At 33.9% G+C, this 57,671-nt stretch carries 49 protein-coding genes and 1 riboswitch (2 of these 50 cut by a window edge); of the genes, 14 read left to right on the plus strand and 35 right to left on the minus strand.

Features of this window, described 5'->3' with window-relative positions; all coding sequences use genetic code 11:
- The 10 genes from R9X47_RS04250 to R9X47_RS04295 form a co-directional block, all read right to left on the minus strand.
- On the minus strand, positions 1-588 hold the 5' portion of the coding sequence (locus R9X47_RS04250; RefSeq protein WP_432665475.1) for an aldehyde ferredoxin oxidoreductase family protein. 1,326 nt of this gene lie to the left of the window's left edge; only the first 588 of its 1,914 coding nucleotides appear in the window; its start codon is at positions 586-588; its stop codon lies beyond the left edge, outside the window.
- Positions 588-845: a 4Fe-4S dicluster domain-containing protein gene (locus R9X47_RS04255; RefSeq protein WP_432665476.1), complete on the minus strand. Its 258-nt coding sequence runs from the start codon at positions 843-845 to the stop codon at positions 588-590. The genes R9X47_RS04250 and R9X47_RS04255 overlap by 1 nt, the downstream gene beginning before the upstream one ends.
- 54 nt (positions 846-899) lie before the next feature.
- On the minus strand, positions 900-1,238 hold the full coding sequence (locus tag R9X47_RS04260; RefSeq protein ID WP_432665477.1) for an OadG family protein: 339 nt from the start codon (positions 1,236-1,238) through the stop codon (positions 900-902).
- A 135-nt stretch (positions 1,239-1,373) separates the two neighbouring features.
- Positions 1,374-2,381, minus strand: a complete 1,008-nt coding sequence (locus tag R9X47_RS04265; protein ID WP_432665478.1) for an aminopeptidase — start codon at positions 2,379-2,381, stop codon at positions 1,374-1,376.
- A 132-nt stretch (positions 2,382-2,513) separates the two neighbouring features.
- Positions 2,514-3,941 carry a YfcC family protein gene (locus R9X47_RS04270; protein ID WP_432665479.1) on the minus strand — a complete coding sequence of 476 codons (1,428 nt, stop codon included), beginning with the start codon at positions 3,939-3,941 and terminating at the stop codon, positions 2,514-2,516.
- A gap of 653 nt (positions 3,942-4,594) precedes the next feature.
- Positions 4,595-5,383, minus strand: coding sequence for a glutaconate CoA-transferase subunit B (gene gctB, locus R9X47_RS04275; protein WP_432665480.1), 789 nt, complete (start codon positions 5,381-5,383; stop codon positions 4,595-4,597).
- Between the two features lies 1 nt (position 5,384).
- Positions 5,385-6,362: a CoA transferase subunit A gene (locus tag R9X47_RS04280; protein WP_432665481.1), complete on the minus strand. Its 978-nt coding sequence runs from the start codon at positions 6,360-6,362 to the stop codon at positions 5,385-5,387.
- A 482-nt stretch (positions 6,363-6,844) separates the two neighbouring features.
- Positions 6,845-7,600, minus strand: coding sequence for an ATP-binding protein (locus tag R9X47_RS04285; RefSeq protein WP_432665482.1), 756 nt, complete (start codon positions 7,598-7,600; stop codon positions 6,845-6,847).
- 131 nt (positions 7,601-7,731) lie between these two features.
- On the minus strand, positions 7,732-8,385 hold the full coding sequence (uppS, locus tag R9X47_RS04290; protein ID WP_432665483.1) for a polyprenyl diphosphate synthase: 654 nt from the start codon (positions 8,383-8,385) through the stop codon (positions 7,732-7,734).
- 251 nt (positions 8,386-8,636) lie between these two features.
- Positions 8,637-9,152 carry a ferritin gene (locus R9X47_RS04295; protein ID WP_432665484.1) on the minus strand — a complete coding sequence of 172 codons (516 nt, stop codon included), beginning with the start codon at positions 9,150-9,152 and terminating at the stop codon, positions 8,637-8,639.
- A 477-nt stretch (positions 9,153-9,629) separates the two neighbouring features.
- Between R9X47_RS04295 and R9X47_RS04300 the strand changes: the two genes are divergently transcribed.
- Entirely contained in the window at positions 9,630-10,292 is a 663-nt protein-coding gene (locus tag R9X47_RS04300; RefSeq protein WP_432665485.1) for an MgtC/SapB family protein, read from the plus strand.
- Positions 10,293-10,407: 115 nt separating this feature from the next.
- On the opposite strand, the gene R9X47_RS04305 is transcribed toward R9X47_RS04300, so the two are convergent.
- The 9 genes from R9X47_RS04305 to R9X47_RS04345 form a co-directional block, all read right to left on the minus strand.
- Entirely contained in the window at positions 10,408-18,990 is an 8,583-nt protein-coding gene (locus R9X47_RS04305) for a GH36-type glycosyl hydrolase domain-containing protein (protein WP_432665486.1), read from the minus strand.
- An 80-nt stretch (positions 18,991-19,070) separates the two neighbouring features.
- A complete protein-coding gene (locus R9X47_RS04310) occupies positions 19,071-21,539 on the minus strand; it encodes a sugar phosphate nucleotidyltransferase (protein ID WP_432665487.1) in 2,469 nt (822 codons plus the stop codon).
- Between the two features lie 274 nt (positions 21,540-21,813).
- Positions 21,814-22,269: a DUF134 domain-containing protein gene (locus R9X47_RS04315; protein WP_432665488.1), complete on the minus strand. Its 456-nt coding sequence runs from the start codon at positions 22,267-22,269 to the stop codon at positions 21,814-21,816.
- Between the two features lie 4 nt (positions 22,270-22,273).
- Positions 22,274-22,714 (minus strand): Fur family transcriptional regulator, encoded by a 441-nt coding sequence (locus tag R9X47_RS04320; RefSeq protein WP_432665489.1) that lies wholly within the window; start codon positions 22,712-22,714, stop codon positions 22,274-22,276.
- Positions 22,715-22,841: 127 nt separating this feature from the next.
- A complete protein-coding gene (locus tag R9X47_RS04325) occupies positions 22,842-23,201 on the minus strand; it encodes a NifB/NifX family molybdenum-iron cluster-binding protein (protein WP_432665490.1) in 360 nt (119 codons plus the stop codon).
- A gap of 11 nt (positions 23,202-23,212) precedes the next feature.
- On the minus strand, positions 23,213-24,052 hold the full coding sequence (locus tag R9X47_RS04330; RefSeq protein WP_432665491.1) for an ATP-binding protein: 840 nt from the start codon (positions 24,050-24,052) through the stop codon (positions 23,213-23,215).
- On the minus strand, positions 24,043-24,873 hold the full coding sequence (locus R9X47_RS04335) for an ATP-binding protein (RefSeq protein ID WP_432665492.1): 831 nt from the start codon (positions 24,871-24,873) through the stop codon (positions 24,043-24,045). The genes R9X47_RS04330 and R9X47_RS04335 overlap by 10 nt, the downstream gene beginning before the upstream one ends.
- Positions 24,874-24,876: 3 nt before the next feature.
- Positions 24,877-25,269, minus strand: a complete 393-nt coding sequence (locus R9X47_RS04340; protein ID WP_432665493.1) for a NifB/NifX family molybdenum-iron cluster-binding protein — start codon at positions 25,267-25,269, stop codon at positions 24,877-24,879.
- A complete protein-coding gene (locus R9X47_RS04345; protein WP_432665494.1) occupies positions 25,269-26,057 on the minus strand; it encodes an Mrp/NBP35 family ATP-binding protein in 789 nt (262 codons plus the stop codon). Before R9X47_RS04345 ends, R9X47_RS04340 begins: the two co-directional genes overlap by 1 nt.
- A gap of 227 nt (positions 26,058-26,284) precedes the next feature.
- Here R9X47_RS04345 and R9X47_RS04350 point away from each other — a divergent pair, with 227 nt between their 5' ends.
- The gene (locus R9X47_RS04350; RefSeq protein WP_432665495.1) at positions 26,285-26,599 is read left to right on the plus strand and encodes a hypothetical protein; all 315 of its coding nucleotides are present in this window, start codon (positions 26,285-26,287) and stop codon (positions 26,597-26,599) included.
- Positions 26,600-26,965: 366 nt separating this feature from the next.
- Here the strand turns inward: R9X47_RS04350 and R9X47_RS04355 are convergent, their stop codons facing one another.
- Positions 26,966-28,324, minus strand: a complete 1,359-nt coding sequence (locus tag R9X47_RS04355; protein ID WP_432665497.1) for an MATE family efflux transporter — start codon at positions 28,322-28,324, stop codon at positions 26,966-26,968.
- 363 nt (positions 28,325-28,687) lie between these two features.
- Here R9X47_RS04355 and R9X47_RS04360 point away from each other — a divergent pair, with 363 nt between their 5' ends.
- Together R9X47_RS04360 and R9X47_RS04365 are read left to right on the plus strand one after the other, a co-directional pair.
- A complete protein-coding gene (locus tag R9X47_RS04360; protein WP_432665498.1) occupies positions 28,688-29,050 on the plus strand; it encodes a hypothetical protein in 363 nt (120 codons plus the stop codon).
- Positions 29,051-29,073: 23 nt separating this feature from the next.
- The gene (locus R9X47_RS04365; RefSeq protein WP_432665499.1) at positions 29,074-29,451 is read left to right on the plus strand and encodes a response regulator; all 378 of its coding nucleotides are present in this window, start codon (positions 29,074-29,076) and stop codon (positions 29,449-29,451) included.
- A gap of 103 nt (positions 29,452-29,554) precedes the next feature.
- On the opposite strand, the gene R9X47_RS04370 is transcribed toward R9X47_RS04365, so the two are convergent.
- Entirely contained in the window at positions 29,555-31,741 is a 2,187-nt protein-coding gene (locus tag R9X47_RS04370; RefSeq protein WP_432665501.1) for a histidine kinase N-terminal 7TM domain-containing protein, read from the minus strand.
- 256 nt (positions 31,742-31,997) lie between these two features.
- Here R9X47_RS04370 and R9X47_RS04375 point away from each other — a divergent pair, with 256 nt between their 5' ends.
- Positions 31,998-32,189 carry a YgaP family membrane protein gene (locus R9X47_RS04375; RefSeq protein ID WP_432665502.1) on the plus strand — a complete coding sequence of 64 codons (192 nt, stop codon included), beginning with the start codon at positions 31,998-32,000 and terminating at the stop codon, positions 32,187-32,189.
- Between the two features lie 109 nt (positions 32,190-32,298).
- Here R9X47_RS04375 and R9X47_RS04380 read toward each other — a convergent pair whose 3' ends face one another.
- The 6 genes from R9X47_RS04380 to R9X47_RS04405 form a co-directional block, all read right to left on the minus strand.
- Positions 32,299-33,231 carry an ABC transporter permease gene (locus R9X47_RS04380; RefSeq protein WP_432665504.1) on the minus strand — a complete coding sequence of 311 codons (933 nt, stop codon included), beginning with the start codon at positions 33,229-33,231 and terminating at the stop codon, positions 32,299-32,301.
- A gap of 4 nt (positions 33,232-33,235) precedes the next feature.
- Positions 33,236-34,321: an ABC transporter permease gene (locus tag R9X47_RS04385; RefSeq protein WP_432665505.1), complete on the minus strand. Its 1,086-nt coding sequence runs from the start codon at positions 34,319-34,321 to the stop codon at positions 33,236-33,238.
- Positions 34,322-34,336: 15 nt separating this feature from the next.
- On the minus strand, positions 34,337-35,842 hold the full coding sequence (locus tag R9X47_RS04390) for an ABC transporter ATP-binding protein (RefSeq protein WP_432667582.1): 1,506 nt from the start codon (positions 35,840-35,842) through the stop codon (positions 34,337-34,339).
- A gap of 9 nt (positions 35,843-35,851) precedes the next feature.
- Complete coding sequence (locus tag R9X47_RS04395) at positions 35,852-36,970, minus strand: BMP family ABC transporter substrate-binding protein (RefSeq protein WP_432665506.1); 1,119 nt, start codon at positions 36,968-36,970, stop codon at positions 35,852-35,854.
- Positions 36,963-37,556, minus strand: a complete 594-nt coding sequence (locus tag R9X47_RS04400; RefSeq protein WP_432665507.1) for a xanthine phosphoribosyltransferase — start codon at positions 37,554-37,556, stop codon at positions 36,963-36,965. Before R9X47_RS04400 ends, R9X47_RS04395 begins: the two co-directional genes overlap by 8 nt.
- Before the next feature lie 202 nt (positions 37,557-37,758).
- Positions 37,759-37,860, minus strand: a riboswitch (purine riboswitch).
- Positions 37,861-37,963: 103 nt separating this feature from the next.
- The gene (locus tag R9X47_RS04405; RefSeq protein ID WP_432665508.1) at positions 37,964-39,577 is read right to left on the minus strand and encodes an S-layer homology domain-containing protein; all 1,614 of its coding nucleotides are present in this window, start codon (positions 39,575-39,577) and stop codon (positions 37,964-37,966) included.
- Between the two features lie 405 nt (positions 39,578-39,982).
- Here R9X47_RS04405 and R9X47_RS04410 point away from each other — a divergent pair, with 405 nt between their 5' ends.
- Positions 39,983-40,693 (plus strand): zinc dependent phospholipase C family protein, encoded by a 711-nt coding sequence (locus R9X47_RS04410; protein WP_432665509.1) that lies wholly within the window; start codon positions 39,983-39,985, stop codon positions 40,691-40,693.
- Between the two features lie 336 nt (positions 40,694-41,029).
- Here R9X47_RS04410 and R9X47_RS04415 read toward each other — a convergent pair whose 3' ends face one another.
- Positions 41,030-41,221 carry a PspC domain-containing protein gene (locus R9X47_RS04415; RefSeq protein WP_432665510.1) on the minus strand — a complete coding sequence of 64 codons (192 nt, stop codon included), beginning with the start codon at positions 41,219-41,221 and terminating at the stop codon, positions 41,030-41,032.
- Between the two features lie 58 nt (positions 41,222-41,279).
- Positions 41,280-41,813 carry a TDE2712 family protein gene (locus tag R9X47_RS04420; protein WP_432665511.1) on the minus strand — a complete coding sequence of 178 codons (534 nt, stop codon included), beginning with the start codon at positions 41,811-41,813 and terminating at the stop codon, positions 41,280-41,282.
- A gap of 304 nt (positions 41,814-42,117) precedes the next feature.
- Here R9X47_RS04420 and R9X47_RS04425 point away from each other — a divergent pair, with 304 nt between their 5' ends.
- Positions 42,118-44,256 carry an HAD-IC family P-type ATPase gene (locus tag R9X47_RS04425; RefSeq protein WP_432665512.1) on the plus strand — a complete coding sequence of 713 codons (2,139 nt, stop codon included), beginning with the start codon at positions 42,118-42,120 and terminating at the stop codon, positions 44,254-44,256.
- Complete coding sequence (locus R9X47_RS04430; protein WP_432665513.1) at positions 44,256-44,444, plus strand: hypothetical protein; 189 nt, start codon at positions 44,256-44,258, stop codon at positions 44,442-44,444. The genes R9X47_RS04425 and R9X47_RS04430 overlap by 1 nt, the downstream gene beginning before the upstream one ends.
- Before the next feature lie 92 nt (positions 44,445-44,536).
- Here the strand turns inward: R9X47_RS04430 and R9X47_RS04435 are convergent, their stop codons facing one another.
- Entirely contained in the window at positions 44,537-47,626 is a 3,090-nt protein-coding gene (locus R9X47_RS04435; protein ID WP_432665514.1) for an HAD-IC family P-type ATPase, read from the minus strand.
- Positions 47,627-47,883: 257 nt separating this feature from the next.
- Here R9X47_RS04435 and R9X47_RS04440 point away from each other — a divergent pair, with 257 nt between their 5' ends.
- The 5 genes from R9X47_RS04440 to R9X47_RS04460 all read left to right on the plus strand — a co-directional run bounded on the left by R9X47_RS04440 (position 47,884) and on the right by R9X47_RS04460 (position 51,133).
- Positions 47,884-48,516: a hypothetical protein gene (locus R9X47_RS04440; RefSeq protein ID WP_432665515.1), complete on the plus strand. Its 633-nt coding sequence runs from the start codon at positions 47,884-47,886 to the stop codon at positions 48,514-48,516.
- 190 nt (positions 48,517-48,706) lie between these two features.
- Positions 48,707-48,964, plus strand: coding sequence for a hypothetical protein (locus R9X47_RS04445; protein WP_432665516.1), 258 nt, complete (start codon positions 48,707-48,709; stop codon positions 48,962-48,964).
- Positions 48,965-49,062: 98 nt separating this feature from the next.
- Positions 49,063-50,427, plus strand: a complete 1,365-nt coding sequence (locus tag R9X47_RS04450) for an HMA2 domain-containing protein (RefSeq protein ID WP_432665517.1) — start codon at positions 49,063-49,065, stop codon at positions 50,425-50,427.
- Positions 50,428-50,438: 11 nt separating this feature from the next.
- Entirely contained in the window at positions 50,439-50,675 is a 237-nt protein-coding gene (locus R9X47_RS04455) for a hypothetical protein (RefSeq protein ID WP_432665518.1), read from the plus strand.
- 11 nt (positions 50,676-50,686) lie between these two features.
- Positions 50,687-51,133 (plus strand): hypothetical protein, encoded by a 447-nt coding sequence (locus R9X47_RS04460; RefSeq protein ID WP_432665519.1) that lies wholly within the window; start codon positions 50,687-50,689, stop codon positions 51,131-51,133.
- Between the two features lie 112 nt (positions 51,134-51,245).
- On the opposite strand, the gene R9X47_RS04465 is transcribed toward R9X47_RS04460, so the two are convergent.
- The 4 genes from R9X47_RS04465 to R9X47_RS04480 form a co-directional block, all read right to left on the minus strand.
- The gene (locus R9X47_RS04465; RefSeq protein WP_432665520.1) at positions 51,246-52,382 is read right to left on the minus strand and encodes an MGDG synthase family glycosyltransferase; all 1,137 of its coding nucleotides are present in this window, start codon (positions 52,380-52,382) and stop codon (positions 51,246-51,248) included.
- A 51-nt stretch (positions 52,383-52,433) separates the two neighbouring features.
- Positions 52,434-53,336 carry a UTP--glucose-1-phosphate uridylyltransferase GalU gene (gene galU, locus R9X47_RS04470; protein WP_432665521.1) on the minus strand — a complete coding sequence of 301 codons (903 nt, stop codon included), beginning with the start codon at positions 53,334-53,336 and terminating at the stop codon, positions 52,434-52,436.
- A 1,053-nt stretch (positions 53,337-54,389) separates the two neighbouring features.
- Positions 54,390-54,533 carry a hypothetical protein gene (locus R9X47_RS04475; protein WP_432665522.1) on the minus strand — a complete coding sequence of 48 codons (144 nt, stop codon included), beginning with the start codon at positions 54,531-54,533 and terminating at the stop codon, positions 54,390-54,392.
- 798 nt (positions 54,534-55,331) lie between these two features.
- Positions 55,332-56,594 carry a DNA polymerase IV gene (locus R9X47_RS04480; RefSeq protein ID WP_432665523.1) on the minus strand — a complete coding sequence of 421 codons (1,263 nt, stop codon included), beginning with the start codon at positions 56,592-56,594 and terminating at the stop codon, positions 55,332-55,334.
- A gap of 258 nt (positions 56,595-56,852) precedes the next feature.
- Here R9X47_RS04480 and R9X47_RS04485 point away from each other — a divergent pair, with 258 nt between their 5' ends.
- Positions 56,853-57,092, plus strand: a complete 240-nt coding sequence (locus R9X47_RS04485) for a SelT/SelW/SelH family (seleno)protein (RefSeq protein WP_432665524.1) — start codon at positions 56,853-56,855, stop codon at positions 57,090-57,092.
- Between the two features lie 32 nt (positions 57,093-57,124).
- Here the strand turns inward: R9X47_RS04485 and R9X47_RS04490 are convergent, their stop codons facing one another.
- Positions 57,125-57,671, minus strand: the 3' portion of a protein-coding gene (locus tag R9X47_RS04490) for a helix-turn-helix transcriptional regulator (RefSeq protein WP_432665525.1). 359 nt of this gene lie beyond the right edge of the window; 547 of the gene's 906 nt are visible here — the last part of the coding sequence; the start codon falls outside the window, past its right edge; its stop codon occupies positions 57,125-57,127.

Consider the following 57,671-nt stretch of genomic DNA (forward strand, 5'->3'; position numbering starts at 1 on the left):
CTTAGATCCCATTACAGCACCAAGTCCAGTTCTACCCCATGCATCATGTGGCCCATTTTGAATACTTGCAAATCTACATAGATTTTCTCCAGCCTGCCCAATTGTAGCAATCTGAATTTCATTATCATGAAATTCTTTCCTGATATGATCTATTGTATCCCAAGAATCCTTCCCCCAAAGGCTGTCAGCTGGAAGTATCTTAACATCATCATTGCTTATGGATATATAAACCGGTGTTTCAGAACGTCCTCTCAATATCATTCCATCATAGCCTGCGTATTTCAATTCACTTCCCCAAAAGTTTCCTGAGTTTGAGGTTCCTATCAACCCTGTAAGTGGTGATTTTGCTGAAGCCTCTGTACGGCAGGCAGTCGGAACATTAGTTCCTACAAAAACTCCTACTGCAAAGCATAAAACATTCTGTGGTCCTAAAGGATCGGTGTCAGGTTCAATGTTATCATAGATAAGTTTGGTGGAAATGCCTACGCCACTAATATATTTATTCAATAGCTCACCATCGAGTTTAAGCTCTTTAACTTCTAAACTAGTTAAATTGATATCTAAAAACTTTCCTGCATATCCATACATTAACTTCCCTCCTTTACCTCTAAATCTACTATATTTACTATCTCAAGGCACCCTGCAGGACAAACTTCAGCACATTTATAGCAGCTTAAACATGTTGAAGAGAAGCTTATTTCAAATATTCCACATATGTCATTCTTTTTTACTTTAATATATGAACTGGAAAGATTAAATCTATCGTTATGTGATATTGAGCATGTTAAGACACATGTTGTACAACCTGTACATTTATTCGGTATTATTGCCATTCTTCTTACCATAACTGCACCATCCTTGAAAGAAAGTCACGTTTCAAATCCCAGTCTTTATATCTCTTATCTTATTCTGGAAATATTTTTTATTCTACTATATCCAACAGGCCTATTGAGACTAGCTGCTACTGCGGCAGTAATTACTGCAATAAGTTCCTTATCCTCTGAAGCATCTTGAAGAGCAGATTCGGATGAGATATTTACAGTCTGTCTCTTAGGTTGCATAGTACTTAACACTTTGGCCATAACAACAATTAGTCCCCATAAAATTATCAATACTGCAAAGGTTGTACACATACCGAGGGCAGCCACATAACTTGATGCTAAAAGTCTTTCACCAATAGACATATTCTGCATTAAATCAGGATTGATAAACCTTTCGAGTATATTTAAGTTTTCCATTAGCTCACCTCTCTCTACTACTAATTTAAAATCACTTAAGGGATATTCGAATAAAAAGTTCCTAATAGATATTCGAAACTAATTTTTCTCATGTCCCTTAAGTATGTGTATTAATAGTTATATCATTTTAATACTTTATTCATCGCCTAAAGCAACAACTTTGCCATCCTTAACAATAAGCTCATCGTCAAAGGTAACAGTTGGAGCATATAGTACCGCATCTATATGAACTTGGCTATCTGCAGTAGGCCTATTCTGTCCATAGTAAACACCGTTTCCAAATGCAATGTGAACAGTTCCTCTAGCTTTCTTCTCTTCTTCAAAATCGCCATTCATTAATGAGTTTGGATTAAGACCTATTCCAATTTCTGCGATATTATCACTATTTTCAATAGTTTCGAATAGATTTCTAAATTCCCCAGTTATTCTTCTGTCTCCACCGTCTATTGAAACAACCTTACCATTTTTAATTGTCATTTTCACCGGCTCTAAAGGGGAACCAAAGTAGCACATTGGTCCATCAAGTACTAATGTTCCATTCATAGTTCCTTCAACAGGACCTACAGACACCTCTCCATCTGAAAACGCCATACTCTCTCCTGGATTTCTTGCAATACCACATTCGATAATTGGCTCTGCACTAATCATTTCAGCTGTTAGGTCTGTACCTGCTGGTGTAGTAATTCTACATAACTTTTTATCCTTCCATATCTCGGCCAGGCGCTTGCCATCTGCATATACCTTCTCATAATCTGCAAGAGCACCACCCTTTATGTAATTATCTATATCTCTAAGAACCATACAGCATTCTCTTATCTGCTTTTTAAGCAATAATTCTTTCATTTTTGAGTTATAAGCCGAAGCCCCAGAAGTTCTAGTCATTGGTATATAAACATCGCAACCTTCCATAGCTTTTTCTAAGGTCTTTGATATCGTTACAGCTTTTTCTTTAGTTCTAGTAGGCATCATAGCGATAGTATACTCTGCGCCACATTCTAATGTCGCTGCTGCAAAGGCATTTACCATTCTCATATCAGTTTCTGGGTCAGTACATATTAGTACCTCTTCACCCGGCTTAACTGCTAAAAGATTTTTGATTATATTGTTTGCTGAAGAAATTGCACTAATAATTTTATTATCCATTGTTCTTCCTCCTCAGATTAAATTAAAAGAATTTTTTATTTAATAACTGCTTAAGCGATATAATTAATTATATACAAAGATTGTTTATCGATTAAGTAGTATATTAATCCTAATAGTTTTTCATTGTCTATTTTAGAAAGGTCCTAAGTTAATCATCTGTGCAACTGCTACGAAGATTCCAGCTACTACAGCATAAAGTGCAAACAGCGGTCCAAAGAACCTAACCCATTTTCCATATGGAACCTTAGCAACAGCAAGTACTGCCAATAATCCTCCATTAGTTATATAGAAATAGTTTGTTATACCGTCTCCCAGTTGAGAAGCTAAACAAGCAACCTGTCTAGTTATTCCTCCGATATCTGCAAGTGGTGTAATTATTGGCATTGTAATTACTGCCTGTCCACTTCCAGACGGGATTATAAAGTTTATAACTGTTTGTAAAAGATAAACTGCTACTGCCGAAGTGACAGTTGAAGTTCCTGTTACAAATTGTGAAAGGAAATGAATTATTGAATCTATTATTTTAGCATTTTCTAGTAGCACTAATATAGATCTTGCAAAGAATATAATAAGTACAGCAACTAATATATCGCTACATCCTTTAGCAAAATTCTCACATATTTCATTAGGAGTTAACCCTCCAACTAGGCCTGGAATAATCGCCATAGCTACAAAGACTCCTGAAAGCTGTGCAAATCCAAAACTCATTTTTAGTGTTCCAAAAATCATAAAGGCAAATAGTGCCAAGAATGAAAGCCCTGCTAGCTTTAACCTTAAACTCATCTCTACATTTTCTTCTTCAACACCATTTTCTTCATAGTACTTTCTTAGTTCCATTTCAGTTGGTAAATCAGCTACAATACTCTTAGATGGATCTGCTTTAACCTTTTTAGCATACCATATTACATACAGCATACCTGTTATAAGAAAAACAGTTGCTACCATCCCTCTATACCACATTGCGGAATATATAGGAAGCTCTGCTATATCATGAGCTATACCAGTAAAGAAAGGGTTTGCAAGAGCAGGTGCAAATCCCGCGACCGATCCTACAAGAACAACACCAAGGGCTGTCATAGAATCATATCCTAGCGATACACATATAGGAATCATTAATGATATAAAAATTACATCGAGTTCTCTCATTCCTGTAAAAGTTACATTGAAAAATATAGCAGTCATTACAATAGGTGCTATAAGTAAAATACCTTTACTCTTAACTTTATTTGTGATTGCATGAACAGCTATATTTAATAGCCCCATCGCTTTAATAACTCCAAATGCTCCCCCTATGAAGAACACGAGTCCCATTACTCCTGAGCCCTTCTTAAATCCAAAATAGAAGGATTGGAAAAAATCAGCTATACCTGCTGGATTACTTTCAACAACCTTATAACTCGTTGGATCAACTACGGTTCTTCCATCTTCTGTTTTTACTCTATCGAACTCACCTGCTGGAACTAGGTGGGTAGCAACAGCTACTATAATTATCATTATAACTAAGGCTAAGAATGGATGATTCACCTTTTTCTTTTTTTTGTTAATTACAGCTGTACTCAATATTATAACCCCCTTGAAATAATACTTTTTATAAGTAAAAAAGTCTAATTTTCTATAAAACTTACCAATAAGGATTTCTGAGCTAAAATTTTACTTGATTTTAATATGACTTTAGTGTAATTTATTAATGTGTAACAATTTACTTGGGTCGTTGATTAGTGCAATAATCAGCGATCTTTTTTTACCACTATTTTTATATTTTTTAAAACCTTCAACACTCCTTCCCCTTCTCAACTGTCGATTATCTCCTTAATGTCTCTGAATTTTTATGATTCTAACTAATGCTTCTTATTCGAAACTCTCTCACTCCTTTCTTATATACTTAGAAAAACATTTTCCTGCTAGTTAAAAAAACTATAGGAAATCTAATTTAAAGCTGTGTCAATCTATTCATAAACATGAAAAGATTCCTAAGGACTTTTCTATTTATCAATTGACTTATGATCCTCTTCTTGTTTCCAACACAGCTTAATTAGCAAATTTAATTTCAACTCTTTATATTCACAAGATAACTCAATAGTATCTTTCTCAAAATCTAGAGATTTCTTTATCCTCTACCTCATCACTAGTATATAACCTCGCTCTTTTTTCGACAAGATTCACTGTTTTTCAACAATCATTAGTGATATCTTCGTAGAAGTATATGTAAACTCTTATTTTTTAGGCCTCTTTATGAATACCCCTTTAGGGTCAATTTCTTCCCTTAATATTCTTAGAACCTCTAGCTCCGGTTCTTTGGCCTTTACTGCACGCGACACATCTATATCAAATCCTGTATTTTCTATTATTTGATCGAGCTCTACACCCGGATAGTATTCTGCTACATACATCCTCTTAGTATCAGGATCAAATTTCATTATTCCTAAATCAGTAACTACTAGCTGAGGTCCTCTATTATTCGGTAACCCCTTTTCTTTTCTTCCATTTGGTCCATCAATCCAACCTGGACTTGTCATGTAGTCAACCTTTTCAACGAATCTTCTTTTTTGATGTTGCATCATAATTATTGTATTGAAAAAGGTAGCTATTCCATTTGCTCCACCACTTCCAGTAAATCTTGTTTTAGGCTTATGATAATCTCCTATACAGGTTGAGTTTACATTTCCATATGGGTCTATCTGTGCTCCACCAATAAATGAGAGTAGGTCAATATCATCATATTTCCATGAATTTGTTTGAAATCCAAAGTACCTAAATTGCTCCCAAAGCACTGAAGCAGTGGCCATAAATCTTAGGTCACCTACACTGCTTGGTACTTCCTTTGGTTTACAATCTATTAATCCACTTTCAACTACTAAATGACAGTGAGGTGCATAGGTTTTTTTGGCAAGTGATGCTCCTATTAAAGGCAGGCCAGTTCCAACAACTACCGTCTGTCCATTTTTAATTTGTCTTGCAATCATTATGGCCTGTAACTCTTTATTTGTATAATTTTTCTCCATATTAACCCCTCCCTACTTCTGAGGATACTGCATAACCAAGACCTTCTCTAACTTTCAATTTATTAAGTCTTGACACCCCTAATTTTTCTAAATATTCTTCGTGGTTCTTTACTCCATAAACCCACTCATTTAAGAATTCCTCAAATTTCTCATCGTCCTTACTTACTTGATCATACATAACATAGAAATCACGATCATAGTCATAGTAGTTAAAGGCTTGGGATGGGTGGGCTCCATAAGGAACATGAACTACTGCGTCAGTTTTGAAGCAAGGTATATTATTTAAAGACGCATTATTCATTATTTCCTCTGGCTCAACTATTTCTTCACATGTTACAATGCAATACTTTGCTCCTAAGGCAATATCTAGGTCAATAAATTGTGAACCTTCAATTCTTATGGTTCCATCAATCGTTGCCTTTTGTGCATGGATTATTGCTACATCCAGCTTTGGTGTTGGAACTAAACATATTTTCTCCTCAGGGTTAAACGGATCCTCAGTGACTATTAATTTTTTATCAGGTAGCTTATCATGCTTGACTCTAATTTCTTCCGGAATTCCCCACTTCTCCACAAGGTCTGAACCAAGCATATGTTTAACTGGAACATATGGCAGACCTAGAGCTGCACCATGAAACATTATCGTCTGGACATCTAAGGAGTAATCTTCAAACAGTATTTTCTGTTCTTCAATAAATTTACGGAATCTTCTACTTACATTTGAATATCCTGAGTTTGCAGTGTAGCTATTAACATATGCTGTACATCTACCTGCACCTATCAGCATATCTACATCGCCTCCAGCAGGGCCTCCCTGTATGTACAGATTCTTAATCCCCTGACGTAGTATTTCATAAACTGCTGCATAGGGCTTCCTATTCGTTGTAAAACCACTAAATGCAATACTATCTCCATCCTTTACAAATTTTGATATTGCATCTTTCAATGTATAAAGCTTATTATCGCTAATATTAATCACCTTCTCACATTTTATTTCTGACTATAGAAGAACTATCTGCAACTGCTAATATAAATTAATGTAGAAAATCTTATCCCATATCATCCTCCCATATAATAAGTATTATTTTCTTTTATTCCACATCGTGAAACGTATTCCATTTAATTAGTAAAAAAATAACTGCCTTTTGTTAATCATAACTTATTCATTAAACTAGCTAGTTAATGAATAAAATCATTTCTATAAACTGTTATACTTCTAAGTTTAACAATTTATAAATGAAGTTAATATTTTAGATTTACTACCATTCTTGTGTTCCTTACTTGTAATCTTCCAATCTAATTTTATGAATATCATTCTCTTTTCGCCTAACTAATTCACAACACTCATTCCACTATAAGGAATATATTCCATTTGTGTATAGTGATTTATTCTACACACTTTTTTCAATTCCTTCTTTTTTTTAAATTTTTTTTATTTTTTTCAAAAAAAAAAGGGCTTTTCTAGCCCTCTCTTCCACCATCTATTTTTATTTTTACTTTTTTAATCTTAATATCTTTTCCTGATCTTTTAAGCGCCTCATCGGCTGCCATTATTATACCTGTACAACATGGTACTTCCATATGTGCAACAACTATGCCTGTGATATTATTTAACTTAATTATATTTGTAAGCTTATTTATATAGAACTCGATATCATCTAGCTTTGGACATCCAATTACTACTGACCTGTCTTTAAGCAAATCTAGATGGTAATTTGGATATGCAAATGGTACGCAGTCAGCCGTTATTAATAATTCTCTGTCATTAAAGTATGACGCATTCTCAGGTACTAATTTAAGTTGAACAGGCCATTGACTTAATTGAGGTCTTATTTTGATTTCAACATCACCAGTTGATACCCCTGTAGCAGCACCTTGACTTTTATTTCTCTTTATATGCATCGGCCTACTTCCTTGACATCCACAACCATGACCATGAGCCTTTTCTTTATGATGTACATGTGTATGCTCCTTTTTTTCTTCCTTGTGCTCTTCTACAGCTTTCTTATCAAATTCTTCAGCTTCTCTTTCAATAATCTCTATAGCATCTACTGGACAGTGTCCAATGCAATTTCCTATTCCATCACATAGATTGTCAGATACTAGTTTCGCTTTACCATCTATAATCTTTATTGCTCCTTCTGCACATCCTGGTACACATAATCCACAACCAACACATTTGTCTTCATCTATCTTCATTATTTTTCTAATCGCCATATTAGCCACACCCCTTATTTGTATTTTCTAACTAAATTATAGCTAAAATACAAACAGGTTTATGTGATATATGTCAAATAAATAGTGTGATTTTAGTCACAGAGTAAAAAAGTTTTAGATTTTAATAATTCCTACCCACCCAATGTTACATCCTGCTTACCATACCATTCTAATGCTTCATAGAAGTGTTCCTTAGTAAAATTTGGCCACATATCATCTATAACATAGAAATCTGAATATATCGATTGAACAGGTAAGAAACCACTTAATCTCCTTCGTCCACCCCAACGTATTATTAAGTCTATCCTGCTTATATCGCTTGAATATATTCTATTAGAAATATTCTCTTTACCACGTTGTATATCCTCATTATTTTTTATTAGGTTCTCTAAATCCCAATGCCAGCCATAATTAACTAGAAAATTAACTCTCATATCTCCATTTCCAAAATCTTTTCTCGTGGTATATTCCTTCAGCTCCTCTGGAAATTTAGGTGATTCAGTGTTCCCTACTACTAATAATGATGCATCTTCATTAGAAAGCATTTTAACTGCCTTTATACAAGCCTTAGTAAAGGCATGAGTTTGTATCTTGGGACGTTTTGTGTTGTCTGTAGTAAAGCCATAATAGGTTATCTCCTTAACCCCTGCTTCTTTACATAATCTAAATAGCTCAAGACCTGGATCTAATCCGTGGTCATAACCTTTTTCCTTTGATAGTCCCATATTTACTGACCATCTTCTATTTCCATCGGGTATAATTCCTATGTGGTTAGGAATTCTCATCGAATAACCTCCATTCACTCAATAAATACTATATAAGTTACGAAAAATCTATTACATTCCGAAGATTTAACATCCCCCAAAACGCTGACCGTCAGATCTCCTGAATGCAAGATGTTTATCGTATTATATATAACTAGTATTTTTGTCAAAATAGACCTAATTTATTCATAAAAAGCCTAACCCCTAGGACATAAAAAATGGGGTGCCTCATAAAGGTTTCTTATGAGCGCAGCCCCGGAGTGTTTTAGATTTTACGCGTTTGCATCAGCAGGTGGTGTAAAGGTTCTTTGAGCAAGCTCATTATCAAGCATCATAAGTCCTTTATATTCATCACCAATCATCTTGATTTTCTGGATAATCTTATTAAACATACTCATTTCTTCTACTTGTTCATCAATAAACCACTTCAAGAAACTAATAGTAGCATATTCTCTTTCATCTTGCGCTGTGTCCATTAGCTTATATATTCTATCTGTAACAACCTTTTCATGCTTTAGAGCTGCTTCAAATACATCTAATAATGAATTATATTCGTTTTGTGGTTCAGCATAGGCACCAATTGTAACTCTACCGTTTACTTCATTGATATAGTTATAAAGTTTTGAAGCATGGAATCTCTCTTCCTCAGTTTGAACTATGAAAAAGTTTTCGAATCCATCAAGATCAATTGATGCACAGTAAGCAGCCATAGCTAAGTATACATTAGCTGACTCATATTCAAAGTTTAATTGATCGTTTAGTTGATTAAGTAATTTTTCTGATACCATTTAAATTCCTCCTTATAACAATTATTTGCTATCGTCTTGACAGCTATTTCTCCTATAGTATGTACATTTAAAATAAATCTATAAGAATAAATTACCATACATACTAATAATATATTATCTATACAGTGTTTACAATATGTAAGTTACGAAAAAAAGTAAGATCCCTATCCTATTTATATTATATAGATAAAATTATTAAACCCGGATTATTCATGAAAAGTTTGAAAGGGTACAAGTAGTTTTGAATTTTTCATGAATAATCTGGGCTAAAATAACCTATTTCATAGATACCCATTTAGGTAAATCTAACCCAATTTATTCGTAGAAGATTCAGAATTTTTTTTCTGTGTTTTTCTAATCTATTTTAAACACTTTTTTTCAACCAGAAAAGTTTTTTGGGGATTAATAGTTTGATTTGAGGAATCATAAGATATATAATAATTAGATAGTTTAAGTTCGAAAGTGGGGTATGTATTTATGATAGCTATTAATGATGTATTAATAAGAATAATTCTTTCCTGCATCCTAGGTGGTCTTATTGGTATTGAAAGAGAAAGCGTAAATCGGCCCGCAGGCTTTAGGACACATATCCTTGTATGTATGGGAGCTACTTTAGTGATGCTCACCGGAATATTTATGTTCAATACCTATAGTGATGTCTCAGATATAGATCCCACAAGGCTAGGTGCCCAAGTCATTAGTGGTATTGGTTTTCTCGGTGCCGGAACTATTATGAGAGAAGGTTTAACAGTTAAGGGTTTAACTACTGCAGCTAGCCTATGGGCTGTTGCATGTATTGGCTTAGCTACCGGGAGTGGCTTCTATTTGGGTTCTGTAGTAGCTACTGTATTTGTATTTATTATATTATTTTTCTTCTCAAAATTCGAAAATTATGTTAGTAAAAAGCACAATGAAATCTACCTTAAGGTTATAACCATCAACAAACCAGGTCAAATAGGTAAGATTGGAACTGAGCTCGGTAGAATGAATATTTCAATTGTTAATATTAAATTAGAGACAATTGATGATAATACGATTGCAGTTCTCTTAATTGCTAAAATACCAAGAAATGCAATTGTTGCTGAAGCTATTGAGAGGTTGTTATACTTAGAAGGAATAGAAACTGCCGAGCTTATGTAAACGAGGAACAGATAGAGATTTTAGCCGTTAGCATTTATTACTGTTATTCTATAAAGAAAGCTACCAATTTTGATATTGGTAGCTTTTTTATTAGACTTTAAAACCTGTATCCACCTCAAGCTTCTTTACTTAAAATCACTTCAACATTATATTCTTGGTCCTTATCAACCAGAGGTATATATTTTTCCCCGGTCTCTTCACCATCTATTAATACTGACTTAACGTTTCTATTCACAGCATCCGGGTTTGTTACTTTTATCTTGTAGGTTGCTTTTTTATGTTTATACTCTATTTCATACTCTTTCCATTCCTTTGGTATACATGGGTCTATAAATAATTTATCCTTTTCTTTTCTAAAACCAAGTATACTTTCTAAAGCAACTCTATACATCCACCCTGATGTTCCAGTGTACCACGTCCATCCACCTCTTCCAACATGGGGACTAACGGCATATACATCGGCTGCAACCACATAGGGCTCAACCTTATAGGTGTTAGATTCTATAGATGTTCTAGAATGATTGATTGGGTTTATCATACTGAAAAGTTCTGCAGCTTTATTCCCTTCTCCCATCTCTGCGAAAGCCTTAATTACCCAGGTAGCCGCATGGGTGTATTGCCCTCCATTTTCCCTTACACCTGGAACGTATCCCTTAATATATCCAGGATGTAAATCACTGTTATCAAAGGGTGGAGTGAAAAGAAGAATCAAACCTTCATCTCTTTTTATAAGGTATTTTTCCACCGAATCCATTGCCTTTTCTATTTTAGCTTTGTCTCCTGCCTTAGATATAACTGCCCATGATTGTGCCAGGGAGTCAATCATACACTCTGTATTCTCTATCGAACCTAGTGGAGTACCGTCATCGAAGTATGCTCTTCGGTACCAAGCACCATCCCAAGCATTCTTATCTATGTTCTTAGATATATGCTTTGCGCTATCTCTATATCTTTTTTCCCTATCAAAGTCCTCTATCTCTGAACATATACCTGTAAATCTCATTAGGGTATAATAGATGAACCATCCAAGCCAGATGCTCTCACCTTTACCCTTGTTTCCAACGGTACTCATTCCATCGTTCCAGTCTCCTGAACCCATTAGAGGTATTCCATGTTCTCCATATTTCAGTGATCTGTCAATAGCCCTTATACAATGCTCATAAACAGTTCCCTTCTCCTCTGAAATCCTTGGGATTCCATACCTTTCATCCTCATGCTCACCTAACGGCTCATCTTCTAGATAATGAACGACTTCATTTAGAATATCTGAGTCACCTGTATGTCTTATGTACTCAGCAGTTACAAATGGCAGCCACAGTAAATCATCGGAGAACCTTGTTCTTATACCCTTTTCCCCTGCACCAGGGTGCCACCAATGCTGTACATCGCCTTCCACAAATTGATGTGCACAATGCAGTAATATCTGGTCCTTAGTTGCCTCGGGCATAACGTATATACTGTTCATAACGTCCTGGAGCTGGTCTCTAAAGCCATATGCTCCACCGGACTGATAAAAGGCTGATCTTGCCCATATTCTGCAGGCAATTGTTTGATACATCAGCCATTGATTAAGTAATAGATCCATTGAAAGATCAGGCGTCTTAACCTTTATTGATCCTAAAACTCTTTGCCAGTATTCCTTTACTTCATCTAAAGCTCTATTACATTTTTTTAAGCTTCTGTACTTTTTAACTATATCATTTACTTCATCGATTTCTTTAGAATGCCCAAATAGGAATGCTAATGACTTTTCCTGGTTTGGCTCTAGGGTTATATTTATCTGCATTGCACCGCAAGGATCAAAGCCTACTCCGACATTATTTGAAAAGCCATGTCTCCTCAGAGATTCCGGATTGCTCAAATTATTCTTTCCTATAAATTCTTCCCTGTCACCTGTATATGAGACGATTTTCTCAGTTGAACTCATGAAAGCTATTCTATCTGGGAAGTCAGAATTATATGAATTTCTAAATGTTAAGTAACCAGTATCATTGTCAAATTCAGTTTTTATATATTGTTGTGTAAATTGTTCACTTGTGCCAAGGCTTGGTTTTACATAGTATATGATTGATAATTTTCTCTTTCCAGTTGAGCTATTCTTAAGCTTAACCATATTTAATTTAACAGGCTCTTCCTTTGGAGAAAAGAGTGTCAACCTTTGCTCTATTCCATTACTACAATGTTTAAAGCTTGAGTAGCCAATACCATGACGTACTATATAGCTTTCTTTCTCTCTAATAGGTAGTGGCGTAATAGACCACAGTTTGCCACTTATTTCATCTCTTATATAAATGATCTCTCCTGGCGGATCAGAAACTGGATCGTTTGACCAAGGACTTAGTTTATTTTCCCTACTGTTTTCCGCCCAGGTAAATCCACTTCCATTTTCAGTTATGTTAAAACCGAAATCTCCGTTTGAGATAACATTGATCCATGGCGCTGGTGTATTTACACCTTCTTTTAACTTAATTACATATTCCAAACCATTCTTTGAGTACCCTCCATATCCATTAAAGAAGTTCAAATCTAAGTCTTCGTCCTTATCTAGATATGTAATGTTTTCATCGGCGAATTGTTTTTCCTCTGGAATACTATCATTAATATCTGATATTCTAATTTGAGATTTTATTGCTCCTTTATCACCTTTAAGGATAATTCTAGCAACTGTATAGAGTAGTATTATATCTTCCCAAGGCATTACACTTGCATTTCTAATAAATACTCCTCCAGATCTGTCTAGTACATGATTACCATATTTCGTGAAAACAATCTCCTTAAGTAGCTCCTGCATAGGCTGATAATAGTTGCTTTCATCTTCGTTTAGAATAACTAAATCTACCGATAAACCCTTTACTCTCATGTATTCATGGGCCTTAAGGGCTTCCTTCACTACTTCTGTCTCATCGGCTTTTTTAACACTCACAAGGATTATAGGTAAATCTCCAGATATTCCATAGGCCCACAATGAAGACTGACCTTTAACATTCTGACTAATAATCTCACTATTTTTTCTTCTATTAGGACTGAGAAAAACAACTTGCGACATCATATCTTGATATATCTCTAACTCTTCTTCCGATAGATTGAGGTATGTAGACTCAACCTGACTTCTTACATTAGCCAATTGGAAGGCTCTTTCTATTGAGTTTAGATCATTATATTTTTGAGACAACTCAATTGCATTATCTCTATCCTTTGCAATTCCGGTTATATAGGAAACCGATACTGCCTTACCCGGCTCTATTTTTACACTTCTTCTTAGACTCATAATAGGGTCCAAGATAGGTCCTGTTGAGTTCTTCAAAGACTTTGTTAAGGCTATAGGGTTCCATATGTTTCTACTTCTTCCAAGAAAATTTCCTCTGTTAGTTTCATATTCTAGATTTCCTACCTTTTCACCATCGACAGTGATTTTGTGCAACATCCATATTGTCTCTTTGCCTTCTACTCTAGGTCTTCTTGAAGCAATTAGACTATCATATTGTGAAACCATTTCTGTCCTTATAAACAAGTTACTAAATGCTGGGTGAGCAATATCTGCTGCTTGATGGGCTAAAACTATTTCTAAATAGCTAGTTAGCTCAATTAGTACTGACTCTTGCCCATGATTAGTTAATGTAACCTTTCTAATTTCCACATCATCTTCCGTAGAAACAACTATCTCTGTACGTGAATCTATATTATCCTCGGTTCTTATAAACTCGGCTTTATCTAGCGAAAACTTAACTTTATATCCATCAGGTGCAGTGTTTAATGGATCGAAGGATGTAGACCATATTTTATTTGAATTTAAGTTCTTTACAAATATATAGTTTCCATATCTTCTTACCAATGGATCTTCTCTCCATCTAGTTACCTGGAGATCCTCTCTCTTACTATATCCGCTTCCACCATCGGTAATTACGGTAGAATATCTTCCATTGGTCAATATATGGCACCTTGGAATAGGATGACCAAGGTCGCTGAATTCTCTCTCAAATCTAAGTGGCTCTCTGTTTCTTTCCTTAAAGGGTTCAATATATTCTTTGTATTCTTTAGTAATAATCTTTCTTACAGGAATCCTTTCCTGAAGAAGAATCTTTGCTGACTCTATCATCGGATCAGAATGAAATCTCTCCTGCATGATATCGTCATTCAAATAATTATTTAAGGCAATAAAGCTCATACCTTGATGATGGGCCATAAAACTCTTAATTACAGCTCTATTAGTATTAAATGGAACCCTCTGAGGTGTATAGTCAATGGCTTCATAGAATCCATACTCGCCCTCTACTCCATCCTTTATAAGTCTGTGAATATTTTTCATTGCTGAATCACTCTCATAGGGAAGAGCTAATATTGTTGAATACGGAGATATAACCATATCCCTCATTAGACCTCTTTTAAGTCCTAGATCGGGTACTCCAAAGGCCTTATACTGATAATTTAAATTCATGTCAAAGGCATAATATCCTGACTCCGATGTACCCCAAGGAGTGTTTCTCTTTTGTCCATAGATCTTTTGAGCATTAACTACTGTAGAGTAGGTTTCATCAAGCAAAGTATTTCCATAGGTTTTCATTATAAGTGGCGGCATTAGATATTCGAACATTGTACCAGTCCACGATACTAAAGCCCTATAATGATTAATCTCTGATAAAGCTCTACCGAGTTTAAACCAGTGTCTCATAGGAATTTCTTTTCTTGCTATTGTTATATAACTTGCCAACCTCGCTTCCGATGCCAATAAATCATAGTATGAATTTGTCATCTTTTCCTCTAAAACATCATATCCGATAGAAAAGAGATTTCTCTTGCTACTATACAGCGGAGTAAAATCCATATCCTCAATTAATTTTTCTATTCTTCCAATAAGACTACTTATAATATCGAAATATCTTTCACTATTGCTACTTAATATATTTAACTTTTCTTTAACCTTAGCAAGACCTTTGTCATCGCTATTTTTCCCTTTATTTGCTATACTTGCCAAGGCACTATATTTATAATTTAGCTCTGCTAGGGACATATCTTCTAACTCTGTTTCTTCAGTTTCTAAAATATAACTTATCCTTGAATATGGCCTTTTTTCTGCAAGGCTCACAAGTTCTTTATATGTACTTCTGTCCATTAGGAGCATATCTATATCTTTTTTAAAGCCTTCTATCATTTTAACGAATTTTTTATCCCAGCTACTATCTCCATACTCAGCAGCTGCTAAGGATTCAAGTATCTCGGAGTACTTTTCTAATGTCATTTCTTCTTCAGTAAAGCTTTCAAGTAGCTTTGTTAAAGTTTCATCCTTTTCTTCTAGTAAATCAAAGGTATCCCTAATCCCCTGTAAATTTTTATTGATATCTATTACCTTTGAATCTAATAATTCCTTAAGACCTTCCTTTAAGGTAATTAAGTAGCCAAGATAATTACCACTATCAACTGTTGAAATATAAAGAGGTCTTAAAACCTCTAATGTTTCTGTATTATACCAATTAAATAGATGACCCTTCCAGGTTTCAAGTCTTTCAATAGTAGACAATGTTTTATTTATGTAATCAACTAAATTTATGGTTGAAATATATCCGAAGTCCCTTGCCGAAAGTATTGATATTAACAAAAATCCTATATTTGTTGGTGACGTTCTATGTGCTACTCCATTGTCTGGGTCTTCTTGAAAATTATCTGGAGGAAGATAGTTATCCTCTTCACTAGCGAAGTCTTCATAATATGCCCATGTTTTCCTAGCAATTCTTCTTAATATTTTTCTATCCTCATCAGTTAATTCTTTTCTTTCGTCAACTTCATGGCTAAGATTGTGGGCTATAATTGGAGAAAACATCCACAAAAGACCTATTGGTATTGCTAGGAAGCCATTTATCATATTTGTATATAATCCCAGAACCGCAGTTAAAACGGCTACTACTATTGATATTCTCATCCTTTTAATCGAGCTCTGAATATCGTTTGTTAATGACCTTTCCACATCGGCTGCCGTTACCCACTCTAGAAGATTTTTCTTTGATACTTGAACTCTATATATGGTTCTTATTATTGCATCTAGCATCATAAATGCTCTATGTGGTAAAAAAATAAATAATATACAAGCCTGATACAAAGGTTCTTTTATACCATAAACAATATCTGCATTTACGTTTTCTCTTATCGTTTTATAGTTTCTTGAAATCAAGAAGTTTATAAATTCTAATAAAACAGGAAATCCCATTGTAAATAATATAATAGCCAGCCAATAAAATCCATTCCCAGGTAGAATAGTTAATCCCAAAATTATAGTTAGCAGCTCTGCAATTGGAAGAATACTTCTTCTAAGGTTGTCAAGGATTTTCCATTTACTGAGGGAAGAAAGTGGATTTTTTGTTTTCTCGCCTATTCTATTTGTAATGGTATTGCCAAGCCATGGCAATAGCTGCCAATCACCTCTAGTCCATCTATGAGATCTCATAATATATGAGCTATATTTAGATGGGTAGCCATCAATAAGTTCAATATCCGTCGCAAGTCCAGCTCTTATATAGCTTCCTTCAAGTAAGTCATGACTTAATATGGAATTATCAGGCACTTCATCCCTCAAAACCCTATTGAAAAGCATTACATCATATATACCCTTTCCAGTAAAGCTGCCCTCACTAAATAGATCCTGATATACGTCGGATGACGCAGTGGTATAGGGATCTATTCCTCCTTGGCCGGCAAAGATTCTGGTAAACCTTGAGCTATTTGCGCTTTCTATGTCTATACCAATTCTAGGCTGTATTAACCCAAATCCGCCCGTTACTATTCTTTTGTCCTCATCATATCTAGCTTTGTTTAAGGGGTGACTGATTGCTCCTATAAGTCTTTTTGCTGAATCCAGGGGAAGGTTTGTATCAGCATCTAGAGTAATTACATATCTTATTTTGCTGAGTTCTTGTGTATCTCCTGAAATTACATTATAAGTTGTATCCTTTGATCCCATTATTAATTCATTAAATTCAACTAACGCCCCTCTTTTCCTTTCCCACCCCATCCATTTTTCCTGACTCTCACTATATTGCCTTCTTCTATGGAAATAGTAAAATATATCATGCTTATCAGAATACTTTCTATTTAGCTCCTTTATACCCCTTAGAGCTTCATCAACTATGGGCTTATCGCTTTTTTGAATTTTATTTTCTGAATCTTTAAAATCTCCAACTAAGGCAAAGTATAGATTCTTTTCTTTATTTCCTAAATAGTACACCTCAAGCTTTCTAATAAGTTCATAAACAGTCTTTACAGAAGGGAGTAAAGTTGGTATAACTACTATGGTAGAAGCCTCTTCTTCTACTCCATCTCTATATTCAAGCTTGGGTATAAATGATGGTGAAACTACCTTTGTGGCAATCCAGTTCACAAGTTTTACTGCCACATCACTAAAAGGAATCAAGGTTACTAACCCCGCTAATATACCGATCCATATTGACTCCGACAGCCTATATGAGCAAAAGGCCACAATAAAAGAAAGTACACCTGTTAAAATAAGAATTGGTGTTAAGTAAGTAGATAATGGATAATTGTGTAGATATATTCGTGGTGCATTGCAGTCCAAAGTTTTCAGTAATTCTTCTCTGCCTTCGTCAATTATGTAATAACCTACGTGCTGTAATCTTATATCCTCTTCTCCGTTACCAAACATCTCACAACATTCTATTGCTTTTCTAGCAATCTTGGTTTCCTGAATTCCACATTTCATAGAAATTTTTTCTATCATATGTCTATAATAATCTCTGGAGTCAAAATCCATTTTTTCATAGAGCTTTGCTGGATCTTCTCTTAATATGTCTTCGACAATAGACAGTTTTTCAAAAATATCATTCCAATCAATTGTGGATATTATATTAAGACTTGTTATGGCATTCCCTATAGAAACTTTCTTACTAGCCTGTTCCTTATGCTCAATCTCTATTACCTTACCAAGTGTAATGTCATATTCAACTAATTTCCTTTTAATATAGTCAATAATCTCTCCTGATTCTACTCCTTTTTTTCTAAGTCTTCTAAGAAAGTACTCAATATAGGTTGTATTGACCTTCTCCATTCCCTCTAATTCATCCTTTAGGGAGCTTAGCATCTGCTCTTGGTCATCCCCTTGAGTACTTTCAACTTTTTCTAATTGCAGCTGAGTTGTATCAATCTTTTCGCATACATTTCTTATCACTTCTATTAAAGCCGTTCTAACCATCAATGATAAAGACCATATCTCAGCTATTGATAACACAGTATAGATTTGATATGATTTAACAAAATTTATAAGGGATTCTTCATCTAATCTACCATCGGTATGTGAGATTAAATCTAAAGCTATGGCATAGGCCCTTGGATAACCCTTTAAGTATCCATTATCCAATGAATACAACTTTAAGAATTTTTCTCTTGCTAACTCCTGTCTGATCACCTTAACCTGTTCTTCTATTTTATAAAAGTTGTCAAGCAACCACTCAACCGCTGGTAAAAGTTCTTTCTGTCTAGAGTCCTCTTTATTGAATTTCTGATAAATTGAGCTAATAATCTTATAATTGCTGTCAAGTCTTGCTAAAAGAGGCCTAATTGACTTTGGTTTTTTAGAAACCCTATGTACTTTTCCTAATTCTTCAGCATGATTTTTTAATTCTTCATTGTTTAATATTATATCTCTTAGCTCCAGTCTTTCATCATAGGCTAAATATGTAGATTTGCTCAAAATCATACTTGTTCATTCCTTTCTTAGGTAGGCTGCCCTAAAATCCAAAGATTTTCAGGCAGCCAAGCATTATCCCAGATTATAATCTATTTAGCCAACAGGTCCTCAACCTTTTGACTAAAGACCGTTGAAAGTTCTTTAGCATATTCTTCAGAAAACCCTTCTGCGTACACTTTAAATACTGGTCTTTCGCTATCTGGTAGAATCAATGCCCACCCTTTCTCATTGTTTATTTTTATTCCTTCAAAGAGTTCTATATCTTTATTTTTGTGTTCTACTAATATTTCTTTTATGACTCTCCCTTTATCTTCCCAATCACATTTTATTTCCTTTTCAACAAAATAAAAGTCTGGAAGTTCATCAATGAGTTCTCCCATTGACACTGAGTTTTGCACTAGAAAATCAATTATTTTCCCAGATGCTAAAATCCCATCAAAATTGAGTATGTATTGTAAAAACATATCATTTTCATTATCTACACTGCTTAAAATCTCGTTCATGATATGCGCAGCCGATGTTTTACTACGCACTACATCAACCTTATATTCTTTAGCCATACTCTCTATTATCTTAGGTGAAGTATATGGAACACAAATCTTTTTACTCGTTCCTATCTTAAGTAGTATAAGAGCCGATAGAACCGTATACATTTCCTTATCTATTATTCTGCCCCTCTCATCTACTAAAATTAGATTTTCTCCATTTTGACTAAAAATTATTCCCATATCAGCTTTATTTTTTACAACTTGTTTTGATATATATTTCAAGTACTTATCAACGGAGCCATATTTATTTACTGAGTAATCACATTCTACCTGACAGCCTATGTTTTCAAGAAACTGAGTTGTAAGATCTAAAATATTTTTACAGCTTGAACTTATCAATAATTTAGGACTCTTTCTTTTAATAGCTGAAATGTCATCTAATCTCTTTGTTCCATTCTTTATATAAAATGAGAAAAAGTTATCTATATCCATAACGCTTTTCATCTTACTAGCATTACATCTTTCAAAGTCCTCTCTATTAAAAAGATTCTCTATCTTTCTTTCTGTATTTCTGTTTAAATTTGCTCCATTGGCATCTAATAATTCTATATGTATTCGATTTTCATTGTAGTGGTCATTTCTAACGTGTATTCCACCATCGGCCTCATAATGTCTTATTGCATACCTATTGAGTGGCATAGGTATATCCTTTAGATTTATTACTCCCTTACCAGTCGAAAGTATTCCCGTTATTAGTGAATTTCTGATTAGCCTTGAGCTATTCGAATGGTCTGAGCTAATAACTAAGGTAGCATCCTCCTTCAAATTAGAAGCAAATGCCGAGCCAAGCCGTGACGAAAATTCTGGTGTGATATCAATGTTTATATCTCCTGAAATATCTCTATTTCCAAAAATAGTTTTAGATGCCTTGGTCCCCCAAACTAAATTTTGATTTACAACGATATTTTCTCCGATTTTTTTGTCAGGCCATATCTTTATATTAGGTTTCACTACCGATTCATTTGATATCACTGTTCCTGCACCTATTGCTGATCCTTCTAGGGCATTTATCCTATCCTTTATTAGCACATTGTTGCATATTATTGTCCCTCTGCAATGGCTACTCCTACCTATGTTAGTACTTTTCCATATAACGCTTCTCTTAACCGTTGCTCCGGTAGCAATCTCACAGTTACTTCCAATAACCGCGTGGGGTCCTAGTTGTACACTGTCATTTATTATACAGTTTTTCCCTATATATACCGGTGGAGTTATGGTTATGTTTTCACCTAGTTTTGTTCCTTCCTCTATCCAAATCCCGGTATTAACTTCTTTATTGTCTATTTCTAAATCAATCTGACCATCGAGGAAATGAAACTGCGCATCTCTATAGGTGTTCAGATCGCCAATATCGTTCCAATAGTTCTTGGTAACATAACCATACATCGGTATATTGTCCCTTAATAACCTCGGGAATAGATCCTTACTAAAATCAAAATTTTCTCCTTTTTTAAAGTAATCTAATACTTCTGGCTCCAATATATAGATTCCAGTATTTACTGTGTCACTGAAAACCTCACCCCAGCTAGGCTTCTCCAAGAATCTTATTATTTTGCCTTCCTCATCGGTAATAATTACTCCATACTCTAATGGTATAGACTCCTTCTTTAAAACAAGAGTAGCCTTAGATTTTTTCTTTCTATGAAAATCAACAGCTTCCTTTATATCTATATCTGTTAAAGCATCTCCGCTTATCACAATGAAGGTTTCATCTAGGAAATCATCAGCATTTTTTACACTTCCACCTGTTCCTAGAGGTGTTTCCTCAATAAAGTATTTCAAATCAACTCCAAATTCACTTCCATCATCAAAGTAGTCAATTATAACTGAAGGCATATACGCCATTGTTACTGCTATATCCTTTATACCATATTTTTTTAATAGTTCTATAGAGTATTCTATGGTGGGTTTATTAAGAATTGGAACCATAGGTTTTGGTAAATCACATGTTAAAGGTCTAAGCCTTGATCCTTTTCCACCTGCCATAATTACTGCTTTAATGGTAATCACTCCTTTAATTCCGAAGATATTAAAATACAAAAAAAAAACCATAGTTGATGGTTTTTTAGTCAATGTATTAATCAGTATATGTATATTTGAAAAATTTATTCATCTGCTTAGAATATTTTTACAACCTAGAAACAAGCGGGTATAGTTTATATTGTTACTTACAAAGATGATCTAAAAAGCTGAATACCATTAAACTCTAAAATTAAACCCAGATTATTCATAGAAAATTAGAAAAGACATAGCATGGTTCTGAATTTTCTATGAATAATCTGGGTTAATATAGAATACAGCCTCGTTTTCTTTTACAGCGTCTTTTACAGAAGTTACTCTTGTCTATACAGATTACATTCTCTGAATCACATTTCGGACATTTGTGGGTTTCTTTTTCATAGGGTTCACTAAATACTTCTCCACAGTCACCACATTCATATTTACATATATTGAAGGTATAGTTTCCTCCTTCAATACTTATAGCCATTCCTTCAGTTAAAGCTTCAGCTACTTTTTTTCTAGCCTCATCTATTATCAGTTGAAAGGTCTGTCTTGAAACATTCATCTTCTCAGCACATTCTTCTTGATTGAGCTTTTCAATATCCTTCAGTCTCATTGCCTCAAGCTCTTCAAGTTTTAAATTCATAACCTTTAGTTCACATTTTGGTTTGTTTACTGGTATGAAGTGAGTGTTTTGTGGTACAAAAGCTATTTTCCTTGGTTTAACAGGCCTTGGCAAAGGGTCACCTCCTACATTCTTTGCAAACTCCATAAAAAATAGAGTAAATATCATCGATTACAATATCATGTAGCTGCTCTATCCTATTTCTTTCATCTAAAAGGTTCAGTATCGACTCAGTATTTAAATAATCAAATACCTTACCACACTTTATACATTTTAAATGCACATGTACAGACTTCTCGCTAAATATTCCCAGCTCATAATATTTAACCTTATCGATAATTGTTTCTTTTATTATACCATTGTTTTTGAAAATTTCTATAGTTCTATACACCGTTGGCAGACTAATATTTTTTTCTTTAATTAGATTGTACACTTCTTCAATCTTAAAGTGTTCATGTTTATTATTTACAAATAGTTTTATGATTTCTTTTCTAGGAGTTGTAATTCTGTAATTTTTTTCTTCTAATATCTTCTCTATTCTTTGAATTCTATAATCCAAATTAATCACCTCTTGGACAAATTCATCATTCTAAGACATCCCCGGGATTCATCCCTTATCCATTATATACAGCAAAGGCAGAATGTTTCCATTCTGCCTGAGGCCGTAACATACACCCAAATTCTACCTATCCGTTACAATGTCCTTCATGTTGATGTTCTGTGCAAATCGAGTTTGTTGACTTTAAACTACCATTTATATAGCTATTGATTACTTCATCTATTTTTCCTCTTGCACCTACTATCACTTCTATATTGTTTCTTCCAAAAAGCTCCTGTGCTGTAGCGCCCATTCCTCCTGAAATAATTACATTAATATTTTTCTCCGCAAGATATTTAGGCAGAAATCCTGGTCTATGTCCTGGATTAGCTAGGAACTCCCTTGAGGATATTTCCTTTCCATCCAATTCTACTACTTCAAAACCTTCACAATGACCAAAATGTCCAGATACAGAATACCCATCCCTTGATATAGCAATCTTTTTCATCAAACTACCTCCTAATATTTTTTTATTCTTGACCATATCTTCCTTATTTCATTAGCCGCAGGGCTATCATAAAATACAATTGGTTTCATATCGTTGATAGCTTTCTTTATAGTTTCATCAAAAGGTATTTTTCCTACTAATCCAATCTTTTCATCGTCACAAAAAGTTTCTATATCTTTAGTGATGCTCTCGTTTATATCAAATTTATTGATACATACTAATGGTGTTAATGCAAAATATCTACAGACAGATAAAATTCTTTTAAAATCTTCAAATCCCGATTGAGTAGGCTCCGTTACTATAAGAGCCATATCACATCCGGTTATGGATGCCATAACTGCACATCCAATCCCAGGTGATCCATCCAAAATCACTAGATCATCATCGTTTTTATATTTCGTAGCTTTTTCTCTTACCTCTGTTACAAGCCTTCCTGACCCCTCTGCTCCAATCTCCATCTCAGCCCTAGATAGAAACCCAATATCGTCTTTAGTAATTTTTGTTTTACCTGTTATTTCATCCTTCAAGCTGATTGCACCAAAGTTACATGCTATATAGCATGCTCCACAGCCTTCACATAACAATTCATCAATCTTGGATTTCCTTATCGCTCCAAATCTACATACCTCTTCACATTTAGAACACCTTACACAGATATCAGGATCAATCTTGGCCATCTTTGCGCCGCTAAAACTGCTTTCTTCGATATCTCTTCCATTTAAAATCAGGTGTAAATTCGATGCATCAACATCACAATCAATCTTAACTCTAGCCTTACTGAGATGGGCAAGGGAAGATGCTATAGTTGTTTTCCCAGTGCCTCCCTTACCACTTACTATTACTAGCTGCACAGAACCACCCCCTCTATGATCTGTGCTATTTCAGTGAAAACTCTCTTGTATCCTTCATCATCAACTAGTAATTTGCCTTCAGAATACAATTCTGCTATTCCCCTATCAAATGGAATATTGCCAATAAGTGATATGTTGTTCTCCTCACAATAGTCTTCTATTAGTCCGCAATATTCATCTCCTCTGTTAATAATAACGCCATAGGGAATTCCCATCTTTATAACAAGCTCTACTGCTATTTTTAAGTCATGCAGTCCAAATTTCGTAGGTTCAGTAACTAAAATAGCATAGTCCGTATCTTTTATTGCCTTCACAACATTACATGAGCTTCCTGGAGAACAATCTAATATAGCATTATCTTCACTTCCTATTTTCTTGACTCGACTTATTATCGGCCCTGACATAGGTTCTCCTACGTTGAGTACTCCCCTAATACATGGAATCTCATCATGCTTTCCTATATCTATTTTTCCTATGATCCTAGGAACTTCTTCCATGGCATCCTCTGGACATATTAGATTGCACGCTCCACAGCTATGGCAGAGCTTTTCAAATATCACTATTTCCTTTCCTGTATTAGCTAGAGCGTTAAATTGGCAAGCCCTTACACATTCCCCACATAGACTGCACCTGTCATAATTGACGGTAGGAACTAATACACTTACATCCCTTGAATCTAAAATTGTAGGCTTTAAGAAGATGAAGCCATTGGGTTCTTCCACATCACAGTCTATATATGTATACTCCAATGTCTTAGCAAGATTTGTTGCTACAGTGGTCTTCCCTGTTCCACCCTTTCCACTTAAAACTGCAATTCTCATAGATTATCTCCGCCCTCTTCCATGCATATGTTTATTCCCCATTCCAAAATGAGAAGGTACTGGAGTTGTTATTTCAGTCAAGTTTTTATCCATATATGCCTTCAATACTTCTTCAACAGTTCCCTCACCAAACCCATAAACCTTAATGTTTGATGCATTTAATAATCTCATGGCATTTGGTCCGATATTACCTGTAACAACTGCATTAAGTCCCATATCAATTACTCTTTGAGCTGAAGTAATTCCTGCCCCCTGTTGAGCTTCTACTCCAGGATTCAAAACAAACTCAATTTCTTTTTCTTTATCATCGTATATAGCAAAATACTTACATCTTCCAAATCTAAAATCTGCAGGTGATTTTTCATCGGCACCGGTACTTGTAATACATATTTTCATTATTTAATCCCTCCAATTGCTTCTATTACATTACTTGATAAGTCATCAATTAATGAAAAGTTGATTTTTCCATAAAGTTCTATTTTACCCTCGTCACACATTTCCACAAAGTTTGGGTCAATAGGAATGTTAGCTATGACATTAATATCCATTTCACTAGCTATTTCTTCTACTCTGCTCTTACCAAAGATATTTATCTTCTTTCCACATTCTTTACACTCATAGTAACTCATATTTTCTACTATTCCATAGATTGGTGCATTCATCATCTTAGCCATATTTACTGATTTCTTAACAATCAGTTTAACTAAATCCTGTGGAGATGAAACTACTATAATCCCATCTAATGGTAATGATTGCATTATAGTTAGAGATACATCACCTGTTCCTGGCGGAAGGTCAATAAGTAGATAATCTAAGTCTCCCCAGGTAACATCTGTAAAAAATTGTTTAACAGTATTTGAAATCAACGGACCCCTCCATAATACTGGAGAATCTTCCTTGTCAATCAGTAGATTTAATGACATTACCTTGATACCAGTATGACTATTCACAGGTGCTATTCCATCTTCGTTACTTACAGCTCTTTTGTTATTTATACCAAATATCTTAGGTATACTTGGTCCTGTTATGTCAGCATCTAATATACCAACCTTATTACCTTTTTCCATTAGGGCTGTTGCAACTAGAGATGTTACCGATGATTTTCCTACACCTCCCTTTCCACTCATTACTGCAACGATTTTTTTTATATTGCTCTTTTCATTTGCTTTTTCTTTTTCAATCATATATTTCATCCTCCTATTTGGCATATGCTAATTATATTATAACCAATTTTTAGTTATTGTCAAATGCCAATAACTACTTTTTTTATTTTTTTGTGAAAAAGGTACTTGCAGACACATACTCTATGTAGCAATAAATGTCATTTCAAGGGATTTAAACATAATTTCTGATGAATATTTAAGTGGAAATAGGTTTAAAATATCTATGAAATTGTAAAGGAGGTATTTGTTTGCGAGTAATAGGTGTTTTTGAAAGGGAAAATCAAATTGGTGGTCTAGTTGACAGCTTAAAAAATGATGGTATTAATAGAAAGAACATAGTTATATCAGATAAACCTAAAACGAATAATAGACATTCTGCACTTGATGAGGTTTATATAAAAAGCGAATCCGATAGTCTTAGAGGCATATCTACCTTAAGTGAGGAATTTCCAGAGGAATCTGAGAAAGGGATTTTAGTTGCTGTTGAAATACCTAAAAAGAATGTTCCTCATGTCAAAGAAGTCATGGAGCAGAGTGGAGCAACAAAGGTTCTCTTATATTAGGGCGTTTCAGAATGACGAATTTCTGCGTTATTTAAAATTCAGACGACTTGGCACGTACGTCAGTACTAGCCAAACCGCCTGAATTTTAAAACCTTAACCCTGGATTATTTATGGAAAGTTTAAAAGTGTGCAAGTAGTTTTGAATTCTAAGACTTTCATCAAGTTCGAAGGCATACCTATGTCGTACGTCGAGAATTTGATGGAGGTCTTAGAATCAAAAGGACGCAGCAGAGTTTAAACTTTCTATGAATAATTCGGGGTTAACTTCATTCATTCTGAAACACCCTAGGGCTGAACTCATAAGATACATTAACAAATTCCCCCTACACTTTAATTAGTATAGGGGGATTTATTATCCTTATTCAGTTACGCGAATTTAACGCTCACCTTTTCTTGCCACTTTCCTTTCATGTAAATAGTCAATCCAATACAGCATATTATAAAGTTACTAATAACCATTGCAAACCACACCGACTTGCTGCCTAGATTAGTAAATTCTCTAAATAAGAGTATCATTGGTATCCTTAGGCCCCATAACCTTCCGAGATTCATATACATTGTATAGATAGTATGTCCTGAACCTTGAAAGACACCCATCAGACAGCTAAATATACCCATGAGAGGCATTGAAGCTGCTATTAGTATCATATAATAAGTTCCTTGAGATACTACATCGGGATTATTAGCAAATATTCGTATTACGTTTTCTGCAAATGTTATCAAAATTATTGCTCCCATTCCCATGAAGGGCAGAACCATTAATAGACTTTTCTTGAATGCCTCACTAGCTCGTTTTGCATTGTCAGCTCCAAGATTTTGACCTATAATCGTAGCAAGGGCACTTCCCACACCCATGGCAGGCATAAGTATTAAAGAGACAATTCTATTTCCTATCCCAAAGGCTGCTAAGGTATATTCTCCAAAGGATACTACGAATCCATTTAAAACTATAAAGCCAAGTGCTGAACCAGCTTGTCCTAAGGAAGCCGGCAGTCCAATCTTTACAATCTTTGAAATTATTCTCTTTTTTAGTTTAAGATTTTCTTTAGTAATATGTATCCCATCTTTTTTCGAAAACAAGATATATAAGATATAAAATGTAAACACTGCCTTGGATAATATTGTAGCTATAGCTGCTCCTCTAATACCTAGATTTAATTTGAAGATAAAAATAGGATCAAGTATTATATTTAATATAACACTACCAACGTTTATAATCATAGGCGTTGTTGTATCCCCCTGGCCCTGTCTAATTGCACTAAAAACAAATACAATATAAAGAATTGGAATATCAAAAAACATGATGCTTAAATATTCGGTGCAATAGGTAAACAAATTTCCCTTAGCCCCCATAGCTTTTAAGATATATGGAGTAGATATAAAGCCTAGAATTGCAAAGACTAGAGATATTATTATGGAAAATGTAAATAATTGTCCTGCTATTTTATTTGCTTCCTTGCTCTCATTGGCTCCAATATGTTGAGAAGTCAATGCCGTACCCGCAATATTCATCCCCATTCCTAATGATATTATTAAAAATAATACAGGCCAAACAAAGGAAGTAGCTGCAAATTCAACTTCTCCAATTTTACTTACCCAAAATGCATCGGCTAAGTTATATAAGGTTTGTGATAGATTGTTAAACATTACAGGCAAAGCCAAAGTTATGATAACCTTAGGTATTTTACCTTCAAGAATGAATTCTCGTTTTTCTAAGTGTCCCATTTGGCCTCCATACTCCATTTTTTTCAATATATTATCCTTTTCATCCATAATATAACAAGTTATTTCTATTATATCATTTCTTTTATATATTTAATATTTTTTTTACGCTATTTAATTCATCTTATATTCTCCAGACTAGATTTCTCTTTTCCTTTCTATATTCACTTATAGCAATCACCCCATTTTTGTAAAAGCTATCCAAAACAAAGTGTCATGTCTGGCTCTTTGATGCAGTTTTTTATAGAATTTGCTCAAATCTAGGAGGATTTTTATTGAAAATGTCTAATTAAATTTAAGTAATCGTTTTTCGACAAATTTCATACACTTTTCTTATCTCACTTTTCTAGACGGGAGTTGAATGACATGACTGATAAATCAAAATATGATCTTTTTGCTTTGTCTAAAGAACTGGAAATAGACATGGAGGATATGGTAGAAATATTTAATGTATATTTTATTGAGGTCAATGAACTCATCTTAAATCTAAGATATTTGTATCAGAAAGAGGATTGGGTTAAGCTTAAAAAAGTAAATCATAATATAAGAGGTATATCTAGTAATCTAAGGGTTAACGATATTTATGAGATCGCTTTAAGATTAGACAATCTAGTTGAAGTTGGGTTGTATGATGATATAGACATAAGTATAACGGAACTCGAAGAGGTTTCTAAAGAATCTCAAATAGAAATAAATAAATTTTTTATACAGAATGGTTTGAAAGTTTAATTTTGCTTATGGGGTGTTAATTTATGCTTAAGGATAAAAAACTATTAATTGTTGAAGATTCTTCTTCCTTTCGACTACTTATTAAGGCAATGTTAAAGGATACTGGGGCAACTGTATTTGAAGCTGGAAGTCAATTCGGAATGTATCAGGCAATTGACCAATACGGAGAAGTTGTCGACCTTATTATTATGGATCTAACTCTCAAATTTGAAAATGGTTTAGATTTGATTAAAAATTTAAAGTCCCAACATAGATATAGAGATATACCTGTTATTATAGTAACTCAGGATATTTCGAAGGCTAACATAATAGAAGCAAAAAAATTAGGTGTAAAACATTACATAAAGAAACCATTTAATAAGTCTATCTTATTAGATAGAATCAAGGATATCTTTTCATAGTAGTAAAAGCTCAGGTGACGCTTGCTTTAAAGAATTAGTCTTAAAAGGAGTCTTTATATCAGCTAATGTTAACAGCTGAAACTATAAAGACTCCTCTTTACGTCTATACATACTTATCTATCATTTCCAAAAGTTTTCGACTCATTACTGGCTTCGACAGATAATCATTCATCCCACTATTCAAGCATTTTTCTCTATCACCCTCCATAGCATTAGCCGTTAAAGCAATGATCGGAATATCAATATTCCTTGCCCTTATTATTGAAGTGGTTTCATAACCATCTAAAATAGGCATCTGTACATCCATAAATATTATATCAAAAGCCTCATTTTCTAATTTTTCTAAAACAACCTTTCCATTCTGTGCGATTTCAACATTTAAACCATTTTTCTGCAACATCTTTTTCATAATCAATTGGTTGACCTGATTATCTTCAGCTAGTAAAATGGTAGTTTTTCTCCTATCTATTATGTTAGGTTCTAATGTTTCCTCTATTTCTTTAATCACTTCTGCTTTCTTTTGCACCTTAAAAGGTATCTCTACAGTAAATGTGCTTCCATTGTTTATGGCACTTTCAACTTCAATGCTACCTTTCATCAGTTCTACAAGTTTTTTAACTATAGCTAACCCTAAACCAGTTCCTCCATATTTCCTAGTTGTAGAACTGTCAACTTGTTCAAAACTATTAAAAAGTGTATCTCTCTTCTCGCTTGGTATTCCAATTCCACTATCCTCTACAATAAATCTTAGCAATACCTCATCATTAAAATATCTAACCGTTTTAATCTTAACTACTATAGTTCCTTTTAATGTAAATTTGATTGCATTACTAATAAGATTATTCATTATCTGTCTTATCCTTAAGGAGTCACCTATTAAAACCTCTGGGACTTCCTTTTCAATATCACAAACTAATTCAATTTTCTTTTCACTGGCCTTAGCGGTAAACATCTTTACAGAATGTTCTATTAACTTTTTCACATCAAACTCAATCTTTTCCAGATTCATCTTCCCAGATTCAATTTTTGAGTAATCCAAAATATCATTAATAATAAGTAATAAGGATTCAGCTGAATCTTTAATAATTCCAAGATTTTCTCTCTGTTCTTCTTCTAATTTTGATGATTCCATAATATCTATCATGCCCAATACGCCATTCATAGGGGTTCTTATTTCATGGCTCATATTTGCTAAAAAAATACTTTTCAATCTATTTGCTTCTTCAGCTTTTATACGTGAAGCTTCTATCTCAGACATAATTCGTTCAAGTTCAGTAATATCATGTAGTAGTATTAAATACCCTACCTTTCTGTTTTCTTGATCACAGACTATGGTATTCCTTACTTCAAAATGTCTTTCTTGCTGTGATCTAGTCAAAACTAACTTCTTATCATTACCGTTTATCTCTCCTTCACCGTTGCTTATATAAGACCACTCTGGTAGAATCTCATATATGAGTTTACCAATTATCTGATTATCCTCTTGCTCAAAGGTATTTCTAGCCGCTAGATTTATATCTACTACACGCATACGTGTATCCAGTACAATAGCAATATCTTCAATGCTTTCAAACACCAAATCTTTTGCAATTGGTGACAGATCTAACAGCTTATAGCGAAATACTCCCCAAAAAGCTATTATTCCTGTCAAAGAGAAGGACAATGGTGTAATATCTATAATGTTTTTCTCATTAAGAAAAACAAAGTAGATTATGTTATATATCCATGGTATTAAAGCACCAATTATAATGATTCTGGCTTGCCCTTTGTATGCTCTAGGTAAATATATATATTGTAGTATTAGAAATAGTAAGCTTTTAAAAAGTAAAATGTAGGAATATGCAGTATGAACCCAAAACCATACACCATACTCAGAAACAAGAATCTCTCTACCTCTAATATTGATAAACTCAATATTGTATCTAAAGAGACCATGATACTTATTTGTTAAGATCATTATTAGTGTGATTATTGGAATAATAAGTAGGAAAAGTATTATTTTCTTTTTTATTAGTTTTTTTCGATTGGTGTATTCTGCTACAAGGGCTAATAGAGTAACTGGTAGAGTAACAACTCCCAAAAACTTTAGTTCATTCCAAAATAACCTTATGCCATGATTTTTAGTTAACATATATAGCAATTGACAAATAATCCACTCTGAAATACATATCATTAGTATAGATATGGATACTGACCCAATAGCTGGTCTTTTTTTCCATGACATATATGCTGTGCCTAGTGAAGCCATTGCTGCTATTATTAATATAGATGAATATATATATAAATTCACGATTTCTCCTTCTTTCTTTTATATAGAGTTCCTAGAGAGGTTTAATTTATACATATCTATGCACTTAACATTCTTAAAGTCTTCGAATATGTACAATTAATACTTTTACAGGAATCTCTATCTTTCCTGGTACTATTCTATTCTTCATATTTCGTCAAAATCCTCTATTTAAACCTTTATCCATTTATTACTATGCTTATTCATACTATAACTGGTCATATTATTACTAACTAAACTTGTTCAAGGAGATGTCATAATGAAAAAAAATGTAGGAGATTTAGATTCTTTTTTAAGAATAGCAGCAGGTTTATCAATGCTTGGGATTGGAATAAGAAGGGACTGCAATATTATGATTGTTTTGGGATCAATGAAGGTAGCTGAAGGAATAACAAGGTATTGTCCTCTATTATCCCTTATGGGTACGTCAACAGAACGAAGAGTTATTTAGTTCCAAGATACAAGTTCCAGGTTGCAAGCTTTCAGGTCATTCCTTAAAAGCCAATTAGAAAAAACCTAAAATTTGCAACAAAAAAAGGCGTCTTTCAAACGCCTTTTTTCTACCTTTCTTCTCTAAAGTATGCATTTCCCAAGCCTTTAGGCGGCATATGCTCCTTACTCTTCTTAGTTGATACCATAATTAACACTAGTATAGTCACTATATATGGAAGCATATCAAATATATATTGTGATATCTTTATATCGTATTTTTGTAATCTAAATCCAATAATATCTAGTCCACCAAAGAAATATGAACCAATTAAAGCCTTGTATGGGCTCCATGTAGTGAAAATAACCAATGCAACAGCAATCCAGCCTCTACCCGCTGTTACATTTTCCTGCCAAGCAGGAACGTATACTAGCGACAGGTACGCACCTCCTAATCCACATAGCGCACCACCTATTAATATATGAACATATTTATACAAATCCACGTTGATACCACTTGCATCAGCAGCCGATGGATTTTCCCCTACCATTCTAAGATTTAATCCCTTTCTTGTATGGTATAGATAAATGCCTAATCCAAGAGATATTGCATATCCTAGATAAACAAATAGATTATGACTAAAAAACACTTCACCAATTACCGGAATTTTTCCTAATACAGGAATTACTAGTGGCTTAAAAAATTCTTTTATTTGATCAGGTACAATCTCTCCAACCAGTGCTTTTCCAGCAAACCCCGAGAAACCTGTTCCGAGTATCGTAAGGGATAATCCTGTAACTACTTGATTTGCCTTTAGTGTTACAGTTAAAAATGCAAAGATGAGTGCACTGACAGCACCTGCTACGCATGCTCCTAGTAAAGCTAAAAATGGATTTGAGGTTACAAGTCCTACTTGAAATCCTACTACGGCACCTACCAACATCATCCCTTCAACTCCAAGATTTAAGTTTCCAGATTTCTCAGTCATTATTTCACCTAGAGTTGCAAATAACAGGGGTGTACCTGACTGGACTGCGGCCTTAAGAAATGCTGTTATATCCACTTTTTTACACCCCTCTTCCTATCTCTTTTTTATATGTTGCCTTCTCAGTATCTAATACTACTTTATAATTAACAAAAAATTCACTACCTAAGACAAACATTAAAATCATTCCTTGAAGTATTTGGGCAGCCGACTGCGGTATTTCAAATGCTGTCTGTATATATGAACCACCCTGTACTAGAATCGCAAATAAGAATGATACTAGGGGGATGATTGGAGCACTAAGGCTAGAAAGCCACGTAACTATAATAGCCGTATATCCAATTCCTCCGGAAAGCTCTACTGATAAGGTGTTGTTTACTGCAGAAGCTTGTATCATTCCTGCAAGCCCACATAATCCACCACTTAATAGCATAGCAGTTATTATAACTTTCTTCACGTTCATACCAGCATATCGACCAGTATTTTCACTTTCTCCAATAACGGATATTTCATATCCCTTTTTCGTATGATGCATAAATACATAAGTAAGAATAACTAGTATTATTGCAATTAACCATCCAATGTGGATTCCAAAAAGCTTTGGAAGGGTGGCATTATCAGAGAAATTAGGTATTTTAGGAAACCCTAGTGCATTGGGGTCCTTCCAAGGTCCAAACTGTAGGTAGGTTATCCATTTAATAGCAATATAATTTAACATAAGTGTAAAAAGAGTCTCATTGGTTCCATACTTAGCCTTGAACATTGCAGGTATTAAGGCCCATAGTCCTCCGCCAACCATACCAGCCACAATCATAATAAGAAGTAGCGCTGGCTTTGCCATTTCCGGAAACTTGAGTGCAACAAAACTCGATAAAAAAGCTCCCATGCATATCTGTCCTTCTCCACCAATGTTCCAGAACTTCATTTTAAATGCTACTAAAATTCCTAGTGAAGTTATCACTAATGGGATAGTTTTTATTATAGTTTCTTTAAATCTATATACTGACCCAAATGAACCCTCAAGCATCGAAATATATACTTTAACAGGATTATGTCCTAAAAAAAGTATAAATAGTGTTGAAGTAAGCAATGCTAAACAGATTGCTGCAAATCTAATCGATACAACCTGAGTCTTAGTTATATTTGTTTTCTTTAGTACTCTAACCAAGCTTATCATTCCTTCTTATAAAGATTCTCCTGCCATCATAAATCCTAGTTCTTCCTTTGTAACCGTCTCTGCATCAACTATACCTGTTATTTTTCCTTCACATAGGACAAGGATTCTATCGCAAAGCTCCATGAGTACGTCAAGATCTTCTCCTATAAATAAAATCCCAACGCCCTTCCTTTTTTGCTCATTTAAAAGATCATAAACTGTATAGGCAGCACCTATGTCCAGACCTCTAGCTGGATAGGCTGTTATTATTAAATTGGGGTTAGTTTCTATCTCTCTTCCCAATAAAACCTTCTGAATATTACCCCCTGACAGTTTTCTAACAGGGTGATTTATATCTGGTGTGGCAATGCTTAACTTTTCAACAATTTTATTCGCCTTTTCCTTAGCAGATTTTCTACTTAATATAAGACCTTTTTGATTCTGATATTCCTTCAAAAGCACATTATCAACTATATCCATTGTAGCTATTAAGCCCATTCCCAATCTATCTTCAGGTATAAAGCTCATACTAATTCCCATCTTAATAATATCTCTCGGGTTCTTTCCCACAATACTTTGTCCTTTATAAATTATCTCTCCCTTTGAAACATCATAGAGACCTGCAATAGCTTCACAAAGCTCCTTTTGGCCACTTCCCGCTACCCCAGCAACACCTAGTATTTCACCAGACTTAACTTCAAATGTTATATTATCAAGGGCTATAGTATTGTCTAAGCTTAGAGCCGATAGTTCATTTATCTTCAATATAGCTTCTTTTTGCTCAGTTTTTACCCTATCAATTGATAGATCCACACTTCGCCCAACCATCATATCAGCTAATTCCTTTGGACTAACATCCTTTTTCTTTACTGTTCCGGCAACTTCGCCTTTCCTTAGCACAGTAATACAATCACTGATTTCCATAACCTCATTCAGCTTGTGGGTTATTATGATTACGGCGCATCCAGCATCCTTCATTTTCCTTATTATCTTAAAAAGTCCCTCGGTCTCTTGGGGTGTTAGAACTGCCGTTGGTTCATCAAGGATTAAGATATCTGCTCCTCTATACAAAACCTTTAGTATCTCCAATCTTTGCTTCTCAGCAACGGACATATTATACACCTTTTTGTCAGGAGAGATCTCAAGACCATACTTTTCTGAAATCTCCTTTATTTCCTTTGACAGATTCTTTCCTTTTATAAAGAACTTGCCCCTTTGGCCTGCTATAATATTCTCCTTAGCAGTTAAAACCTCCACCAATTTAAAGTGCTGATGGATCATTCCTATTCCCATTTCAATTGCATCCTTTGGCAAACTAAACTTAACCTTTTTATCCTTTACAAAAATAGAACCACTGTCAGGGGTATAAATCCCTGACAGCATATTCATTAAAGTACTTTTTCCAGCTCCATTTTCTCCAAGAATAGAGTGAATCTCTCCACTATTAAACTTTAAGCTTACGTCTTTATTTGCTACTACTTTGCCGAAGGTCTTCGTTATATTCTGTATGTCAATAAGCGTTCTTTTTTCCATCATATCACCTTATTTTTCTATTTTGCCTTCTACGCCTTCTACAAACCAATCAATTGATAGCATTTCTCCATCTGTAAGAGCCTTACCATCTTCAATAACTATAGTACCTTCTTGATTCTTTATTGGTCCAGCAAATATATTTAATTCTCCACTTAAAATCTTCTTCTTTGCTTCTTCTACCTTATCAGAGGCTCCTTCTGGAGCATTTTCAGATAACGGTCCAATTTCTACTATTTCATCCTTCATACCGCCCCAATAGCTATGGCTTTCCCAATTACCTTCTATAGCAGCTTTAACCTGCTCCACATAGTAAGGTCCCCAGTTCCACACCGGTGCAGTCATATACGCCTTTGGAGCCTTATCAAATGAGTCTGTGTTATAACCAATTGCAAATGCTCCAGCTTCTTCTGCAGCCTGCTGTGGTCCTGCAGTATCTTGATGTTGAGCTATAATATCTGCACCTTCATCCAATAGAGACTTAGCTGCTTCTTTTTCCTTAGCAGGATCATACCATGTGTGAGTCCATCTAACTACAACCTTAGCTTCAGGATTTACTGAACGTACTCCTAAAGTAAAAGCATTAATCCCTCTTATTACTTCTGGTATCTCAAAGGCAGCTACATATCCAATTTTGTTAGACTCTGTTTTCATACCTGCAACAATACCCGATAAATATCTTGGCTCATACATTCTTCCGAAGTAGTTAGCCATATTCTCTGTTGTCTTATATCCTGAACAGTGTAGGAACTTTACATCTGGATATTCCTTTGATACCTTTTCCATGTAGTCCATATAACCAAAGCTTGTAGCAAAAATAACCTTAGCACCTTGGTCAATCATATCTCTCATAACCTTCTCTACCTCTGGTCCTTCTGGTACTGCTTCTTTATAAATTGTATCTACACCCAGCTTTTCCTCTAAGTACAATCTTCCTTCGTTATGGGCAAATGTCCAACCACCGTCACCGATTGGTCCAACATAGATAAATCCTACCTTAAGCTTATCACTAGATTCATTGTTAGCTTCTGTACTTTCTCCCTTAGTTTCCTCAGCTTTGTTAGCACATCCTGTAAAAGCTGAAATTGCTAAAGCTAGTATCATTACAAATGCAAGTATTCTTTTAAACATTTTTTGTCCTCCCCTTTTCTCTAAATTTAACTCTTCCCTCTTCCATTGATTCAATAACTGCTAAGGATTCTAGATTTATACCCATGCTGCGTAAAATCTCTCCTCCCTCTTGAAACCCTTTTTCAATGACAATTCCAACCCCTACAAGGTTTGCCTCAGCTTGTTCAATTATATCCTTAAGACCCAGTGCAGCCCTTCCATTTGCTAGAAAATCGTCAAGTACCAGTATATTCTCTCCACCATCTATGTATCTTTTTGAAACCCTAATTTTATAGGTCTTTCCCTTTGTGAAGGAGTATACATCACTTTCATAGACATCCTTATCTAAATTTTTGGACTCTACCTTCTTTGCAAAAACTACAGGCACATTAAAGTACTGGGCAGCAATACAAGCAATGGCTATTCCTGATGCTTCAATGGTTAGTATCTTGTCAACTTTTTTATCTTTAAAAATCTCCTTAAATTCCTTGCCAAGTTCATTAAGGAAATTAATATCTAACCTATGATTTAAAAAATTATCAACCTTCAATATGTCATCACCAACGACATATCCTTCTTCTATTATCTTCTTCTCTAAAAGCTCCATCTAATACCCCCTTCCCCTGGTTTTTTAACAAAAAATAGAACTCCCATTCAAAAAAATGGGAGTTCAATAATCTATCTTACAATACAATAGATCTCCATCAAGGTAAATAAATGTTTGAGGGCTCTAGTTCCTCAATTCAAATTCGGGTCGGATTTTTTCCAAAAACACCCTATATTAAAACAGATGGCTTCATCCTTAGTAAAATAGTCTACTAAACACCCATAGTCAAGCCATTTACGGTGGCTCGGTAGAAACTGTTGGTCCCTATCACCAAAATTATATGGGCGAACTTTTATTCAGTTTTCAATATCGATTGTTCGATAATTCCTTGAGCTATTGTTAATTTTATATTAAAACTAATAAAAAATCAATATTTATGTCGAAATTTTTAAATATACTTTTATTTTTTAATCCTCTATATAGGAAGTTATCCTATCCATTAGTGCTGCCATCTGAGCTCTTGTAATGTTTTTCGTTGGTCTGAAACTATTATCTTCATATCCTTTAAAAATATCATAGTATGTCATTTTAGATATAGAATCATAGGACCATCTATCGTCATCAACATCATTATACTTCAGATTCTTCTCTTTCTTCTTCAGCTCATCTGATAGTACCCTATCAAGCATGACCGCCATTTGCTCTCTAGTTATTGGTTTTTCAGGTCTGAAGCTTCCATCTTCGTATCCTTTTATAATTCCATGCTCCGCTGCAATACTTATTTCTTCTCTAGCCCAATGATCTTTATCTATATCATTGAAGCTATTAACACTCTCATTTTTTTCTTCTAAACCTAGAGCTCTTACTAATATTGTAGCACCCTGGGCTCTTGTTAATGGTTTGTCAGGCGAGAAGGTTACGTCACTAGTCCCTTTCATCCAACCTTTGCTCTCCATATTCAAAATAGAATCAACAGCCCAATGGTTCTGAGTATCTTCAAAATATTGACCATTTAGCCATAGATCATAATAGTTCCATACACTATCATGTTCTTGCCCTAAACTCCAAGTAGCAGAGCCTCTAAGATCATATTTTTGAACTAACCTTAATTTACTTTTAATCGATTCATCATTTTCATGCCATATTGTGTATGTTCCAGCCTCAAGCTTTTTACCAAATAGGTATGGTTTTTCATCATTATTTTTTATTTCAATTGTAGCCTTTGCTGATTGTTTATCAGCATCATAAACTACTTCACCATCATATTTCTCTACAAGCTCATTCACTTTTTTAATACTTAGTCCATACCCTTCTAATTCACCTTCATCATCCCAAACACGGCCATAAAATGGTATTCCTAACACGATTTTTTCCTTTGGAACTTCCTCCAAAGCATACTTGATTGATTCCTCTACAAATCCTTCACTAGCCACAGGTCCTACTGGTCCCCCTTGATAGCTTTCATCATAGGCCATTATAACCAAATAGTCACTATATCTAGCTAAATCTTCGTAATCATATGACCCTTGCCAACCTTTTTCAAGTTCAAATGGATTTGGAGCTACGCAAACGGAAACCACCTTATCTGAAGGTACTTCTTTCCTCATTAACTTCACAAAATCCACAAACTCATCACGATCCTGCTCAGTTAGATTCTCTAGGTCTATATTTATCCCATCAAGATCATATTCTTCAATTACTTCACGGATTTCTTCAACCAACTCTTCTTTATTTTCAAGGGCTAGCCTACCAAGGTCTCTATCCCAGTGATTACTTAAGAATGGTATAACCTCAACATCTTTTCTATGCATTTCCTTGACAAAGTCCCTATCAATCGCATTGGTTATTTCTAAGCCACCATCTTTATCAACATTGAAATAGTTTGGTGAAATTATTCCAAGAGCATCTTGTGTTCTTTCAACATGATAACTGTAAAGACTTGAATCTCCAAAGTATATATATGACATATTGACTTTATTTGCCTGGGCATGAGCCACATCAGTAACAAATACAGATGTGGACGTAATAATTAGTGCTCCGGTCACAGCTATGACCTTCTTGAGCATATCTTTTTTTAACATCTTTTTAAACCTCCCTACCTATAACATTAAGTAATTACGGAGGGAAAATCAATGAACAATATTTAGTAATTATGTAAACCAAGAACAGTAAAATTAGAGTTGACTTATAAGAATAGATTTTTCATTAGGATTTAAATTCTTAGATACAAGTTTCCACAGTATTTTCAGGTTTTTCTATCATTCTCTTCAAAATTTATTTATTAATTCTTTTGTTATCTCAAATCCAAACTTGTTTACATAATCTTAAAATTACTATTAAAGATTTTCTGACTTCCGGAATTTCATATTTATTTAAACCTAGATTAAAATCTATATTTTTTTACTATATGTAAATGCTAATAATATTGAATTCAGGTTGAAGAAAAATATAATTACTCTTATGAATAGTCAAGGTAGGTGAAAATAATGAATTCATTTGAAAAAACCTATGGAAGTATACTTCAGTACACATTTACTTTTCTTAATCCTTTTAAAAAGACAATTATTAAGACCCACTGCAACGTACATAAATTTATAAATATTCAAGGTCTAAGGATTTTAAAAAATGATAATTGCTTAAGTGCCTACGAATTTTTTACTTTACACATTCACCAAATTAACGAGGGTGCCTATTGGGCTGATCAAGACTTTAAGAGCAGCAGCCATTTATATAATCCATATACTAAAAGAGGACTGTTTGGCCGTAAAAATGCTATGGACCTTGCCATTGAATACTATAATAAGGCCGAAGAGCTTTTTTTAGCCGATAATGAAAATAAGGCAATGTTTTACCTCGGTGCAGCTTTACACATTATCCAAGATTTAACTATTCCTCAGCATGCCAATGTTAGGTTACTTGATAATCATAGACAATATGAAACCTTTGTGAAAAGAACTTATCAATATATCAATAGCTTTAAAGCTACGGATAAGGCATATATTTTAGATACAACCCAAGAGTATGTGCGATTCAATGCAAGAGTAGCACTGAAGATTTATAGAAAATTCAAAGATATTAAGGAAAAGGAAGCAAGGTATTATAAAATTGCAAGCTGTACCCTTCCCTTAGCTCAAAGAACTACGGCAGGATGTATGTTGACATTTTATGAGAATGTTATTAAGAAAAAATTAGCATAAAAATGGGGCTGTCTCATAAAGATTTCTTATGAGTACAGCCCCGGGGTGTTTCAGAATGAGTGAAGTTAAACCCGGATTACCCATAGAAAATTTAAAACTCTGCTGCGCATTTTTGATTCTAAGACCTCCATCAAGTTCTCGACGTACGGCATAGGTATGCCTTCAAACTCGATGAAAGTCTTAGAATTCAAAACTACTTGCACCCTTTCAAATTTTCTATGAATAATCCGGGTTTTAGGTTTTGAAATTCAGGCGGTTTGGCTAGTACTAACGTACGTGCCAAGTCGGTGAACATTTCAAATAACGCAGAAATTCGCCATTCTGAGAGACTCCCATTTATTGTCTCGTCGGCATCACAAGCCATGCTACAAAGTATCCTATTATACCTGCACCACCCATCAAGGTAAATATCACCCATCCGAGTCTTACTAATGTGGGATCGATATCAAAGTACTCTGCAATACCGGCGCATACCCCCGCAATCTTTACATCCGTTGCCGACCTGTAGAGCCTTTTCTTGTTTTCCATAATACTATCCTCCCCCTCAACCCTTATTAAACTCTAGTATAAGTTTATGTATACCTATCTACTTTAACAATTCTAGTATTTTTTCTTCAATATAATCTATTAATTCCTTCTCTCCTATAGAAGTACTTTCGTCATATAGTGAAGGCTTTACTCTAAAGAAGTTAACAATAAGCTTATTATCAACTATTTTGTACTCGTCTAAATGTCCAGGTATAAAGGTTACTTCTATTTCTTCATATCTTGAGCTGTTCTCATCTTTGTTTAGTTTTTCAATTATTGAGTCTAGGTTTAAAGTTTTTAATGGCTTTACCATCATCTCTGTATAACCTAGATCTTCAAGCATCCACATATTATTGTTCCAGAATCTACCCTCTTTTTTACTCTCACCTTCAAAAATTTCTCTGTTTGAAATAGCACTTAAAGCCCTTCTCACAGATTCTTCATTAAATTCGTTATCGTATATTAGCTTCATCGAAGGCATATTTGCGATGTCATTTAAATAACCTTCTCCAACCTTTTCCTTATCACTGGTTGCTTGCCAATAATACAACATAGCTTCTATCACTTCTAAATTAACTTTTATCCTTTGCATATCATATCTCCTTTCAAATATAATCCCATATTATTATACTCCATATATCAAGTGAAATCAAAGCATTAGTTAATCATCACTAGATATACATGATTATGTATAAAAACATTCTCCAGAGTAATAATATTAAGGTATATAATTTTGCTGTACGAGGAGGAAATTATGAGAAAATTCGCAGGTGCTTGTCTAATAGCTTTAGGTGTTATAGGTCTTATTATGCCACTTATCCCTGGTTGGTTATTACTGTTACCGGGTCTGTTTTTAATTTCTTAATATCCTGTGTATGTAATTTTGAGGTGATTATTTGGAAGTATTAAGCTATGTTCCCGGTCGAGTTAGATTTAAGGAAATAAAAATTTATAAAAACAAAAAATTGTCGGATGTCCTAAGATTGTATTTAAATGAATGGATAGGTGTCAAGAAGATCAAGGTTAATCCTGTTCTTGGCACAATTTCCTTAAAGTATGATGCAAATCGTGTTACGGTCAATGATTTGAAAGAAAAAATTGAAAAAACTCTTTCGTATGATGAAGAGTACCTATATTTTTTTGCCGAGCATTATAAAGAATATCTCATTGAAGAAAAAAATCTTCAAGTAGCAAAAAGAAAGATGATTCTTTTTGGTTCCATATACATACTATACAAAATCAAACAGCATTTCTTCGGAAAATATGCTATTGCTAATAGTTTACCAGTTTTAAGAATTGCTGCTTTAGTAACTATAATTAAGGGCTATCCAAAAATAAAAAGAGCCTATAATAGAATTGGTTCCTATTTCCCTACTAACCCAGATAAGCTATTATTAATGATTGCAATCTCTCTTTCCCTTATAAGGGAAGGAAGTAAAGGAACTATGTTGCTATTCCTCAAGGCATTTACAGATGCAATGAACTCCTATTCTAGTCTTCAAATCAAAAGAATTTTACTGATGAATACTAGTAACCCCAGCAATCTGATTTGGTTTAATCATGAAAACAAAGAATATCTAATGCCTCTAAGATCAATTGAACCTGGCGACATTGTTACATTTTATGAAAACGAGAATATATTAGTTGATGGTTCAGTTGTAGAGGGTAATGCTACAATTAACCAATTATATTATTCTGGTCAGCCTGAAATAAAAAGAATAAGAAAGAGAAGTAGGGTTTACGAAGGTATGGTTATTACCTCTGGAAGTATAAAGGTAAGGGTAATCAATGTTCCCAATAGATCTTTTAAACCCGACGTTCTTCTTGAGAAATTAAAGATTAAAAAAAGAGTCAAAAAATATCAAGAAAAGTCCATATACACTGCTTCAATCTTATCCTTTATAAGCTATCTTATTACAGGTAGTACATTGGCACCTCTATCTGTTTTGTTATTAATGACTCCTTCTGCTTCAAATGTTGCACTAAATTCTGGCTTAGCTAACTATCTTAAATTACTGCTGAGGAATAAAATTGTCCTTAGAAATGTAAATACCGTTGAAAAGCTTATCCATGCTAATAGTATCGTCTTTGATAAAACAGGCACTTTAACAAAGGGACGACTAAAGATTGCCAATATCGAATTATATGATAAAAAATATACTGAAGATGAGATCTTAAGAATCTGCTCTTTATGCGAGGGAAATGTCTGTCACCCTGTTGCTCGTAGCTTAAAGGTACATGATTTTTATTCTGAGCCTTTAGCATCCGAACCAATATATATTCCATCAAAGGGTATAATAGCAAATTATCAGGGACATAAAGTAGTCATCGGTAATCAAAAGCTAATGAAAGATAGAAAAATTAGTCTTAAGAATACAGACAATACAGTTTCTATTGATCAGGGATTTTATTTACCTGTATATGTAGCAATTGATCGAAATATTTGCGCTAAAATTTCTTTGATTGAGGAACTAGAAGAAACAGCTGTAAAATCTGTTTCCTTAATAAAGGAACTCGGTATTACTGATATCTCCATAGTCAGCGGTGATTTGAAAAGTAATACAGGTCACATAGCCAGAAGCTTGAACTTGGAAGATTATCACGGAGGTCTCTCACCTTCTGCTAAGGAAAGGTATGTAGAGGATAAAAAGACATTCGGATCTGTATTAATGGTCGGTGACGGTATAAATGATACAGCCGCATTAAAATCAGCTGATGTAAGTATATCCTTTGTTAATAATTCCTGTCAGCAAGCTGTACTTAAGTCTGATTGCATATTGGAAGAAAAAAATATGTTACTGATTCCAAGACTTATGAGTTTAACTGAAAAGTCTTATTACAGAATACAAAGAAACATTGACTTTAGTCAGAACTTCAATTACGTAATGGGTTCTATCGCCATGTTTGGATACATAGGTCCCTTTAAAGCTAAAGGTTTAAATACCGCGAATTCAATCCTCGCTATGATAAATAGTATGAGGATACTAAATATTAAAGCCAATGATAAGTTGCTTATGCGAGGTGAAAATAATTAATGAAGAGCTTTTTTAGACCCTTTAATGCTGAGAGTCTTTTAGTTGCATTAGGACTAACCTTTATAACCTATATGGTCACTCCAATTGCTAAGGAGTTATTTAGACAGGTTACAGCAGATGATAAAAAAATATATGGTATTAATAAGGGTGATGATAAGAAATTTGTAATGGGAAAAGAATCCCTATAGTATTTTATAAGCCACTGTTTAAGTCAGAAAACATTATATAAATATTTAACCCCTTGTAGCTTATGCAAACTACAAGGGGTTAAATATTTATTCTATGCTGCTACATACTCTTCTTTTGTCATCACGAGCCTTGAGGCCTTTTCTTTTATAAAATCTAGTCGCCCTATAATGCTAGCCATAAATAGTAATGCCAGCCACTCATATACACCTAAAGGACATGTTCCAAAAAGTCCTGCTAAGGCCGGTATATAGATACTACCTACTAAAATCGTAGAGGATATTACAACTGAAGGAATGACGTACTTATTCTTTTCAATAGTACCATCTCTACAATCAAATACATGGAACATTTGATTTGTAACTATGCTTGCATAAGTCAAGGTACGTGCTTTAATAAGATTTCCTGTAGCTATATAGGTTCCTGCAAACAAACCAAATGCACTTAATCCCATTAAGAATCCCCTTGATAATATCTTCATTAGAAGAGATCTATCAAAAATACTTTTCTTTCCATCTCTTGGCTTCTCACTCATAGCATTATAATATGGTGGGTCTACACCAAGGGCTAATGCTGGAATTCCTTCTGTTACTAAGTTTACCATTAATATTTGACTTGCTATAAGTGGTGTAGGTAATCTAAACAGTGAAGCTGCTAATATAGCTAATACTTCTCCAATATTGCCTGATAAGACATATCTTATGAATTTTTTTACATTACCACTTATTCCACGCCCTTCTTCAATCGCCTTTACTATTGTAGTAAAGTTGTCATCTGTGATGACAATTGAAGCGGCTTCTCTAGTAACATCTGTACCATTTTTTCCCATGGCAATTCCTATATTTGAAGCTTTAATAGCGGGAGCATCGTTTACTCCATCTCCAGTCATAGCAACTATATGTCCTTTTTCCTTTAATGCCTTTACTATTCTTAGCTTTTGATGGGGTGAAGTTCTTGCATATACAACAACATCATCGATAATCGCTGCCAATTCCTCATCGGATAGAGCATCAAGCTCCTTTCCAGTAAGGACTTTTCCACCTCTGTTGAAGAGATCTATTCTGTCCCCTATTGCCACTGCAGTTTTCTTATGGTCACCAGTTATCATGATAACCTTTATCCCTGCTTTGTGACACTTTTTAATAGAACTTTTAACCTGTGGTCTAGGTGGATCTATCATTCCCGTTACACCTATGAATACCAGATCCTTTTCTATATCAGCATCCTTCTCTGGTACCAAATCAATCTCTTTATATGCAAAGGCTATTACTCTCATAGCCTTACCTGTCATAATATCAATTTTTCCTTGTATCTTTAGGATATCATCTTCTGTAATCTCTCTAATAACTTCTCCATCAATTATTTTTCTACACTTAGATAACACTACATCCGGTGCACCCTTCATATTTATCGTATGGCTTTCTGAGTCATCCTTACAAATCACTGTCATCTTTTTTAATTCAGAATCAAAGGCAAATTCCTTTACTCTTGTATAGCACTCGAAGTGGTCTAATGAAAATTTAGCCTTTTCAGCTAAGGCCAAAAGAGCACCTTCAGTTGGATCTCCTATGATTTCCATAGTATCATCACTATTTACTTCATATGAAGCATTGTTACATAAACTGGCAATTGTTATCAAGGTGTTTAATCCTTTATTTTTCTTAGCATCAATGATTTTACTTCTATAGTAAATATCACCCTGAGTACTATTTCCATCACCTGCTACTTTAAAATCTGAATCTAAAGTACTTATGTCTGTAACTGTCATTTGACCTGTTGTAAGGGTTCCTGTCTTATCAGTACAAATTACATCTGCACAGCTAAGGGTTTCAACACATGGAAGTTTTTTAATGATAGCACCCTTTTTGGCCATTCGCTGAACTCCAAATGCTAATGATATGGCTAGTACCGTTGTTAACCCTTCTGGCACTGCTCCAATTGCAAGACTAATACCCGTCCTTACCATTTCAAGTGCAGGTTGCCCGTTTAGCAATCCACTTAGTACAACTACTCCGGATATACCTATACATCCCCATGTAATAACCTTAGCTAGTTTTTCTAAATCCATCTGTAGTGGAGTAAGCTCATCATTGCTTTCGTTTAGCATTTCGGCAATCATACCCATCTCAGTATTCATACCAGTTTCCACCACTATGGCCTTTCCATTTCCCTTGACTACATTAGTTCCCATAAATATCATATTTTTTCTTTCAGCTACTGGAACATCTGTAGCATATTTTACTTTATGGGATTTTTCTACGGCCTCAGACTCACCTGTTAGTGTTGCTTCTTGTACCTTAAGATTAGAGCTGGCGATTAGCCTTGCATCAGCAGGTATCATATCCCCTGGCTCAAAGCATATTATATCGCCAGGAACAATATCTGTAGAAGGAATCACTTGAACCTTACCATTTCTTATAACTCTTGAAGTCTCAGATGCGTACTGCTTTAAGGCTTCAAGGGATTTCTCTGCCTTATAGCTTTGCCATACTCCAAGCATTGCTTCAACTATTACTATTGTAAGAATAGTTAATGCGTCTGCAACCTGTCCTAGAAGTATCGAAAGGACACTGGCACCTAATAAAATTTTCATGATAAAACCTTCAAATTGCTCAATAAACATCTTAAAGACCGATTTTTTATCCCGTTTTTCAAATTCATTAGGACCACACCTCTCAAATATATCCTTAATCTTTTCTTCTGTCAGTCCTTTTTGAATATCAGTCTTTAGCATTTGTTTGACATCAATAATAGACATCTTATACCACTCTTCATAGTCACTAGATATTGTTCTTCGAGGTCTCCCCTTAGATAGGCTAGCTTTATTTCTAGCATCCCTCGAGTATCTTTCTTCAACAATTTGATTTACTGTAGTGATTCCCCCATTGGTAGAAGCTGCGCTATTAAACATTTCTCTACTCTGTTCAACAACCAATTTATATCCTTTTATTTTTGACTCGATTGACTCTAATAGATTTTCAACTGCTACTTTATCACAATCATACTTGAGAAGTAGGGATTTAGTATAGGTATTAATTTGAACAGTATATATCCCATCTAGACATTTTAAAGAGTTTTGTAGTTTATGTGCCAGATTTGGATTTCTATACAAATCCGGTATCTTAATTCTTATTCTACCTGGTATAGCTGTTACTAAGTACAGATTTGTTTCATCCTCCCTCATCCGCATCCCTCCTTGGATTTCAACCTCAGATTGCCCATATGTTTTATATAGACAATTGAGTAAACACTTTTTCATTTATTATTGAGCTCTTTGCTATTTTCTATTCACAGATCAAAATGTTTACATCAAAAAATTTAACCTAGACTTAACATTGCTCTAAAACTTACTTAACATAGTTTTACTATCATAATGTAGTAATGATTTTAACTTTGCATATAGAAATTATAGACTTATTTAGATTTTGGAGGGTTGAGAATATGTTTTTAACGAATTTAGATATGTATATTTCTTTAGAGAAAGCATATTTAATAATAGACAATGAAGTAGATCAATATTTCAAAAGAATTGAAGACAAAACTCTAAAGTTCCTTAATAGGGGTAACAGTATTTATAATTTCAAAAAAAGTGATATACTGAAAAATACTTTTCATAATAAAGATTTTGAAGAATTTTTGTTAAATTTAATATATCAGATATGTAATCAATTAAACGCTAATTACATTGAAGCGATGGAAGAGGGCTTCAACGTAGATTTGGAATCAATTTCACAATTTAATATGAATTTTGCCCTCAATAATCAATATAAGTTTTCTTATCACTTAGCAAAAAATATAGAAAAAAATATTGACGAAGTGGTAGAAAACAATCTTTTTAATAGAGTTTCTAATAAAGCTATGAATTTCTTTTTAGGTAAAATATCTCCATCAGATATAATTTCATCCTTTACTAACCTATCAAGCGATGACTTTAATAAAAGACATAAAATTGATATTCAAAGGCGAATTAAAGGTATATTAATTAACTTTAAGGTTAGATTAAAAAACACATTAAAATCTCAAGTTTATGACAATCTCTTATGTATACAGAAGAATAATATTAAGACTGCATAGTTCACTTCAAAAAATCTTTCTATATTCATACTATTTTTTCTTCATATTTTAATATGTTCATATTCCTATAAACTTTGATCTTTCAAAGTTTTTTTATTTTTTTTGTTATATATGTTTTATCATGTGTTAATACTAATTTTTGATAACTATTTTTATGTTAAATCCAGTTTTACCAAACGGAGGTGAAATAATGGAACCACTGGGTATAATCTACGGATTAGCTACCTTCTTTGGAGTAAAAGGAGTCCTTAAAGCTGCAAAACAGCCCCTCAGAAAAGCAGCAGTTTTCACAACCAGTCAAGTGTTTAATACATTAGACTGTGCAAAGGAAACAGCTTATAACATTAAGGAAGGCTTTGAAGATATAATCGCTGAGGCTCAATATGAAAATTTGAAGAGAAATCAAAGCTTTATGGATGAAGATGATACTCAATTTGCAAATGATTAAAAGGAGGAGAAAAAGATGATGTTACTTTTGAAAGTACTTCTTATTGGAGGATTATTTATATTAAGTTCTAATCTTATCGGCATGGTTATGTCAATATAATGGAAATAGTATCTTTTATTCCAGGTAGGATAAGAGTTAAATATATTAACTTATATAAAAACGTGGATTTAGCATCACATTTATATAATGAACTTTATAGTATCAATGGCATTTACCTTGTAAAAATTAACGTTTATACGGGAAAGTTATTGATTATTTATGATAAAAGCAAGCTCTCTTTTGAAGAGTTATTATCAAAAATAGAATCATTGACTATGATTGATTATGAAAGTAATGAAGAATATTTAACTGCAGATAGCCTATTCAAAGCAAAAAGTAAATTAAGTCATAGGAATCAGATGATGGATGAAAACAAATCTATATCATTCTCTATTTTTAATAATGAGAATTTTAGTGTTTTTTTCAAACCTATCCTTTTGATTTCTATATCGGTTGCTCTAACCCTACTTTCTGGTCAATATATCCTTATATCAAGGTTTCTATTACTGATGCTAATATACAAATTTATTTCATCAGTGCTTAATAGCTTTTATAAGAAAAAGTTATCTACAGTTTTTGAAAGTAAACCTAATGGAGAAATAATTTCCAATAAACTTAATTTTGAAAACTCCGTTATAAAATTCTATGATAGTATAATTCCTATAATAGTGGTAATTGCAATACTCTACTCGTTAAGCATTGCAAATTATACCCCTTTACTGTCTATAGTATTTTTATTAACTTTTAATTCATTAAATAGATCCGCATCAATAGTTTTAAATTCTATGTCAAGAAGGCTCCACACTAATGGTATTCATCTCATTAGTTTAAATAAGCTGGATGAGATTTCGAATTTGAGTACCATTATAATTGATAAAACCCAAGACACTTCTGATTTAGACAAGGCTTTTATTGAGGATCTTAGAGAACATGGGTTCTATGATATTCATATCTTTACTACCAACTTTAATATTGAAGAGCAAACAAAAAGTCTAGAGCTCACTGTATTTAGAGTTGGAGATAATGATCTAGAAAAAATTAAGTATATACGACCTTTAAAAAGGCGTAATGAGACAATTGCCTTAATAGTTAAAGAACCTGCCAGTCTCAAAATATTAAATGAAGTAGATATAAGTATATCTCTTTCTAACAAACTTAAATCTATTAACAATGGGCCGTGGGATTTAGTTATAGACCATTATAGTTATAACACTTTAGGTGAAACAATTGATTATATAAAGTACACTCTAGAAAAAATATACCAAAACCAACTAATCTCATTATGGTTGAATATCTTAGGTATTGTTTTTTCCTTTAGCAATAAAATAAAGCTAATATACATCGGTTTACTTTCTATAGCCAATGAAATATTAGTGTACTTAAATTCCCTAAGGCTGTTAAATTATGAACCAATTTATGAGTAAAGGGTGATAAGGTGATTAATAGGGAACAAGTAGAGTCTAATCTTAATGAAATACTTGCTGTTTTAAAGAAAAATATGACAGAATCATTCGAACATATAGATAAAAATCCTAAGGATAGCAAAGAGATGATTGCCATATGGAAGGATTTTGCAAATAAATTCATGAAAGAATTTATTAGATTAAGTGAAAAATATAATAACAAAGATATTGCTAAAGCAATTGGAAAAATGATAATGTTTGGAAGATAGGAGGTTATTACATGAATTTGCTAAAACCCTTTGGAACTGAAAGCTTCATCCTAGGAATAGGTATTGCAGCTGTAAGTTATCTTCTGGGACCGACTATTAAACGTGGCGCCAAGGGTGTTGCCGTTAAAGGAATGCAAGGAGCTTTAATGGCTGGAGATGCTGCAAACGAGGCGATGGATACAGGCAGAGACAAGTTTAGTGATTTTATACAAGGCATAATGAATGATGGAAACAATAATGTAATGGATCAAGATAATGATTTTCAAAAAGAGCTGTTTAATGAACTAAAGGCCGAAAGACAACAATATAGTGAATTGATGAAGGAATTGGTTTCATCTGTTAAAAGTCTTCAAGGCGAAGTAAGTGAATTAAAAAAATCCGCCGCAACTACTGCCCAGGCAACTAAAGCAACTGCACAAGCGGCAAAGACAACTACTAAAACGTCTACCACCAAATAGAATAAAGATAAAGGGGGTGTCTCAGAATGGCAAATTTCAAAACCTTGAACTTCACTCATTCTGAAACACCCCGGGGCTAATCTCATGAGAAAACCGTATGAGACAGCCCCTTTTATTCGGCTTTTTGTAATGCATAGGATTTTTTATACTTATTAATTAATTCTTCGCCTAATTCAATAATACTATCAATAGAATAATCTTCGGCTATGTTCTCCATTTTCATCTTCATTTCTTCTAAATCTTCTGGATTATTAACTAGATTATTAATAAGACTATCTATTTTATCAATGTCTTTAATTATCATGGCTATTCCTGATTCCGATAGAAACTCCGCATTTTCTTCTTCCTGACCTGGAAGCATATAAGGTATTAAAATTGGCAGTCTTTTAGCTATAGCTTCTGATACAGTTAAACCACCAGGCTTTGAAATTAATATGTCAGAGTCATCCATTAGCTTAGGAATCTCGTTTGTGAAACCATATATCTTTATTTCCTTATCATACATAGATTCACTATACTTAGATTCTATTCTCTTCAGCAATACCTTATTGTTTCCACAAACAACATTAATCCTTAGTTTACATTTACAATTGACTAACCCCTCAAGTACTTCTTCTATAGCAGTTATTCCCATGCTACCGCCCATAAGAAGTACTGTTAAATTCTTCTTCTCATCACTCTTCACATTGGCATTGCCAAATAAAAAGTCCTGTCTAATTGGAATTCCATAAGAGTAAAGCTTGCCGGCTTCTATGCCCTTATCAATCATCCCTTGGTTAGTATATTCACTACCAGTGATATATGCATCAACGTACTCTCCATAGTATGAGCTATGGGCTTTAAAATCTGTTACAATCGAAATGAATGGAATAGATATTCTTTTCTTCCGTTTCAGCCCACTTACTATATTAACAATAAATGCATGTGTCCCAATTATTAAATCAGGTTTTACTTCATTGATCGATTTGTTGATCTTTCTTTTGAATAACTTAAATATATATTGGGAAATTTTAGTATTTATAAATTTTTTATTGCTATATTTATAAAGACCCCTATACACAACCGGCAGACTGCATGATAGAATTTCATACCCTTCAACAACTACTTTTTCCATAACTTTATTAGTTAGCTTTAAAATATCTACTACGACTACTTCATGGTCATATTCTTCAAGCTTTGAAGCTAGAGACTTAGCAGCTTGATTATGACCCCCGCCTGTCGAAGCTGTAAATATCAAAACTTTTCTCATACCCATATTCCCTCCAAAATTACATTTCATAACATATCTTCTCTATCACACTTAAGTATTTACTTCTATAGAGCAATTATCTTCTAAATTTTTTGTCATTAATTCAGTTAAATATCTTTCAAATTCTTCTCTTAAATCCTCTCTTCTAAGTGCAAACTCCACAGTAGCTTGTAAAAAGCCAAGCTTATTTCCAACATCATATCTTGTTCCCTTAAATTTATAGGCATACATAGCTTGTTTTCTTGATAATTCCTTTAGAGCATCGGTTAATTGAATTTCTCCACCCGCACCAGGTGCAGTGTTATCAAGAATGTCAAAAATTTCTGGTGTTATAATATATCTTCCTAAAATAGCTATGTTTGAAGGAGCTTCTTTCTTGACTGGTTTCTCAACTAAGTTCTTAACTTTATAGACGTCATCTTCAAGATACATCCCTTCAACAATACCATATTTATTTACATCTTCTTCTGGTACGGTCTGAACACCAAGTATAGTTGTCTTATACTCATCGAATACATCTATTAATTGTTTTAGGCATGGTTTTTCGCTATGGACAATATCGTCTCCTAGCAATACAGCAAAGGGCTCATCTCCTACAAAGCTCTTTGCACAATTAATAGCATGACCTAAACCCTTAGGTTCTTTTTGTCTTATGTAGTGGATATTTACCATATTTGAAATATCTTTTACCTGAGAAAGCAATGCATCTTTCCCTTTATTCTCTAACGCAATTTCCAGTTCAATTGATCTATCGAAATGGTCCTCTATTGCTCTCTTATTCCGACCTGTTATTATTAAAATTTCTTCTATTCCAGAATCTACAGCCTCTTCAATTATATATTGTATTGTTGGCTTGTCAACAATTGGTAGCATCTCTTTAGGTTGTGCTTTTGTTACAGGTAAAAATCTCGTTCCAAGGCCTGCTGCAGGTATTATTGCCTTTCTTACTTTCATATATGCCTCCTTATAAAGATAAAACTTTTCATGTTAAAAAGAGTCCCTAATTTAAGATATTAAAAATCTACATATTTTGTCACAATATTATTTCGTTATCCATTTTATTACATTTCAGCTAATTTTTCCAAACTCTCTACACTTATATTATACTCATATTACTGTCCTACTGCAATATATTTGAAACCCCTTTATTCTAATAACTATTGTTCATTCTAATATAGATTATGTATAGACTCAGTTTCATTACATAGGTTTTATCTATTCTCTATATTATTGTCTACACAACTTATATTTAAACTAGAATCGGAAAGGCAAGTACCAGTTACTATCATCTTCATACAAATATTGCAATTTTTATCAACTTAACCTATAATTACTTTAGCTAGTTTTTTGAAAGGATGTAATTATAATGATTTTAAAAATCATATTATTTTTAGCCATCACTTTTTCTATTTCATGGATAATAAGTCTCTTTGATAAAAAGCTTGGACTTAGATATAGATTATTAAAATTATGTGGAACACCTAAATTGTACAAAATTACTCTTTGTTTTATTTTATGCATATTTACTATTGTTTCTAGGAATTTTCTAATATCAATTATTCTTTTTCATCATTTTTCACGGATTCCAAATGAGCAAGATGAATATCCTTATAGCTACCATCTTACTCTAATGGCTTCCTTCACTTTTCTTCTTTTGTGGTTTTCAATTAGATAGTTTTATAAAACACTAACGAATGCCAAGAAACAAAGTTAATGGGTGTGTATCATAAGAAACCTTTATGAGACAGCTCCGTCTTAAATATTATATATATATAATCTTAGAATTCCATTAAAGCATTCTTAAATTAATCTTAAATATCTATTCAATAGTAATTTTCATAGTGTGACTCACTAATCTCATGCCAAGACTTTTATAAACATATGATCTTAAGCAACATAGTTAATCTAACAAAATTCACGTTGAGACAATATTTAAAAACTGTCTTAACGTGAATTTTGTTAGTCTTGTATACTTCCAATTTATCTTGGTCAATATAACCTATTATCTTAAGGATTAGGTGCGATTCTCGAAGCAGTGAACAAACCAGGATTTCCAGTTCTCAAAACAGAAACAGCACCAAAAAAACGAAAGCTAACGCTATACTCAGCCGTTGGAGTTGTAGGGCTTTCATCTAAAATTGAGTATGTCATAATTGTAAAAGCTCCTCCAGTAGCATCTTGTAAATAATTAGGCAGATTTACTCCGTTTCTACTAAAATCAAATGCTACGGTTGTACTAGCACCGATCACGTAATTTAGGGATAGATTTAGTTGTATTCTGTCACCTTGCATAACATTGTTTAGCGTTACAGTTGCTAAAGTATCACCATCTTGGAAGTCGGTTAAACTCGCAATTTCATCACTAACGAATTCTCTAAGTAATCCGTTTCCTATAGTGCCACCGTCAGTATTAACATTAACGCTATCATTAGCGTTAACATTAATGTTATTGATTATCTTGCAACAACAGTCTTTATCTCTATCTTTATCTTTATGACAATGTTTAATATATCCGGTTATCTCTAACTCCCCCTTTTCCTATTTTGTACATTATATGACTGCCTTTTTATTATGTTCCAGACTGCTTGGCTTGTTCATATTTCTCCTTTTCCTTCTAGTTAGAACCAACACCATCCTAGGTATCACTAGCTTTGGGGCATTATTCAAAATCTAATATTTTCAATGCATATACACAAAGCAGACTTACACTTTAACCTTTAAAATTGTTCTTTATGGCTTTGTTAATAAAAATAAAAAAAATAGAGCATGGCTCTATTCAGATTGTTAACTTTGTTAACAAGATGTTAGGCTTTTAAGAAACGTAAAGTTCGAGGCGTGCTAAAACTAAGAGACCGCAGCGTATATAAACATACGTCAGGGTTCTTGGTTGAAGCAACAACGAAGAAATTCGGGTTTGTTAACAGCCTCAGTAGAGCTATGCTCTATTCCCTATAACATACTATTCATAACTGGATAATCCTCATAAACGCCTCCTGTCATTGGCTTTACATCAGAGTTTAAAAAGCCTGCTCTCATTATGGACTTTGAGCCGAATCTCGTGCGTATTTCATCTATGGTACTATCAAGACTTCTGAGTCTTTCCTTATCTCTATCATCAAAGAGTGAAGTTTGGTAATTCTCATTTTCCACAAGTCCCGATAATCTAATACCTAAATGTCTTAATTTTGTACCGTCCCATACCTCATCAAATAGTGATTTAACTATTGAATATATTTCCTTAGTACAATCCGTTGCCGCATATAATTTTCGTTGATGTGAATAATTGTGAAATTCATGGGTTTTAACACTTACAGCAACTAATGTACACATTCTGCCACTATCCCTAAGTCTCATAGAGGTCATCTCCGTTAGTGATAGTAATATCAAGTGTGCAGTTTCCTTATTTTTAACATCGAAACTAATGGTGGTAGAATTCCCTAGTCCTTTCATACCTGCTGCACTTACAACTCTTACACTAGAATCCTCGATACCATTGGCATACTTCCAGATCATATCTCCATGGCTTTTAAGCCTATACCGTAGAGTTCCTATATCTGTTTTTGCTAGATCACCTATCGTATATATTCCCATACTTCGCAGCTTTGGAGCAGTTGCCGGGCCAACCATAAACAGTTCATTCACCGGAAGCGGCCACATCTTTTCTTCAATTTCATTTGGAAACAGCGTATGAACCATATTAGGCTTTTTCAAATCCGAGGCCATCTTTGCCAGTAGCTTATTATGTGAAATTCCGATGTTTACTGTAAAGCCAAGTTCTCTATATATTCTATCCTTTATCCTATATGCTGCTTCAATGGGGTTACCATGTATGTGATCCATATTGCTCATATCCATAAAACATTCATCCACTGAAAAACGCTGAACATTTTCACAATACTCTCTTAAAATTCCAATCATCTCATTGCTGCATTTCATGTATAATCCATAGGATGGAGACACTATAGTTAGATTTGGACACTTTTTACATGCTGCATATAATGTTTCCCCTGTTTTAATTTTATATTTCTTTGCTGGAATTGACTTAGCTAATACTATTCCGTGTCTAGTTTTAGGATCTCCTCCAACAACGGAAGGAATATCCCTAAGATCCGTTTTCTCTCCATGCTGTAGTCTATATACAGCTTCCCAAGAAAGATAAGCTGAGTTAACATCAATGTGAAATACTATTCTGTCATTACTTTTGCTTGTCATATTATCACCTTAATATAATAGTTCTTATCATTATACTAACCGAACATTCGTTCCATGTCAATGTACTATGCGAACAAATATTCTTAAAGCTCCTGACTACATATGTTTAAATTGATTTTTGCCAGAAAAAAAACTTTATTATTTTCTCTATATCCTGGGTATATTCTTTATAAATCATCTGTAATATGAGTACACTATATTTATAGAGATTCAATTACAGGATCTCAACTTTCGCATAAAAAAACAGGAGGGATTTATATGAAAACAATTATTTCTATCGAATACTGTACATCTTGAGGCTACCATCCAAAGGCAGTTAGCCTTGCAGAAAGTCTTTTATCTGAGCATAAAAATTCAATAACTTCTTTAAATCTGATACCTTCTTCCGGTGGAGTGTTTGAAGTTAAGTTTAACGACGAGCTACTATTTTCTAAAAAGGAATTAGAAAGATTCCCTGAAGAAAATGAAGTAGAAAAATTAATTAGCAACAAACTATAATTTCCATGCGAAAGTTGAGTATCTTTTAGATTCTATATTTTCTTTACAGGTCTGAGTATTGCATATCCATAGAGTTCAGGGAAGTGTCTCTGATATATTTGTTTTTTACTCTCATCCCATGCATACCCAATGGGATTTGGATCAAAGCTCCACGCAATGTTTTCCACATTCTTCATTACATCATCATTATCTTTTAAATAATCAAAGGGAGGGTGATAGAAAACTATATACTCTGTAGAGGATATCTCTTTACATTCCATTCCCTCAGGTATCTCGCCATCATAGTCCTGTGAAACAGGAATACCATAAAAGTATCCCTTCTCTTTGCCTTCATAAAACCAACCGGCCATCTGAGTAAGTTGATCTTTCAAAGTAAATGGTGACATACTTTCAATAGTCCCGCATATATCATCGCAATTATATCTACCTGTCATGAAAAAGTCATAATAGTTTTTTGCATTTATATCCCAAACACCTATAAATTTATGGGCCGGTATAACTTCAATTTTGATTTCTACGATCTTTATCTCTTTTTTATTACTTTTAATGTTTTCTTTTATAGAATAATGATAGGGTGAA

It is taken from the genome of Wukongibacter baidiensis (assembly GCF_050888315.1).
GTDB lineage: Bacteria > Bacillota > Clostridia > Peptostreptococcales > Caminicellaceae > Wukongibacter > Wukongibacter baidiensis.

Coding starts and splice junctions, on each gene's coding strand:
- R9X47_RS04255 (WP_432665476.1), bottom strand. CDS start 845: ATGGTAAGAAGAATGGCAATAATACCGAATAAATGTACAGGTTGTACA.
- R9X47_RS04260 (WP_432665477.1), bottom strand. CDS start 1,238: ATGGAAAACTTAAATATACTCGAAAGGTTTATCAATCCTGATTTAATG.
- R9X47_RS04265 (WP_432665478.1), bottom strand. CDS start 2,381: ATGGATAATAAAATTATTAGTGCAATTTCTTCAGCAAACAATATAATC.
- gctB (WP_432665480.1), bottom strand. CDS start 5,383: ATGGAGAAAAATTATACAAATAAAGAGTTACAGGCCATAATGATTGCA.
- R9X47_RS04285 (WP_432665482.1), bottom strand. CDS start 7,600: ATGGCGATTAGAAAAATAATGAAGATAGATGAAGACAAATGTGTTGGT.
- uppS (WP_432665483.1), bottom strand. CDS start 8,385: ATGAGAATTCCTAACCACATAGGAATTATACCCGATGGAAATAGAAGA.
- R9X47_RS04295 (WP_432665484.1), bottom strand. CDS start 9,152: ATGGTATCAGAAAAATTACTTAATCAACTAAACGATCAATTAAACTTT.
- R9X47_RS04300 (WP_432665485.1), top strand. CDS start 9,630: ATGATAGCTATTAATGATGTATTAATAAGAATAATTCTTTCCTGCATC.
- R9X47_RS04305 (WP_432665486.1), bottom strand. CDS start 18,990: ATGATTTTGAGCAAATCTACATATTTAGCCTATGATGAAAGACTGGAG.
- R9X47_RS04325 (WP_432665490.1), bottom strand. CDS start 23,201: ATGAAAAAGATTGCTATATCAAGGGATGGGTATTCTGTATCTGGACAT.
- R9X47_RS04335 (WP_432665492.1), bottom strand. CDS start 24,873: ATGAGAATTGCAGTTTTAAGTGGAAAGGGTGGAACAGGGAAGACCACT.
- R9X47_RS04340 (WP_432665493.1), bottom strand. CDS start 25,269: ATGAAAATATGTATTACAAGTACCGGTGCCGATGAAAAATCACCTGCA.
- R9X47_RS04345 (WP_432665494.1), bottom strand. CDS start 26,057: ATGATTGAAAAAGAAAAAGCAAATGAAAAGAGCAATATAAAAAAAATC.
- R9X47_RS04355 (WP_432665497.1), bottom strand. CDS start 28,324: ATGGGACACTTAGAAAAACGAGAATTCATTCTTGAAGGTAAAATACCT.
- R9X47_RS04360 (WP_432665498.1), top strand. CDS start 28,688: ATGACTGATAAATCAAAATATGATCTTTTTGCTTTGTCTAAAGAACTG.
- R9X47_RS04365 (WP_432665499.1), top strand. CDS start 29,074: ATGCTTAAGGATAAAAAACTATTAATTGTTGAAGATTCTTCTTCCTTT.
- R9X47_RS04375 (WP_432665502.1), top strand. CDS start 31,998: ATGAAAAAAAATGTAGGAGATTTAGATTCTTTTTTAAGAATAGCAGCA.
- R9X47_RS04390 (WP_432667582.1), bottom strand. CDS start 35,842: ATGGAAAAAAGAACGCTTATTGACATACAGAATATAACGAAGACCTTC.
- R9X47_RS04395 (WP_432665506.1), bottom strand. CDS start 36,970: ATGTTTAAAAGAATACTTGCATTTGTAATGATACTAGCTTTAGCAATT.
- R9X47_RS04400 (WP_432665507.1), bottom strand. CDS start 37,556: ATGGAGCTTTTAGAGAAGAAGATAATAGAAGAAGGATATGTCGTTGGT.
- R9X47_RS04405 (WP_432665508.1), bottom strand. CDS start 39,577: ATGTTAAAAAAAGATATGCTCAAGAAGGTCATAGCTGTGACCGGAGCA.
- R9X47_RS04410 (WP_432665509.1), top strand. CDS start 39,983: ATGAATTCATTTGAAAAAACCTATGGAAGTATACTTCAGTACACATTT.
- R9X47_RS04415 (WP_432665510.1), bottom strand. CDS start 41,221: ATGGAAAACAAGAAAAGGCTCTACAGGTCGGCAACGGATGTAAAGATT.
- R9X47_RS04420 (WP_432665511.1), bottom strand. CDS start 41,813: ATGCAAAGGATAAAAGTTAATTTAGAAGTGATAGAAGCTATGTTGTAT.
- R9X47_RS04430 (WP_432665513.1), top strand. CDS start 44,256: ATGAAGAGCTTTTTTAGACCCTTTAATGCTGAGAGTCTTTTAGTTGCA.
- R9X47_RS04435 (WP_432665514.1), bottom strand. CDS start 47,626: ATGAGGGAGGATGAAACAAATCTGTACTTAGTAACAGCTATACCAGGT.
- R9X47_RS04440 (WP_432665515.1), top strand. CDS start 47,884: ATGTTTTTAACGAATTTAGATATGTATATTTCTTTAGAGAAAGCATAT.
- R9X47_RS04445 (WP_432665516.1), top strand. CDS start 48,707: ATGGAACCACTGGGTATAATCTACGGATTAGCTACCTTCTTTGGAGTA.
- R9X47_RS04450 (WP_432665517.1), top strand. CDS start 49,063: ATGGAAATAGTATCTTTTATTCCAGGTAGGATAAGAGTTAAATATATT.
- R9X47_RS04460 (WP_432665519.1), top strand. CDS start 50,687: ATGAATTTGCTAAAACCCTTTGGAACTGAAAGCTTCATCCTAGGAATA.
- R9X47_RS04465 (WP_432665520.1), bottom strand. CDS start 52,382: ATGAGAAAAGTTTTGATATTTACAGCTTCGACAGGCGGGGGTCATAAT.
- galU (WP_432665521.1), bottom strand. CDS start 53,336: ATGAAAGTAAGAAAGGCAATAATACCTGCAGCAGGCCTTGGAACGAGA.
- R9X47_RS04475 (WP_432665522.1), bottom strand. CDS start 54,533: ATGACATACTCAATTTTAGATGAAAGCCCTACAACTCCAACGGCTGAG.
- R9X47_RS04480 (WP_432665523.1), bottom strand. CDS start 56,594: ATGACAAGCAAAAGTAATGACAGAATAGTATTTCACATTGATGTTAAC.